The sequence below is a fragment of the Amycolatopsis sp. NPDC104819 genome (assembly GCF_055583145.1).
In genome coordinates, this window is record NZ_JBVJON010000008.1 from 513,153 (window position 1) to 554,224 (window position 41,072).

Annotated in this window: 42 protein-coding genes (2 of these 42 cut by a window edge); 18 read left to right on the forward strand and 24 right to left on the reverse strand. The window is 72.6% G+C overall.

The genetic code is table 11. The features are described from left to right. The 6 genes in view from ACZ63E_RS27595 to ACZ63E_RS27620 are tightly spaced (at most 17 nt apart) and all read right to left on the reverse strand, a layout consistent with a single transcriptional unit that may run on beyond the window. Positions 1-241 carry the beginning of a suppressor of fused domain protein gene (locus ACZ63E_RS27595; RefSeq protein ID WP_465339003.1) on the reverse strand. The gene continues 332 nt to the left of window position 1, outside the view, so 241 of the gene's 573 nt are visible here — the first part of the coding sequence; its start codon is at positions 239-241; its stop codon lies off the left edge, out of view. 17 nt (positions 242-258) lie between these two features. Further along, positions 259-453 (reverse strand): ferredoxin, encoded by a 195-nt coding sequence (locus tag ACZ63E_RS27600; protein ID WP_465339004.1) that lies wholly within the window; start codon positions 451-453, stop codon positions 259-261. Then, positions 450-1,580, reverse strand: a complete 1,131-nt coding sequence (locus ACZ63E_RS27605) for an NADH-ubiquinone oxidoreductase-F iron-sulfur binding region domain-containing protein (protein ID WP_465339005.1) — start codon at positions 1,578-1,580, stop codon at positions 450-452. Before ACZ63E_RS27605 ends, ACZ63E_RS27600 begins: the two co-directional genes overlap by 4 nt. Beyond that, positions 1,577-2,146: a ferric reductase-like transmembrane domain-containing protein gene (locus tag ACZ63E_RS27610; protein ID WP_465339006.1), complete on the reverse strand. Its 570-nt coding sequence runs from the start codon at positions 2,144-2,146 to the stop codon at positions 1,577-1,579. Before ACZ63E_RS27610 ends, ACZ63E_RS27605 begins: the two co-directional genes overlap by 4 nt. After that, positions 2,143-3,228, reverse strand: coding sequence for an FAD:protein FMN transferase (locus ACZ63E_RS27615; protein WP_465339007.1), 1,086 nt, complete (start codon positions 3,226-3,228; stop codon positions 2,143-2,145). The genes ACZ63E_RS27610 and ACZ63E_RS27615 overlap by 4 nt, the downstream gene beginning before the upstream one ends. Further along, on the reverse strand, positions 3,225-3,470 hold the full coding sequence (locus tag ACZ63E_RS27620; protein WP_465339008.1) for a hypothetical protein: 246 nt from the start codon (positions 3,468-3,470) through the stop codon (positions 3,225-3,227). The genes ACZ63E_RS27615 and ACZ63E_RS27620 overlap by 4 nt, the downstream gene beginning before the upstream one ends. 234 nt (positions 3,471-3,704) lie before the next feature. Between ACZ63E_RS27620 and ACZ63E_RS27625 the strand changes: the two genes are divergently transcribed. The 6 genes from ACZ63E_RS27625 to ACZ63E_RS27650 all read left to right on the forward strand — a co-directional run bounded on the left by ACZ63E_RS27625 (position 3,705) and on the right by ACZ63E_RS27650 (position 9,523). Further along, the gene (locus ACZ63E_RS27625) at positions 3,705-4,577 is read left to right on the forward strand and encodes an alkaline phosphatase family protein (RefSeq protein ID WP_465339009.1); all 873 of its coding nucleotides are present in this window, start codon (positions 3,705-3,707) and stop codon (positions 4,575-4,577) included. Between the two features lie 5 nt (positions 4,578-4,582). Further along, a complete protein-coding gene (locus ACZ63E_RS27630; protein ID WP_465339010.1) occupies positions 4,583-5,830 on the forward strand; it encodes an MFS transporter in 1,248 nt (415 codons plus the stop codon). Next, positions 5,827-6,807 (forward strand): TolB family protein, encoded by a 981-nt coding sequence (locus tag ACZ63E_RS27635; RefSeq protein ID WP_465339011.1) that lies wholly within the window; start codon positions 5,827-5,829, stop codon positions 6,805-6,807. The genes ACZ63E_RS27630 and ACZ63E_RS27635 overlap by 4 nt, the downstream gene beginning before the upstream one ends. Before the next feature lie 84 nt (positions 6,808-6,891). Further along, positions 6,892-7,764: an aminoglycoside phosphotransferase family protein gene (locus tag ACZ63E_RS27640; protein WP_465339012.1), complete on the forward strand. Its 873-nt coding sequence runs from the start codon at positions 6,892-6,894 to the stop codon at positions 7,762-7,764. A gap of 137 nt (positions 7,765-7,901) precedes the next feature. Next, on the forward strand, positions 7,902-8,210 hold the full coding sequence (locus ACZ63E_RS27645) for a hypothetical protein (RefSeq protein WP_465339013.1): 309 nt from the start codon (positions 7,902-7,904) through the stop codon (positions 8,208-8,210). Further along, positions 8,207-9,523 carry a DUF4474 domain-containing protein gene (locus ACZ63E_RS27650; RefSeq protein ID WP_465339014.1) on the forward strand — a complete coding sequence of 439 codons (1,317 nt, stop codon included), beginning with the start codon at positions 8,207-8,209 and terminating at the stop codon, positions 9,521-9,523. Before ACZ63E_RS27645 ends, ACZ63E_RS27650 begins: the two co-directional genes overlap by 4 nt. A 3-nt stretch (positions 9,524-9,526) precedes the next feature. Here the strand turns inward: ACZ63E_RS27650 and ACZ63E_RS27655 are convergent, their stop codons facing one another. The 3 genes from ACZ63E_RS27655 to ACZ63E_RS27665 form a co-directional block, all read right to left on the reverse strand. Beyond that, positions 9,527-9,796: a hypothetical protein gene (locus tag ACZ63E_RS27655; protein ID WP_465339015.1), complete on the reverse strand. Its 270-nt coding sequence runs from the start codon at positions 9,794-9,796 to the stop codon at positions 9,527-9,529. A 30-nt stretch (positions 9,797-9,826) separates the two neighbouring features. Further along, the gene (locus ACZ63E_RS27660) at positions 9,827-10,231 is read right to left on the reverse strand and encodes a hypothetical protein (RefSeq protein WP_465339016.1); all 405 of its coding nucleotides are present in this window, start codon (positions 10,229-10,231) and stop codon (positions 9,827-9,829) included. 403 nt (positions 10,232-10,634) lie between these two features. Next, the gene (locus tag ACZ63E_RS27665) at positions 10,635-11,963 is read right to left on the reverse strand and encodes a 3-hydroxybutyrate oligomer hydrolase family protein (protein ID WP_465339103.1); all 1,329 of its coding nucleotides are present in this window, start codon (positions 11,961-11,963) and stop codon (positions 10,635-10,637) included. Positions 11,964-12,154: 191 nt separating this feature from the next. Between ACZ63E_RS27665 and ACZ63E_RS27670 the strand changes: the two genes are divergently transcribed. After that, positions 12,155-13,219, forward strand: a complete 1,065-nt coding sequence (locus tag ACZ63E_RS27670; RefSeq protein ID WP_465339017.1) for an extracellular catalytic domain type 1 short-chain-length polyhydroxyalkanoate depolymerase — start codon at positions 12,155-12,157, stop codon at positions 13,217-13,219. After that, positions 13,216-13,386, forward strand: coding sequence for a hypothetical protein (locus ACZ63E_RS27675; RefSeq protein WP_465339018.1), 171 nt, complete (start codon positions 13,216-13,218; stop codon positions 13,384-13,386). Before ACZ63E_RS27670 ends, ACZ63E_RS27675 begins: the two co-directional genes overlap by 4 nt. On the opposite strand, the gene ACZ63E_RS27680 is transcribed toward ACZ63E_RS27675, so the two are convergent. Further along, entirely contained in the window at positions 13,348-14,418 is a 1,071-nt protein-coding gene (locus tag ACZ63E_RS27680) for a LacI family DNA-binding transcriptional regulator (RefSeq protein ID WP_465339019.1), read from the reverse strand. The genes ACZ63E_RS27675 and ACZ63E_RS27680 overlap by 39 nt on opposite strands. 30 nt (positions 14,419-14,448) lie before the next feature. On the opposite strand from ACZ63E_RS27680, the gene ACZ63E_RS27685 reads away from it, so the two are divergent. Beyond that, positions 14,449-15,597, forward strand: a complete 1,149-nt coding sequence (locus tag ACZ63E_RS27685) for an MFS transporter (RefSeq protein WP_465339020.1) — start codon at positions 14,449-14,451, stop codon at positions 15,595-15,597. On the opposite strand, the gene ACZ63E_RS27690 is transcribed toward ACZ63E_RS27685, so the two are convergent. From ACZ63E_RS27690 to ACZ63E_RS27715, 6 genes are all read right to left on the reverse strand, one after another. Next, positions 15,594-17,474, reverse strand: a complete 1,881-nt coding sequence (locus ACZ63E_RS27690) for a helix-turn-helix domain-containing protein (RefSeq protein ID WP_465339021.1) — start codon at positions 17,472-17,474, stop codon at positions 15,594-15,596. The genes ACZ63E_RS27685 and ACZ63E_RS27690 overlap by 4 nt on opposite strands. A gap of 1 nt (position 17,475) precedes the next feature. Further along, the gene (locus ACZ63E_RS27695; RefSeq protein WP_465339022.1) at positions 17,476-18,804 is read right to left on the reverse strand and encodes an MFS transporter; all 1,329 of its coding nucleotides are present in this window, start codon (positions 18,802-18,804) and stop codon (positions 17,476-17,478) included. Positions 18,805-18,836: 32 nt separating this feature from the next. Next, positions 18,837-19,586: a 3-hydroxybutyrate dehydrogenase gene (locus tag ACZ63E_RS27700; RefSeq protein ID WP_465339023.1), complete on the reverse strand. Its 750-nt coding sequence runs from the start codon at positions 19,584-19,586 to the stop codon at positions 18,837-18,839. A gap of 49 nt (positions 19,587-19,635) precedes the next feature. Then, entirely contained in the window at positions 19,636-19,824 is a 189-nt protein-coding gene (locus tag ACZ63E_RS27705; RefSeq protein ID WP_465339024.1) for a DUF397 domain-containing protein, read from the reverse strand. Continuing rightward, positions 19,817-20,653 (reverse strand): helix-turn-helix domain-containing protein, encoded by an 837-nt coding sequence (locus ACZ63E_RS27710; protein ID WP_465339025.1) that lies wholly within the window; start codon positions 20,651-20,653, stop codon positions 19,817-19,819. The genes ACZ63E_RS27705 and ACZ63E_RS27710 overlap by 8 nt, the downstream gene beginning before the upstream one ends. A 72-nt stretch (positions 20,654-20,725) precedes the next feature. Further along, complete coding sequence (locus ACZ63E_RS27715) at positions 20,726-21,112, reverse strand: VOC family protein (RefSeq protein WP_465339026.1); 387 nt, start codon at positions 21,110-21,112, stop codon at positions 20,726-20,728. Between the two features lie 84 nt (positions 21,113-21,196). On the opposite strand from ACZ63E_RS27715, the gene ACZ63E_RS27720 reads away from it, so the two are divergent. From ACZ63E_RS27720 to ACZ63E_RS27730, 3 genes are all read left to right on the forward strand, one after another. Beyond that, the gene (locus ACZ63E_RS27720; RefSeq protein ID WP_465339027.1) at positions 21,197-22,144 is read left to right on the forward strand and encodes a helix-turn-helix transcriptional regulator; all 948 of its coding nucleotides are present in this window, start codon (positions 21,197-21,199) and stop codon (positions 22,142-22,144) included. Between the two features lie 540 nt (positions 22,145-22,684). Beyond that, the gene (locus ACZ63E_RS27725; protein ID WP_465339028.1) at positions 22,685-24,751 is read left to right on the forward strand and encodes an AMP-binding protein; all 2,067 of its coding nucleotides are present in this window, start codon (positions 22,685-22,687) and stop codon (positions 24,749-24,751) included. Beyond that, positions 24,751-25,014 carry a hypothetical protein gene (locus ACZ63E_RS27730; protein ID WP_465313516.1) on the forward strand — a complete coding sequence of 88 codons (264 nt, stop codon included), beginning with the start codon at positions 24,751-24,753 and terminating at the stop codon, positions 25,012-25,014. Before ACZ63E_RS27725 ends, ACZ63E_RS27730 begins: the two co-directional genes overlap by 1 nt. On the opposite strand, the gene ACZ63E_RS27735 is transcribed toward ACZ63E_RS27730, so the two are convergent. Together ACZ63E_RS27735 and ACZ63E_RS27740 are read right to left on the reverse strand one after the other, a co-directional pair. Next, the gene (locus tag ACZ63E_RS27735) at positions 24,999-25,598 is read right to left on the reverse strand and encodes a GyrI-like domain-containing protein (RefSeq protein ID WP_465339029.1); all 600 of its coding nucleotides are present in this window, start codon (positions 25,596-25,598) and stop codon (positions 24,999-25,001) included. The genes ACZ63E_RS27730 and ACZ63E_RS27735 overlap by 16 nt on opposite strands. Then, positions 25,598-26,101: a PadR family transcriptional regulator gene (locus ACZ63E_RS27740; RefSeq protein WP_465339030.1), complete on the reverse strand. Its 504-nt coding sequence runs from the start codon at positions 26,099-26,101 to the stop codon at positions 25,598-25,600. Before ACZ63E_RS27740 ends, ACZ63E_RS27735 begins: the two co-directional genes overlap by 1 nt. A gap of 90 nt (positions 26,102-26,191) precedes the next feature. Between ACZ63E_RS27740 and ACZ63E_RS27745 the strand changes: the two genes are divergently transcribed. The 5 genes from ACZ63E_RS27745 to ACZ63E_RS27765 are packed head-to-tail and all read left to right on the forward strand — an operon-like array spanning position 26,192 to position 33,359. Beyond that, positions 26,192-27,511 carry an SWIM zinc finger family protein gene (locus ACZ63E_RS27745; protein ID WP_465339031.1) on the forward strand — a complete coding sequence of 440 codons (1,320 nt, stop codon included), beginning with the start codon at positions 26,192-26,194 and terminating at the stop codon, positions 27,509-27,511. Positions 27,512-27,548: 37 nt separating this feature from the next. Next, positions 27,549-28,934: a DUF5691 domain-containing protein gene (locus tag ACZ63E_RS27750; protein WP_465339032.1), complete on the forward strand. Its 1,386-nt coding sequence runs from the start codon at positions 27,549-27,551 to the stop codon at positions 28,932-28,934. Then, on the forward strand, positions 28,931-30,016 hold the full coding sequence (locus ACZ63E_RS27755) for an ATP-binding protein (RefSeq protein WP_465339033.1): 1,086 nt from the start codon (positions 28,931-28,933) through the stop codon (positions 30,014-30,016). Before ACZ63E_RS27750 ends, ACZ63E_RS27755 begins: the two co-directional genes overlap by 4 nt. Further along, positions 30,013-32,193 carry a DUF5682 family protein gene (locus ACZ63E_RS27760; RefSeq protein WP_465339034.1) on the forward strand — a complete coding sequence of 727 codons (2,181 nt, stop codon included), beginning with the start codon at positions 30,013-30,015 and terminating at the stop codon, positions 32,191-32,193. The genes ACZ63E_RS27755 and ACZ63E_RS27760 overlap by 4 nt, the downstream gene beginning before the upstream one ends. After that, positions 32,190-33,359: a VWA domain-containing protein gene (locus tag ACZ63E_RS27765; protein ID WP_465339035.1), complete on the forward strand. Its 1,170-nt coding sequence runs from the start codon at positions 32,190-32,192 to the stop codon at positions 33,357-33,359. Before ACZ63E_RS27760 ends, ACZ63E_RS27765 begins: the two co-directional genes overlap by 4 nt. Positions 33,360-33,385: 26 nt before the next feature. Here the strand turns inward: ACZ63E_RS27765 and ACZ63E_RS27770 are convergent, their stop codons facing one another. Continuing rightward, positions 33,386-33,736: a helix-turn-helix transcriptional regulator gene (locus tag ACZ63E_RS27770; RefSeq protein WP_465339036.1), complete on the reverse strand. Its 351-nt coding sequence runs from the start codon at positions 33,734-33,736 to the stop codon at positions 33,386-33,388. A gap of 168 nt (positions 33,737-33,904) precedes the next feature. Here ACZ63E_RS27770 and ACZ63E_RS27775 point away from each other — a divergent pair, with 168 nt between their 5' ends. Then, positions 33,905-34,027, forward strand: coding sequence for a ribosomal protein bL36 (locus tag ACZ63E_RS27775; RefSeq protein WP_247053887.1), 123 nt, complete (start codon positions 33,905-33,907; stop codon positions 34,025-34,027). Between the two features lie 63 nt (positions 34,028-34,090). Here the strand turns inward: ACZ63E_RS27775 and ACZ63E_RS27780 are convergent, their stop codons facing one another. The 5 genes from ACZ63E_RS27780 to ACZ63E_RS27800 all read right to left on the reverse strand — a co-directional run. Continuing rightward, a complete protein-coding gene (locus tag ACZ63E_RS27780; RefSeq protein WP_465339037.1) occupies positions 34,091-35,548 on the reverse strand; it encodes a flavin-containing monooxygenase in 1,458 nt (485 codons plus the stop codon). Positions 35,549-35,675: 127 nt separating this feature from the next. Continuing rightward, positions 35,676-38,042, reverse strand: coding sequence for a polysaccharide lyase 8 family protein (locus tag ACZ63E_RS27785; protein WP_465339104.1), 2,367 nt, complete (start codon positions 38,040-38,042; stop codon positions 35,676-35,678). A gap of 180 nt (positions 38,043-38,222) precedes the next feature. Beyond that, positions 38,223-39,677, reverse strand: a complete 1,455-nt coding sequence (locus tag ACZ63E_RS27790; protein WP_465339038.1) for an aldehyde dehydrogenase (NADP(+)) — start codon at positions 39,675-39,677, stop codon at positions 38,223-38,225. A gap of 15 nt (positions 39,678-39,692) precedes the next feature. After that, a complete protein-coding gene (locus ACZ63E_RS27795; RefSeq protein WP_465339039.1) occupies positions 39,693-40,829 on the reverse strand; it encodes a hypothetical protein in 1,137 nt (378 codons plus the stop codon). 4 nt (positions 40,830-40,833) lie between these two features. Beyond that, a protein-coding gene (locus ACZ63E_RS27800; RefSeq protein WP_465339040.1) for an enolase C-terminal domain-like protein crosses the window boundary here: on the reverse strand, positions 40,834-41,072 show its 3' portion. Its footprint extends 1,165 nt past the window's final position; the window shows 239 of its 1,404 coding nt (coding positions 1,166-1,404); its start codon lies off the right edge, out of view — the gene reads right to left on this strand; its stop codon occupies positions 40,834-40,836.

A 41,072-nucleotide genomic window follows, 5' to 3' on the forward strand; every position in this document is an offset into this window, starting at 1 on the left:
CCCTGATCGTCAGCTCGATCCCCCAGCCGCTGATGCCGGGGTCGTCGCTCTCCTTGATGAACAGCTCGGTCAGCCCGAAGGTGACCAGCAGCCAGTGCCCGGCACCGCGGTAGGCGCTGATCCCATACACGCCGTCCTGGCCGGGCAGGGTGTCCGTGCCCCAGTGCAGGGGTTCCTGTGCCGGGAGGTGCGCCGCGACCGCGGCTTCGATCGCGTCCCAGCCGGGAGCCGACTCTGTCACGCGGCCGACCCTACCGCTCAGTTCTTCCGCAGCCGCAACGCCAACGCGGGACACGCGGCCGCCGCGCGACGGGCGTCCGCCACCAGCTCCGGCGGCAGCTCGCCGGGCGCCAGCACCGGGTAACCCCACTCGTCCAGCCGCACCGACTCCGGCAGCAGGTCGGCGCACAACCCGTGCGCGCGGCAGCCGATCGGGTCCACCGAAAGCTTCACGCCACTCCCTCCAGCACCCGGCACCGGCCGCCGGCCAGGTGCGCGGTCACGTCGGACGCGAACGTCCGCAGGGCCGACGCCGCGAGGCGGGCCGCGCCGTCCGGGTGGCCGCACGCGCCGCGGCCGGTGAGGAGCGGGATGCGGTGGGCCAGGCGGGCCGTCGACGGGCCGCCGCGGACCAGCTCCGCGAAGTCCGCCGCGATCGCCGGCAGGCCGAACATGCACGGTCCGCACTGGCGCGCCGACTCGGCGGCGAGGAACTTCAGCACGCCGGCCGTGTAGGCCAGCCCGCACGCGCCGGCCGGCAGGGCGTACACCGCCGGGATTCCGGTCAGGCCGTCGCCCAGGTCGGACGTCCACGTGCCGCCGTAACCGCCGACGAGCACCGCCCGCACCGGCTCGGCCTCACCGCCGGCCGCGGCCAGCGTCTCGGCGACGGACGCGCCCGGCGCCACCTCGACCACACCGGGCCGCCGGACCGCGCCGGTCACCGTGACCAGGTCGGTGCGGGCCGCGCGGTAGTGGTGCGGGCCGAGCAGGACGGCCAGCGCGACCTGCGCCAGCGTGTCGACGTTGTCCACCAGCGTCGGCCGGCCCCGCACCCCGCGTTCGGCGGGCCGCGGCAGCTTGCCGAGCGGCCGCGCGTCGCCGGAAGTCAGGAAGTGGACCAGCGCGGTTTCCTCGCTGGCGACGTACCGGCGTGGGATCTCCGCGATCCGCACGGGCACCAGGTCGTCGCGCTCGGCCAGCGCCGCGGTGACGCTCGGCAGCACCGGGCTGCCCGCGTGGACGCAGAGCACGGCCTCGCCGGCGCCGATGGCGTGGGCGGCGAGCTGCAGGCCGTCGAGCACGAGGTGCGGGGACAGCGTGAGCAGCGCGGCGTCCTTCCGGCTGAGCGGGTCGCCCTCACAGCCGTTCGCGACGACGATCGAGCGTCGCGCCCGGGCCGCGCGCAGCTTCACCGCGGTCGGGAAGCCCGCGCCGCCGCGGCCGCGCACGCCGGCCGCGTCGACGGCGTCGATCAGGCGGTCTCGGCCGTCTTCGCCGTGGTAGGCGACCCACGGCACGACGCCGTTGCGGCGCCGGTGCCCGGCCAGGTCGAGCCGGTGCGGGGGCAGGGTGCTCATCGGGTGCCTCCCAGCGGCGAGAGCTTGCGGGTTTCGGTGTCGGCGTGCTTCACGCCGGCGCGGTAGCCGACGGCGCCGAGCGCGGCCAGCACGCAGAGCACGTCGAGGGCGACGATCCAGCCGTACGCGGCGTCGTTTTCGGCCATGCCGAAGCCGTGCACGAGGGCGACCGGCCAGCAGAGGTAGGCCAGCCAGTGCACCGCGCGCCACGCGCGCGGCGGGATGCGGGTGCGCAGCAGGCTGGTGACCACGATCGCGAGCAGCAGGTCGATCGCGACCGCGCCGAAGCCGACCCACAGCGGCCGGTAGTCCGAGCCGAACGGGACGACGACGTCGAGCCAGCTCAGCGGGACGTAGCCGTCGAGGACCGCCGACACGATGTGCGCGGCGAGGAAGCCTAGGCTGGTCAGCGCGAGGTTCCGGTGCACGGCGGCGACGGTGAACCGCGGCCACTCCCGCGTCGCGAACCGGCCGGCGCCGAGCGCGCCGAGGACGACGACGCCGGTGAAGAGCACCAGCGACACCAGGCCGGTCGCGCGGCTGAAGTACCAGACGGCGGTGCTCATGACGCCCGCTCTTCGGGCCAGCCGGGAGTCAGGACGACGTCGCCGTCGACGCCGACGAGCCGCGCGGAGAGGTGGCGTTCGGTGAGCCAGCCGGGCGCGTCGGCCCCGAGGACGATGGCCGCGGTGCTCGCGGTGTTGGCGTCCACAGTGGACTTCGCGGCGACGGTGACCGTGCGCCAGCGCGGTTCCGCGACATCCCCGGTGCGCGGGTCGACGATGTGGTGCACGGTCCGGCCGCCGCGGCGCCAGCGCCGCCGGGTGGTCCCGGAGGTGGCAAGGCCTCCGGCATGGAGTGCAACGGTGGTGTCCGGCCGCGCGACGGCTTCGGTGTGGTCGTCGCCGATGGCGATCTGCCAGCCGCCCTCGGGAGCGCGACCGGCGGTCCGCAGGTCACCGCCGAGGTTGACGAGGGTCCCGCACCCGACGACGGCCTGGATCCGCCGAGCGGCCCGATCGGCGGCGAGGGCTTTCGCGGTGGCGCCGAGGTCGAGGTGGATGTCGCGCGGGAGGACGACGAGCCGCTGGATGGGGTCGAAGAGGACTCGGTGCCAGCCTGGGGCGCTTTGGGTGAGAACGGCGACGCTTGCGGTTGAGGCAGGTGCGCCGCCGGTCGGTGCGGGGAGGTGCTGATCCGCATCAAGGCCGCGCGGGGCCGGTTCGCCGCCGGTCGGCGCAGCGAAATCGCGGTTGCTGCCAGCCGCAGCGAAGCGCTGATCCACACCAAGCCCGCCCGAGACCGAGTCGCCGCCCGCCGCGTCCAAGGTGCCCGCGATCACCTCCGCGAAGTCGCGGTCGTACCCCAGCGCCCGCACAGCCGTCCCCACCGTCGGATCCACCAGCCCGTCACTGAGCCGAGCCGCCCGCAGCGCAGCGCCGAGCGCCTCCGCCAGCAGCTCCCCCACCCGAACCTGCCGACCCGCGACCTCGTGCAGCCGCGAAATCTCCGAGTCGGCCCGGAACCGGCTGCACGCCGCGTCGATCGCGGCCAGCTCCTCGTGCAGCAGCAGCACCGCCACCTCGAGCCGTGCCGGGTCCGTCACCAGGACCTCTGCCGTGGTTCCCAGTGCGCGAAACGCCGTCATGACGCACCCGAGCCCGTGTGCGCGCTGCCCGAGCCGGAGTCCACGCCGCTGTCGGAGGACTGCAGCTGGTCGCCGGTCGTGCCCGTGGTGGTCGTCGTCTGGGAGGCCGAGGCGGATGACAGGCCGAAGCCGATCGCGCCGACCGCAGCCGCTCCGAGCACCGCCGCGGCCGCCGTGGCCAGGGCGGCCTTGCGGCGGCCGTGCTCGCGGCGGGCCGCTCCGCCGGTCGTGTAGGGGTCCATGGGAACGAGTGTCGGCGTCGTTCCTTTGAGCGAGCTGGGAGCGACCTGTCAAACCCCTGGCTGTCCACAATGGACACTACGAAAGGAGGTTGACACCGGACAGCGATTCACCCACCCTTTCCGTTGTCCGCCGGAGGTTTCCTGGTGTTCACGAGCCGGACCACGACACGGCACGAACCGGCCCCCTGCCGTGGGCATCATGAGGCGCCCCACCACGTCAGCGTTGGAGGACCCATGATCCGCAAGCGGATCCTCGCCGTGCTCGCCGCCACGACCCTGGTCACGGCCGGTGCCGTCACGGCGGCCGCCGTCACCGGAACGGACGAGCCGGCGGTGCAGCCCACCGCCGCCACCGTGCCGGCGTTCGACCACATCGTCCTGGTGATGTTCGAGAACAAGAAGTACTCCTCGATCAACGGCAGTTCCAGCGCGCCCTACTTCAACACCCTCGCCTCGCAGAGCGCGAAGTTCACGAACTCCTTCGCGATCACCCACCCCAGCCAGCCCAACTACGTCGCCCTCTTCTCGGGCGCGACGCAGGGCGTGACCAGCGACAGCTGCCCGGCCAACCTCGGCGCGAAGGCCAACCTGGGCCAGCAGCTGATCGACGCGGGCAAGACGTTCAAGGGCTACTCCGAGTCGATGCCCTCCGACGGCTACACCGGCTGCTCCAGCGGCACCTACATGCGCAAGCACAACAGCTGGGTGGACTTCTCGAACGTCCCCGCCGCGAGCAACCTCCGCTACACGAGCTTCCCCACCGACTTCACCCAGCTGCCGACGGTCTCCTTCGTCACGCCGAACATGTGCTCCGACATGCACGACTGCTCGGTCGGCACCGGCGACACCTGGCTGAAGAACCACCTCGACGCGTACGCCCAGTGGGCGAAGACGCACAACAGCCTGCTGATCACCACCTTCGACGAGGACAGCGGCACCTCGGTGAACCAGATCTTCACCAGCTTCACCGGCGCGCACGTCCAGGTCGGCAGCTACAGCGAATCGATCAACCACTACACCGTGCTGCGCACGATCGAGGCGTCCTACGGCCTGCCGGGTCTCGGCGGCGCGGCGAGCAAGTCGCCGATCCTCGACGTCTGGCAGTAGGCCGCGTGTACCTCTCCACCATCGGTCGCCGGGAGCACGCCGGGGCAGCGTCCCCGCGCAAGCTCTCGGCGATCGGCGCGAACGTCTTCGCGCTCGGCGCCGTCAGCATGGTCACCGACGTCTCCTCGGAGATGGTCACGGCGATCCTGCCGGTCTACCTCGTGCTCGGGCTGCACCTCAGCCCTGCGGCATACGGCCTGGTCGACGGTCTCTATACCGGCGCGACGGCGTTGCTGCGGGTCGCCGGCGGGTACGTCGCGGACCGGGTCCGGCGGCGCAAGGTCGTGGCCGGCACCGGCTATGCGCTGTCCGCGGTGGCGAAGCTCGGGCTGCTCGCGGCCGGGGCGTCGGCGGGCGCGATCGGCGCGGTGATCACGCTCGACCGCGCCGGCAAGGGCCTGCGGACCGCGCCCCGCGACGCCCTGATCACGCTGTCGACCCCCGAACCCCTGCTCGGGCGCGCGTTCGGCGTGCACCGCGCGATGGACAGCGCCGGCGCGTTCGCCGGTCCGCTCGTCGCGCTGGCCGTGCTCGCCGCGGTCGGCGCCACCAACCCCGAGGCGTTCGACGCGGTGTTCGTCGTCAGCTTCTGCGTCGCCGCGATCGGCGTGCTGCTGCTGGTGCTGTTCGTGCGTGACCGCCGGACCCCGCGGGCCGCCACCCCGGTCTCGCCCCGGGCCGCGGCGGCCCTGCTGCGCGGGAGCGGGGTGCGGCGGCTGCTGGTCGCGGCGGCCGTGCTCGGGCTGGCCACCGTCGGCGACGGGTTCGTCTACCTGCTGCTGCAGCACAAGGAAGACATCGCCACCGGCTGGTTCCCGCTGCTCGCGGTCGGGACCAACCTCGCCTACCTGCTGCTCGCCGCGCCGCTGGGCGCGCTGGCCGACCGGGTCGGGCGGCTGCCGGTGGTGCTCGGCGGCTACGGCGCGCTGGCGCTCGTCTACCTGCTGCTGGCCGGCCCGGTGTCCGGCTGGCCGTTGTTCGCGCTCTCGCTGGCGTTGTACGGCGCGTTCTACGCCGCGACCGACGGCGTCCTGATGGCGCTGGCCGGGCCGCTGCTGCCGGAGTCGTTGCGCACCACGGGTCTTTCGCTGGTGCAGACGGCGCAGGCGCTGGCCTACTTCGTCTCGTCCGTCCTTTTCGGACTGGCGTGGCAGTTCTGGGGCGCGGAGCCCGCGATCGCCGTCGCGGCCGGCGCGGCGGTGGTCGCGATCGGCGTGACGTTCGTGGTGCTCTCCCCGAGGAAGGCTGCGTGAAGACCCGGATCCTGATCGCCGTTGCCGGCGTGCTCGTGCTGGCCGGGGCCGCGGTCGCGTACGTCGGGTTCGCGAGCGCGCGCGGCCACGACGTGACAGCGACCGGCGTGGTGAGCCTCTTCCCCGGCCCGCGGCTGCTGTTCCGCAGCACCGCCGACGCCGACCGCGGGCACGTCGCCACGGTGGCCGCGGCCGACCCCGGCGGCGCGCGGACGGTGTCGCCGCTGTCGTGCAGCCGGGTGTACGCCGCGGGCGGCACCGGGCTCTGCCTGCGCCCGGACGGCGACCTCACCACCTACCAGCTGGTGGTGCTCGACGCGGGGCTCGCCTCGAAGCGCGAGATCCCGCTGGTCGGGCTGCCGAACCGGGCGCGGGTGTCGGCGAGCGGCCGGATGCTCGCGTGGACGGTGTTCGTCACCGGCGACTCCTACAACGGCGGGATGTTCTCCACCCGCGCCGGCATCCTCGACACGGCGACCGGCGACCTCGCGGGCACGCTGGAGGACTACGCGGTCACGCTCGACGGGCACCCGTACCAGGCGGCCGACCTCAACTTCTGGGGTGTCACGTTCACCCGCGACGACCGCCACTTCTACGCGACGATGTCGACGGCCGGGCGCCGTTACCTCGTCGCGGGCGACTTCACCGCGCACACGGTCCGCACGCTGCGCGAGAACGTCGAGTGCCCGTCGCTGTCCCCGGACGGGACGCGGGTGGCGTTCAAGTCCGCAGTGGACGGTGACCCGGCGAAGGGCTGGCGGCTGTCGGTGCTGGACCTGGCGACGTCGAAGGTGACCCCGCTGGCCGAGACCCGCAGCGTCGACGACCAGCCGGCCTGGCTCGACGATCACACGATCGGGTACGGCGTCCCCCGGGCGCCCGGCCACGCGGACGTGTGGGTGGTTCCGTCCGACGGCTCGGGCGCGGCCCGGCTGCTGATCCCCGAGGCGGAGTCCCCCGCGGCCCTCGGCTCCTGAGCGGCAAATCCTTTGACACCCCGGAGACGACGGTGGTCTCCTCGCGGGGGCGGTGTTCACCGCCTCGATGACGAGGAGCGGTTCTTGGCCACCGAGACTACCCCGGAGATCGACACCGAGCTCGCCACCCGCCTGATCGGCGCCCAGTTCCCGCAGTGGGCGAGCCTGCCTCTCCGCCGGCTGGTTCCCGCCGGTTCGGATCACGTGATCTTCCGGCTGGGCGCGGACCTCTCCGTGCGCCTGCCTCGCCACGCCGGAGCCATCGCGCAGGCCGAAAAGGAGGCCGAATGGCTGTCCCGGCTCGCCCCCGGCCTCCCGCTGGCCGTCCCCGGCCCCGTGGCGGTCGGGGATCCGGGCTTCGGCTACCCGTGGCCGTGGGCGGTGACGCGCTGGCTGGCCGGGGAGGTGGCGACCGCTGACGCGCTGTCCGGCTCGCACGACGCCGCAGTCGCCCTGGCCGGCTTCTTGACGGCGTTGCAGCGCCTGCCCACCAAGGGCGCGCCCGTTCACTTCGCCGGTCAGCCGCTCATCTCCCGGGACGCGGCCACCCGGGCCGCCATCAAGCGGACCGGCGACGTGTTCGGCGCCGAGGCGATGACGGAGCTGTGGGAGGAGGCCCTCGGCGCTCCCGGGTGGGATCGCCCACCGATGTGGTTCCACGGGGACTTCCACACCGGCAACCTGCTGACCGTGAACGGCCGCCTCAGCGCGGTCATCGACTTCGGCGGGCTCGGCGTCGGTGACCCTGCTTGCGACCTGATCATCGCCTTCACACTCCTGTCGGCCGGCACCCGCGTCACCTTCCGCGACGCGCTCGGCGTCGACGACGCCACCTGGGCCCGCGGCCGCGGCTGGGCCCTGAGCACCGGGTTGAACGCCTACGCGACCTACGCGGCCGTCAACCCGGGCGTCGCGAAGCAGACCACTCGCCAGATCCGGCAGGCTCTCGGCTCCTGAGCGCCCTGGCCTCCCCCGGACGTGTCCGGTTTTGGCCACCGACCGGGGAACCGAAAACGGAACCCGGGCGTCCCACCTGCGGCAAACTGTTACATTGCCGACGGGGCCTGTCACTCGGCCGGCGGGGAGGAGTTCCGGTGGGTTTCGAGGTCGACGTCGCGGACATCAAGGCCGCGGCGGCCAAGCTCGCTGCGGGGACGCCGCCGGCGCTCTCCATCGGCGGGTCGCCGAACGTCGGGAACACCGCCCGCGCCGGCGGTTTCGCCGGGGACTACGACGTCTGGCTGGCGACGCGCAAGGACGATCTGGACGCCGCGCAGCAGCAGGTCGGCTACCTGGTCGAAAGCATCGAGGCGGCCGCGAAGGCCTACCACGGCACCGATTCCGGGGCCCGGGACGCGTTCCTGAAGGCGCTGGACAGCAGCTTCGAGAGGATCGACCGGTGACGGCGGTGTTCGACAAGATCTACGCGCTCGCCGACCAGGTGGAGAAGGGCAGCACCACCGAGCTGGACGACCGCGCCCGGGCCTGCCGGGCCACCAAGGAAACCCTCGCCGACACCAAGGCCCTGCTGGAGAGCGTGCGCGTCCAGCTGAGCGAGGCCTGGCAGGGCGGGGCCGGCGAAGCGGCGCTCAAGTCCCTGGACGCGTTCAAGCAGAACCGCGACGACCAGGCCCACGACCTCGAGGAGTCGGCCAAGTCGTTCGAAAGGATCCGCGACGCGCTGGCGAAGGCCCAGCAGGACGCCCGGAACAAGCGCGCGGACGCCCAGGGCCTCCAGAAGAAGCTCGACCACGGCTGGCACGGCTTCGGGATCCGCCAGGTCGACCTCGCGGTCGCCTGGGCGCAGGACAAGGCCGTCAAGGCCCAGGCCCTGGTCCTGCTGGCCGACCTGGAGCGGGTGACGACCACCTACGACGCGATCCTGCTCATCGAGGGCCAGAAGCTGCGGTTCAGGACGGGCCAGGTGTGGGAGCTCGCGGGCTCCGAAAAGCGGAACCTGGCCGAGATCTTCGCGATCATGGGCCGCGAGATACCCGGCCTCCTCGCGCTGCTGAAGAAGCACCCGGAACTGTGGGACGCCCTCCGGCGCAAGGACTGGAACACGATCATGCAGAACCCCGAGGTCGCGCAGAAGATCTACGACTACCTCGGCTTCCGGTACAACAAGGACGGCGACTTCTACACCACCGGCGAGCATTCGATGCAGAGCTACCTGGGCTGGGAGGACTTCTACGACAAGCTCGGGAAGATCGCCGGGATGGAGCTCCAAGAAACCGGTGACGACGGCGACAACATGGAGTTCACCGACCCCGAGACCGGGAAGACGTACCGGCTGGAGCTGTGGAAGGGCAAGTACGGGAGCCACGCGTTCGGCGGGGAAGTCGGCTTCTACACCAGCGACTCGCCGAACAACAACGGGCACTTCAACACCGCCCAGGGTGACGACCAGATCAAGGTGACCCAGACGATCTACAACAAGGACACCGGCCAGGAGTACTTCACCAACGACGGCCAGGGCGCCGACGGCACCGACAAGAAGCACTTCTGGAACCTGGCGATCCGCAACGACCCGGGAGTGGAGGCCGACAAGCTCCCGCTGGCCCAGCGGGCCACGATCGAGGTGCGGGACGTCGCGATGCGCGACCGGATGTACAACGAGATGGTCCGGTACGCCGCCGCGCACCCCAAGGACCACCTCACCGTCACGATGGGGTCCGACCACCCGCCCACGCTGAGCTACGACTGGCGGAAGTGACCGCTACAGACCGGTCATCGGCCTGAACTCGTACGGCCCGTCGTCGTCCTCCTCGACGCGGCGGGCCGGCTTCCGGGGATCGTCCAGGCCCGCGAACACCGCGTCGACGTCGACCAGGGCGGCGACCTCGTCGGCGACGTGCTGGCCATGCCGGTCTTCGATGTCTTCCAGGCCCGTGCGCAACGCCGTGGTGGCGGCGCTCCGGGCCTGGTCCCGCAACGTGCTTGCCAGCTCCTCCGGCGTTTCGCCGGAACCCCGCCTCGAGTCGGTCATGCCCCCAGCCTAGGCGGAGCGGGCCGGGTTTCAGTCCATTTTGCGAAGACCGTCGAGGATGCGGTGCATCAGCTCGGTGTCCGGGGCCGCGAACGCCAGCCGCGGCACCAGCACCCGGCCGGTGGACGGCCGCGGCGGCGGGACGGTCCGGGGCAGCCGCCACGGCAGCTGGTCCGGGGACGCGTCGCGGCCCGGCTGCTCCGGGATCGGCAGGGTCGGCAGCGCGATCGTGCCCGCCTCGGCCAGCTGCCGGGACGCCTGCTCGTACCGCAGGCGCGCCTGGATGCCGGCCACCGTCCAGTCCGGCTCCGGGTCCGGCACGGCCGACGCGCGGCGAGGCCGGCGGCGTTCGAGCGTCACCGCCCAGGCCGCGGCGGCGAGCGCGGGGAGCAGCAGACCGGCGACGATGGCGAGACCGGGCAGGTCCACGGACATCACGTGGCCCCGGCGACGGGTAGCAGCATGGCGTTCACTTCCGGACTTGCGGTTCTTCCGAAGCATGGCCGACACCTGGGTATTCGACGTGAACGAATGTTTCGCGGACCCCGGAGCCATCATGAACGACGGTCAACGCTCCCGCAAGCGGCCGAACGAGGTGCCCCGTCCGGGGGTGAAGCCGCTGGTCAGAGCCCGTTTTGGGGTAGCCTGAACGAGCCCCTCACCAAGTAGTACGGCCACCGGCGGCGTCCGGTTCACTTTTCTTTGTACGACGCGGGTAGACAACCCTCGGCAAACTCCGGGAATGCGCATTTCGCCTGGCTCGTGGCCGCCGCGCCGGCGCTCACCGGCCGCGACTCCACGGGCGGCGCGACATCCCGGCTGGGCGGCGACCCGAGACTCAGCCCAGCGAACAGCTGCGAGCCAGCTCGGCCGGAGTCGCTCCGGCAGGCCGGGCGATCGTCCCGGACGCCGGCGGCCGCACGCCGCGCAGCCAGCCCGCCAAGGCGTCGAACGCCGTGCGGAAGCACGGGCCCAGCGGCCGCAGCCGGTCCGGGTACTGGTCCACCAGGCCGTCCACGTGGTTCCCGTCGACCACCCGGTAGTACCGGTGCAGAGAACCACGTCCCGACGCGCTGATCATCCGGTCGTAGACGTCGGAGTCCCGCGTGATCGGCAGGAGCGTGTCGAGCGTGCCGTGCAGGGTCAGCAGCGGCTTGCCGATCCGTCCGGTCAGCGAGATCCGCTCCACCGCCCGCGCCACTGACGACGGCCGGGACGCATAGTCGTAGTCCGCGTCACAGGCCGGAGTTCCGCTGGCGCAGAAGGGATTTCCCGCCGCCAGTGAGCCGTCGAACGACGGATCGACCTCCTCGCGGTAGATCCGCTGGGTCAGGTCCCAGTAGACGCGGTAGTGGTAGTCCCACAGGAACTCCGACCCGGGCGCGAACCCGGCATCCAAAATGGACTTGTGCGCCGCCTCGGACCCCGCCGCGTAGGCCGGGTAAGCCCGCAGCGCCGGCGGCAGGAACGTGAACAGGTTCGGGCCGTCGGCCCGCCACAGCGTCCCCTCCCAGTCGACGCCGCCGTCGTAGAGCCACGGCCGGTTCTCCAGCTGCCACCGCACGAGGTACCCGCCGTTGGACAGCCCCGCCGCCAGCGTCCGCGCCGGCGGCCGACCGTAGTGCCGGGCCACCGCGCCGCGGGCGGCCAGCGTCAGCTGCGTGACGCGCGTGTTCCACTCCGCCAGCGCGTCGCCGGGCCGGACGCCGTCGGTGAAGAACGTCGCGCCGGTGTTGCCCTTGTCGGTCGCCGCGAACGCGTAACCCTCGGCCAGCGCCTGGTCGCCGATCGCGCGGTCGTTCGCGTACTGCCGCCGCACGCCGGGCGAGCCGGCGACCACCAGGCCGCCGTTCCACCGGTCCGGCAGGCGCAGCACGAACTGGGCGTCGTGGTTCCAGCCGTTGTTCGTGTTCGACGTCGACGTGTCCGGGAAGTACCCGTCGACCTGGACGCCGGAAACCCGCCCCGGCACCGGCAGGCCCGCCGAGGTGAGCCCCGCCCAGTCGGCCTCGACGGTGTGCCCGGACACGAGCGTGCCGGTGGTCGTCAGGTCGTCCAGGCAGACGGCGACGGACTTCTCCGCGCCGGGCACGGCGACCCGGCAGTGCCCGGGTGCCGCCGACGCCGATGCGGGCACCGCCGTCGCGAGCGCTCCCGCCAGAACCACAGCCAGCCAACTCCGCACGGTCCACCTCCGGGGTCTGATGGGACAGAACCCAAGCGCGTGCCCGGCCCGGGAACCATCCCGGCCGCCACCATGAATTCCCGCCGCGATGTGGTGGCCGGCCACATGGTCCGGACCACACGGGACGACCTAACGTCGCTGGAAACCCTCTCAACGACGAGAAGGACGTCCTCATGCGCAAGCTCGTCTTCGCCGGACTCGCCGCGATCACCGCCGCCGTGCTCACCACCGTCGGGGTGGCCAGCGCCGATCCGCCGCCGTCGTCCCTGGTCCAGGTCGCGAACTTCGGCGCCAACCCGGGTGCGCTCGCGATGTACACCTACACCCCCGCCGGCCTCGAGACCGGCCGCCCGGTGGTCGTCGCCCTGCACGGCTGCACGCAGAGTGCGGCCGACTACTACGCCCACTCCGGCTGGCCCGAGCTGGCCGACCGCTGGCGGTTCGAGGTCGTGTTCCCCCAGCAGTCGACCGCGAACAACTCGCTGAAGTGCTTCAACTGGTTCGGCACCGCTGACGACACCCGCGGCAACGGCGAGGCGGCGTCGGTCAAGTCCATGGTGGACAAGGCGGTGGCCGACCACGGCGCGGACACCTCGCGTGTGTTCGTCACCGGGCTCTCGGCCGGCGGCGCGATGACCGCGGACCTGCTCGCGGCGTACCCGGACGTCTTCGCCGGCGGCGGGGTCATGGCGGGCATCCCCGCGCAGTGCGCCACGAGCATCACGCAGGCGACGAGCTGCCAGCAGAACAACCAGAACCTGACCCCGGCGCAGTGGTCGTCGAAGGCCAAGGCGCAGTACCCCGGCTACGGCGGGCCGTACCCGCGGGTCGCGATCTGGCAGGGCACCGGCGACTACACCGTCTACCCGGTCAACGGCACCGAGCTGCGGGACCAGTGGACCGCGGTGCACGGCCTCTCCCAGACCCCGACGAGCACGCAGAACCTGCCCGGCAGCACCACGTTGACGACCTACGGCGACAAGGTGCAGCTCTACTCGATCGCCGGCATGGGCCACGGCACCGCGGTCGACCCCGGCAGCGGCGCGACGCAGTGCGGCAGCACCGGCGCGTACTTCCTGGCCGGGATCTGCTCCAGCTACTACACCGGCTGGCCGGGATCTGCTCCAGCTACTACACCGGTGTGTTCTTCGGGCTGGACAAGGGATCGGGGTCGACGACCACCCCACCCCCGACCACCACGACGACCACCACCCCGCCGCCGTCGGGCGCCTGCGTGAACGCCAGCAACTACGCCCACACCCAGGCCGGGCGCGCGCACCAGAGCGGCGGGCAGGTCTACGCCAACGGCTCCAACCAGGCCATGGGGCTGTGGAACACCTTCACGACACACGCGCTGCGGGAGACGTCAACGGGCTACTGGGTCATCGCCGACGGGCAGTGCTGACGCGGTGCTCTCGCGGACCGTCACCGTCCACTCGGCCGGCCGGGCCGGGACTCGCTCGCCGAGCGCGATCAGCGCGCAGTCCCGGCCCTGGTCGAACAACGACTGAGTGACCGTGGTGAGCCCGGCCCGGGCCGCGTCCGGGTCGTCGTCCCACCCGGCGACCGCGACGTCTTCGGGCACCCGCAGGTCACGCCGGCGCGCGGCGTCGAGGACGGCGAAGGCGAGCTGGTCGCTCATGGCGACGACGGCGTCCGCTTCGCACGTGTCGAAGAGCGCGTCGGCCATCGCGGTGGCTTCTTCGCGGTCGTTGCGGGCGACCACCGCGACCGGCAGCCGGCCGGGATCGCGCCCGGCGTCCCGGCAGTGGTCGTAGACGCCGAGAAGACGTTCGCGCGTAACGGGAAACTCGACTTCGTCGGGGTCCGGTCCGGTTTCCAGCCGCGGCCGGCGGTCGCGGTCGAAGGGGAAGGCGAGCACGGCGGGCCGCCGCGCGCCGGGGAAGGTGCGGGCGGCCAGCTCGCAGGCGGACGCGCGGTTGCCGATGGTGACCACCCGGGCCCCGGCCACGGCGGGGCCGCCCTGGATCGCGACGGGCTTGCCCAGCCCGGTCACCACGGCGAGCACCGGGTCGGTGTCGACGGTCGTCCAGACGATGTACCCGTCGACCGACGCCGACCGCACCCGCTCGACGTCGTCGGCCGCGCCGGTGGTCGGGATGAGGTTCAGCCCGCTGCCCCGCTCGCGGCAGACCTCGGCGACACCGGCCAGGAACCGGCGGGCCTGCGGGTCCTCGAACGCGTACGCGAGGTGTTCGCCGAGCACGACGCCGATCGCGCCGTTGTGGCGGCGGCGCAACGACCGCGCGGTCGGGTCCGGCCCGCGGTACCCGAGCTCGGCGGCAGCCTCGCGGACGCGGCGCAGCGTTTCCGGGGCGACCCGGTCCGGCTGGTTGTAGCAGTACGACACGGTCATCGCCGAGACGCCGCAGCGGCGCGCGACGTCGGCCATCGTGACGCGCGCGGGGCTGGACATGACCCCACCTTAGCTGTGTATCGTTAAACAATGCTGGTCGTGCCCCGCACCGGAGTCGCGCTCGGGGCGTTGAGCCTCGCCTGCTTCGCGTCCGTGACCTCGGAAAACCTGCCCGTGGCGCTACTGCCGCAGCTCGCCGCCGGCCTGGCCGTCCCGGATTCCGCCGTCGGCCTGCTGATGACCGGGTACGCCGTGGTCGTCGCGGTCTCGGTGGTGCCGCTGGTCGCGTGGACGGCCCATCGCGACCGCCGGACGACCGCGCTCGTCACGATCCTGCTGGTCGTGGGCTCGAACCTGCTGCTCGCGGTCGCGCCGAACTACGGCGTCGCGGTGGCCGCGCGGCTCGTCGCGGCGCTGGGCCACGGCGTGTTCTGGTCGGTGGTCGCGGCGATGGCCGCGCGGCTGCTCGGGCCCGGGCAGGGCGGCCGGGCGACGGCGGTGGTCTTCGCCGGGAACTCCCTGGCCTTCCTCTTCGGGCTCCCGCTCAGCTCCTGGCTCGGCACGACGCTCGGCTGGCGGCTCGCGGTCCTCGTCGTCGCGGGGGTCGCGGCGCTGGCGGCCCTGGGCATCCGCCTCACGGTCGGCCCGACCCCGCCGGAGTCGCCGGAGCGCGGATCGATCCGGCGCGTGGTCGCCGACCGGGCGCTGTGGCCGGTGAACCTCGCGACCGTGGTCGTGGTGACCGGCCACTTCGCGGCGTTCACCTACATCACGGCAATCATCGCCGACTACGTCCACCTGACCGGCGCGGCGACGTCGGCGCTGCTGTTCGGCCACGGGCTGGTGGGGCTGGCCGGCCTGGTCCTGATCGGCCGGCACGTCGACCGGCGGCCGCGGGCCACCGCGCTGGTGACCACCGGCGGCCTGGCCGTCTGCCTGCTCACGCTGCTGATCGCCGGTCCGGGCGTGCTCGCCGGGGGCGCGGTGGTGCTCTGGGCCGCGCCGGCCGCGGGGATCGGCGTCGTGCTGCAGGCCGCGGTGCTGCGGGTGGCGAAGAGCCGGCCGGACCTCGCGTCGGCCGTCTACATCGTGGCGTTCCAGATCGGCATCGCGCTCGGCGCCGCGCTCGGCGGGTTCGGCCTCGACCACGGCGCGTTGCCGGCCGCGGTGGGCATCGCGGTGCTGTGCGGCCTGGGCGCGTCCGTCGTGGTGCGCCGGTCGAAAGCCTTCCGGGCCTAGGCGTCGCGCAGGCGGTGCAGCCGCAGCGCCAGCTGGATCTCCAGGGCCCGGTCCGGCGCCTGCCAGTCCTCCCCCAGCAGCGACGCCACCCGTTCCAGCCGCTGCACCACCGTGTTCACGTGGACGTGCAGGACGTCCTTCGTGCGCGCCAGCTGCGCACCGCTCGCGAAGTACGCGCGCAGCGTCGCCACCAGCTCGGTGCCGCGCCGCTCGTCGTAGTCCAGGACCGGGCCGAGCGTCTGCCGGACGAACGCGCCGAGGTCCGCGTGCGCGCCCAGCAGCTGGCCGAGGAACCCCAGCCCGGCCATCGCCGCGCCCTCGCCGGTGCGGCCCAGCGCGAGCAGCGCCCGGACGCAGCGGGCCGCTTCGGCGTGGGCGTCCGCGATCGCCGACGGCCCGCTCGCCGGACCGGCCGCGCCCACCGTGACCGGACGGCCGGTCACCGAGCCGAGCTCGGCCGCGACGCGGCGGGCCAGCTCGTCCGGGTCGCCCGCGCCGAGCAGCACGACCTCCTCCGCGTGCACGCCGACCAGCGTCGCGTGCCGGGCGGCCGCGCTCGCCACGCGTCGCCGCGAACCGCCGTCGGCGTGCGCGACGAGCACCGCGTGCGGCGCCGAGAGGTCGATGCCCAGCCGGCGGCCGCGGGCCAGCAGCGCGCGGGGGTTGCGCTCCGGCGCGGTGAGCAGATCGGTCAGCAGCTCACCGCGGACCTCGTCCTCGGCGCGCACCACCGACCGCCGGAGCATCAGCAGCAACGCCGTCACGACGCCGGCGCGTTCGAACAGCCGCCGGTCGGGATCGCTGAGCCCGCCGCGGCCGGCCAGCACCAGGCTGCCGAGCAGTTCGGGACCGGCCTGCACCGCACACACCCAGGTGTCCTTCGTGGACACCGCGCGGCCGCTGGCGCGGGCCGCGGCGAGCGCGTCCGGGTCGAGCCGGGCGGTGGCGCCGGAGCTCGCCAACAGCGTTCCGTCCGGGTCGTACACCGTGAGGTCGCCGTGCAGCACTCCCGCGACCGCCGCCGCGACGTCCGGCAGGTCCCCGCCGCGCAGCACGAGGTCGGTGAGCCGGTCGTGGGCGTCCTCGGCGCGTTCCATCGCCTCGTTCTGCGCGCGGATCGTCGCGTTGGCCTCGTTGAGCTCGGCGACGGCCCGGCGCGTCTGGTCCAGGAGGTTGGCGCTGTCCAAGGCGATCGCGGCGTGGTCGGCCAGCGACGACAGCAGCGCCACCTCGTCCGCGCTGAACTCCCGCGCCGAGCGGTCGGACGCGAAGAGCACCCCGAGCACCTTCGGCCCGATCGCCAGCGGCACCCCGAGGATCGCGGTCAGGCCTTCGTCCTTGACACCGGAGTCGATGTGCCGGGTGTGCTTGAAGCGGTCGTCGGTGAAGTAGTCCGACGTCGAGTACGGCCGCGCGGTCTGCGCGACCAGCCCGCCGAGGCCTTCCCCCATGCCGAGCACGATCTGCTGGAACTCCGCCGACACCGATCCGTCGCTGACCCGGACGTAGGTCTTGTTCTCGGCCTCGTTGTTCAGCGATAGGTAGGAGACGTCGACGCCCAGCAGCGCCCGCGCCCGCCGCACGATCGAGCGCAGCACGGTGTCCGGATCGGACAGTGCGGCGAGCTCGCTCGCGGTGTCGAACAGCGCGGCCAGCTGGGCCTCGCGCCGCCGGTGCTCGGCGAGCGTCTCGCGGATCCGCAGGGCCAGCTCACCGGCGCTGGCCAGCGCCGCCAGGTCGGCCGGGCCGAGCGCGCCCCCGGCCCGGGCGGCCACGACGACGTGCGCCAGCTGCTCGGTGCTCGCCCCGGAGGCAAGCAGGTCGAGCAGCCGGCGCAACGCTGTGACGTTCTCGGCGGGTGCGCTCACGGCGGTCATGCTAGGGCGAAACGGTCGCCGTTTCCGCCTGAACGTCGTCATCGTGCAGGGACTGACCTCGGGTTTCGCGGGCCGCGAGCAGCGCGACGACCGTGATCAGGCACATCGCCGCGACGTACAGCGACACCGGCACAGTGCTGCCCCACGCGGAGAACAGCGCCACGGCGATCAGCGGCGCGACGGCCCCGGCGGCGATCGAGGACAGCTGGCCGCCGACCGAGAGGCCGGTGTAGCGCACCCGGGTCGGGAACTGCTCGGCGAAGAACGCGGCCTGCGGGCCGTACATCGCGCCGTGCAGCACCAGCCCGACGATCGTGGCCAGCACGATCACCGCCGACGACTTCGTGTCCAGCAGCGCGAAGAACGCGAAGCCCCACAAGCCCATCCCGATCGCGCCGAACAGGTACACCGGACGCCGGCCGACGCGGTCGGACAGCGCGCCCCACAGCGGGATCGTCACGAAGTGCACGGCCGAGCCGATGAGCACCGCGCTCAGCCCGACACCCTTCGGCAGGTGCAGCCCGGTCGTGACGTACACGAGGATGAACGCCGTCAGCACGTAGTAGGAGACGTTCTCCGCCATCCGCGCGCCGATCGTCACCAGGACCTGCCGCCAGCTGTCGCGGAAGACCTCGACGACCGGGACGTGCTTTTCGGCGCGCTCGTCGGCCTGCTGCTGGGCGGCCAGGAACACCGGCGACTCGGCGACGGCCAGCCGGATCCACAGCCCGATCAGCAGCAGCACACCCGAGAGCAGGAACGGCACCCGCCAGCCCCAGGACAGGAAGGTGGCGTCCGACTGCGTCGCGGAGAGGATCGCCAGCACGGCGGTGGCCAGGAGGTTGCCGCCGGGCGCGCCGCACTGCGGCCAGGACGCCCAGAACCCGCGGCGGCGGTCGTCACCGTGCTCGGAGACGATCAGGACCGCGCCACCCCACTCCCCGCCGAGCGCGAAGCCTTGGACGAGCCGAAGCAGCGTGAGGAGCAAAGGAGCCGCGACGCCCGCGCTCGCGTACGTCGGCAGCACGCCCATCAGGCAGGTCGAGCCGCCCATCAGCACCAGGCTGACGATCAGGAGCTTCTTGCGGCCGAGCCGGTCGCCGTAGTGGCCGAAGACGAGGCCGCCGACCGGCCGGGCGAGGAACCCGACGGCGTAGGTCAGGAACGCCAGCAGCGTGCCGGTGAGCGGGTTCGCCGTCGGGAAGAACAGCTTGTTGAACACCAGCGCGGCGGCCGAGGTGTAGAGGAAGAAGTCGTACCACTCGATGGTCGTGCCGATCAGGCTCGCGCCGACGATCTTGGCGATCGCCGGCCGCTGGGGTTGGCTCACTGCGGGCTCCACTTCCTTGTGGGGACGGGGTTTCAGGCGGCGGTCCAGCCACCGTCGAGCGGCAGGGACGCCCCGGTGAGGTGGCCGGCGTGCGGCGAGCACAGCCACCGCACCAGGGCGGCGACGTCGGCCGGCTCGATGAGCTTCTTGATGGCGGCGCGCTTGAGGAGCACCTCGGCGACGACGTCCTCACGCGGGATGCCGTGCTCGGCCGCCTGGGCGTCGATCTGGTTGTCGACCAGCGGCGTCCGGACGTAGCCGGGGTTCACGCAGTTGCTGGTGACGCCGTGTTCCGCGCCTTCGAGGGCGGCGACCTTGGAGAGCCCTTCGAGGCCGTGCTTCGCGGCGACGTACGCGGCTTTGTAAGGGGACGCGCGCAGCCCGTGGACGCTCGACATGTTGACGATCCGCCCCCACCCGCGCGTGTACATCGACGGCAGCGTGTGCCGGATGAGCAGGAAGGGGGCGGTGACCATCAGCGCCTGGATGCGCGTGAAGACGTCGGGCGGGAAGTCCTGCAGCGGCGCGACGTGCTGGATCCCGGCGTTGTTGACCAGGACGTCGACCTCGGCGGGCAGCGTGGTGATGGCGGCGGGGTCGGTGAGGTCGGCGACGTGCGCCCAGCCCCCGACCTCGGCCGCGGCGGCTTCGGCCCCATCGCCGTCGACGTCGACGACGTGCACCTTGGCCCCGGCCGCCGCGAGCGCGCGGACGCAGGCCAGGCCGATACCGCCGGCCCCGCCGGTGACGAGGGCGGTGCGCCCGTCCAGATCGCTGGTCATGGACGGGAACGGTAAGCGTGACCCGCGTCGCGGGCCATGGGTGCGGGAGCTACAAGTTCGGAAGATCCAGTGGGGTGGGGGCACATAGGTCGGCGAGGAGGGCGCGCCACGATCGGGTGGAGATTTCGAGGGTGCCGCCCGGGCGGTCCTTGGTGTCCCGGATTCGCGACGGGTGGCCGAGCGCCACTTCCACACAGTTCACATCGTTTGAATAGCGGGAAATCCGCCACTCACCCATCCATGCCTCCGTGTTCGGCGATCACCTCCCTGATCAGCGCGCAGCTGTCGGGTTCGCTCAGGGCAAGCGCCGCCAAGGTCTTCGCGGCCGAGCGGTAGTCGGCCACCTGGTCCTCAGCGTAGAGGTAGGCGCCCGCGCGGAACTGCTCCACGAACACGATCGGCGGCAGCTGGGCGAAGTCGAGGATCACGAAGGGCCCGGAGTGTCCCGGGTGGTAGCTCGGGCTGCCCCGCAGCACCTGCAGCCGGATGTTCTCCCGCCGCGCGAGCTTGAGCAGCAAGCGGAGCTGGTCGACCATCACCACCGGCTCGATGAACTCGGGGCGCAGCACCGCCTCGCCGATGACCGCCCGGAACGGGATCGGTTGCGGCCTGGTCAGCAAACCGCGCCGCGCCTGCCGGACCGCCGCGAGCCGCTCGAGCGCAGGACCGGCCACCCCGAGCCCCGCCAGCACACTCCGGGTGTAGGCGGTGGTCTGGAGAATCCCGGGCACCAGCACCGGCTCCCAGCCGAACAGCTCGCTCGCCTCGCGCTCGCACTGGACAAAAACATCGGCTTGCGATGTGTCGAGCCAGCTGGGCTCCGCCGCGGTGCGCGCCAGCTCCAGCAATCTGGCGCGCTCCGCCGGCGCCACGACCAGCGCCCCCATCACCAGGGCCACCTGCTCGACCCGCGGCACCCTCTTCCCGTACTCCCAGTTGGAAACCTCCTGCGCGTGCACCCCGATCACCCGCGCCAGCTGCCGCACGCCGACGTCCTTTTCCTCCCGGCACTTGCGCAGCCCGAAGCCGAGCGCTCTCGCCCGGGGTGTCGCGAAGGGTGTCGCCATGACCGCATTCTGTCACCGGGGTCCGACAGTTCCGTCCGCCGCACTTCCGCCCCTGTCGCGAATCCGCGACACTCACCGTTCCTTCAGCACCGCCAGGTAGTGGACGTTCGTCATGACGCCCAGGACATTGCCGAACGGGTCGACGACCGACGCCGTCACGAACCCGGGCCCGCGCTCGGTGATCGGCTCGTGTTCCTTCGCGCCCAGCTCGATGAGCCGCGCGAGCGTCGCCTCGAGGTCGTCGACGTGCCAGTAGACGATCTCGCCGCTCGCGCCGCCCATGTCCGGCACGTACTTGCGGTCGATGAGGCCGAGCTCGTGCTGGTAGTCGCCGATGCGGAACTCCGCGTACCCGGGGCGGTGGAAGTACGGCTCGACCCCCAGGAACTCGCTGTACCAGCTCTTCGCGGCCTCGTGGTCGTCGGCGAAGTACGAGACGGTGGCCATTCCTCGCAGCATGTCTGCTCCTTCTCTCTTGTCTTCGGTCATCATGCGAGGTGAAAGTGCGCACCATCTGAGCACTTTGTTTGCGACACTTCCTCCATGCGCGCCGACCGCCTCGTGGCCACCCTCCTGCTGATGCAGACCCGCGGGCGCGTCACCGCGGGCGAGCTGGCCGCGGAGCTGGAAATCTCCGTCGCGACGGCCCGCCGTGACCTCGAAGCGCTCTCGGCCGCCGGGGTGCCCGTCTACCCGCAGGCGGGCCGCGGTGGAGGCTGGCAGCTCGTCGGGGGCGCGCGCACGGACCTGTCCGGCCTGAGCGCGCGGGAAGCGCAGGCGCTGTTCCTCCTGGCCGGCCCGGCCGCGGCCGGGGCGCCGGAGGTGAAGTCCGCACTGCGCAAGCTGATGGGCGCGCTGCCGGGCACGTTCCGCGCGGACGCCGAGGCCGCGGCGGAGGCGGTTTTCGTCGACCAGGCGGGCTGGGGCGAGCGCCCGAAGGACCGGCCGCCGATGGTCGAGGCGCTGCGGGACGCCGTCATCGCGCGCCGCCGCGTCCTCCTCACCTACGCGGGCCGCGAGCGGTCGGAGCGGGTCGTCGACCCGTGGGGCCTGGTCGACAAGGACGACGTCTGGTACCTCGTCGCGGGCACGCCCCAAGGGCGGCGGACGTTCCGCGTCGACCGGATCATCGAGGCCGTCCCGACCGGCGAGCCCGCGGACCGGCCGTCGGACCTGGAGCTGGCCGAGGTCTGGGAGCAGGTGGTCGAGGAGGTGGAGAAGCGCCGTTCCCTCCTCACGGCGGACGTCGTCCTGGCCCGCCGCCACTTCCGCGTCCTGCGCGACCGGTTCGGCCGCCACTGCGAGCTGGTCACCGAGCTGCCCGGCGACCGCGTCCGCGCCCGGGTGGCCGCCCCGGCGCCGCTGATGATCGCCCAGGAACTGGCCGGCTGGGGCGCGCTGGTCGAGGTCGAGGGCCCGGAATCCGTCCAGGCCGAACTGGCGCGGCTGGGCGCCGAACTGGTGGCCCGCTATGCCCGGAGGCCCGGCTAGCCGAGGCTCGACCGCTTCCCCGCCACGCCCGAGCAACCCCGATCGGCCCGGCCAGCCGACACCCGGCCGCCTCCCCACCACGCCCGAGCAACCCCGATCGGTCCGGCTAGCCGACGCCCGGCCGACTCGGCACCCCCTCGGCAAGATCGCCGGACTCCGTCCGACCAGCTCACGTCCCGAAGGAGCAAGCCGTGGTAATCCCGATCAGCCGATCGCCAGAATCAACTGCCCGTTTTGCCCGATAAATCCCTCGATACCGAGATGCCGAAAAGAACCAAAATCCCCCACCACCCCCGGCTCCCCACCCACCGGAACACCCGCTCCGCCCACTTCGGACGGACTTGTTGACGAGCCGCCAGCCCGTCATACTCGGTGAACGGCGTTAATCCATCCTTAGTGGACAGTAGGAAGACCTACTACGAGTGTCCGTTACTCCCCGGTATCTCGCCGTTCGGAGTATCCCTGATCACCCGTTTGCTGCTAATGTGACGCCTCCGTGACCTGAACGTGTGTTCGGTGACACTTCGGTGAGGGCAGACGATGCGTGACGATGTGGTCGAGGCGAGTGCCGTGGTCGGGCACACGCCGGACGTGGTGTGGCAGATCGTCGGGTCGCCGGAGTGGTACTCGCGGTTCGTCCCGGAGATCAGCTGGTGCGAGGTCCAGGAGCCACCGGCGCGCGGGCGGGGGCCGAAGGGCCTGATCCGGATCGTCCCCGAGCGCGGGCCGATGCTGGAGTCGCAGGTGCAGGCCGTCGTGTACCGGCCGGGCGAGCACGTCGTGTGGTGCGGCGTCCCCGACGACGGCACCTGGGTCTCCCTCGAGCTGAGACCCCTGGCCGGCGGCAAGACCGAGCTGTTCGTCCGGATGATGCTGCCGCCGTCGTACCTCGACCTGGTTTCGTCGGTGAAGAAGGACCTCCGCGCGCTGGCCCGGCGCCTCGACCTCCACCTGGCCGGCGAGTCCGGCCCCGGCGCCGACAACGACAGTTACAAGGCCACCAAGCTGCGCACGACGAGCGTCCTGCTGCGCGCCGGTGTGCTGAGCCCCGCGCGGCCGGACAAGCTGGCGCGCCAGCTCAACTCGCTCGCGCAGTGGGGCGCCACCGTCGCGGGCGGCTACCAGGCCGCCGCGGGCCGCGTCCCCGACGAGCCCGCCCTGCACGACGAACGCAACCTCCGCACCTTCCGCCAGGTGCAGGAGCGCAGCGACCGGCTCGCCAACGCGCTGACCGACCTCGGGGTCGGCGAGCGCGACCGGATCGCGCTCATGTGCCGCAACCACGCCGCGATGGTCGAGTCGTTCGTCGCCGCGAGCAAGCTCGGCGCGGACGTCATCCTGCTGAACACCGGGCTCTCCGGGTCCTCGGTCAAGGACGTGCTGGCCGAGCACGAACCGGCCGCCGTGCTGGCCGACGACGAGTTCGCGCAGACCATCGCGAACGTGCCGGGCGACTTCGCGCGGGTCAGCACCTGGCCGGACGCCGAGACCGGCTACCCGACCGTCGACGAGCTGATCCACGCCGCGCCCGCCGACCCGCCGAAGCCGGTCGAGCGGCCGGGCCGGCTGGTCGTGCTCACCTCCGGCACCACCGGCACGCCCAAGGGCGCGCGCCGGCCCACCCCGAAGGGCCTGGGCGCCGCCGCGGCGATCCTCGACCGCATCCCGCTGCGCGCCGCCGACCGGATCCTCGTCGCGGCGCCGCTGTTCCACAGCTGGGGCCTCGCCGCGATGCAGATCGGCATGGCGCTGCGGGCGTCGCTCGCGCTGACCCGCAAGTTCGACGCCGAAGAGACGTTGCGGATGGTCGCCGAGCAGAAGTGCGACGCGCTGTTCGCCGTGCCGATCATGCTGCAGCGGATCATGGACCTGCCCGAGCGGATCCGCGCGCGGTACGACCTCTCGTCGCTGCGGATCGTGGCGAGCAGCGGCTCGGCGATGTCCGGGGCGTTCGTCACGCAGTTCATGGACACCTTCGGCGACGTCCTCTACAACTTCTACGGCTCCACCGAGGTTTCGTGGGCGAGCATCGCCGCACCGGCCGACCTGCGCGCCGCGCCGACGACGGCCGGCCGCTGCCTGCTCGGCACGCGCATCGCGATCCTCGACGAGGACCGCATGCCGGTCCCGCCCGGCGGCGAAGGCCAGATCTTCGTCGGCAACGACATGCTGTTCGACGGCTACACGAACGGCACCGACCCGGCTCGCGCGGCGGACCTGATGGCCACCGGTGACGTCGGGTACCTCGACGCGGCGGGCCGCCTGTTCGTCACCGGCCGCGCCGACGAGATGATCGTTTCCGGCGGCGAGAACGTCTTCCCGCGCCCGGTCGAGGAGGCGCTGGTGGCCCTGCCCGGCGTCCACGACGCGGCGGTGGTGGGCGTGGCGGACGCGGAGTGGGGCCAGCGCCTGGCGGCGTACGTCGTCCCGCGGCGCGGCGCTTCGCTGCACGCGGAGGACATCCGCCAGTACATCCACCAGCGCCTGGCCCGTTTCGCGGTGCCGCGGGACGTGTATTTCGTGCCGGATCTGCCGCGCAACGCGACGGGAAAGATCCTCAAGAGGCTCCTGCACGACGACACCTGGCCGGCGACGTCCGAGTACTGATGCCGGAGCACACCCCGGACGGCCGGTACATCGTCGTCGACGGCCGTCGCTGGCGCGCGACGGACCCGGAGATCCCGGACGACGTCCGCGACCGGCTGCAGAAGCACCTGATGGCCGCGCGGCGCGTGCAGGACCGCGCGCGGACGCAGACGGCGAAGGTGGCTTTGGGCGAACGCGGGGAACCGTGGTGGGAGCAGACTTCCGCGCAACGGCGTGAGCGGTGGGAAAGCGGCCTCGCCGAGCTGGATCAGCCGACCGGCTGACGCAGCACCGTCCTCAGCTTCGCCGCCTTCACCCGCCGCGGGTCGCCCAGGTACACCTCGTGGTGCAACCCGGTCGGCCGCACCCCTTGCGCCGCAAGGAACTCGTCGTGCAGGCGGGCCAGCAGCGGACCCTCGTCGTCGTACGAACCCACGTGCAGCACCTGCGCGCACCGCCCCTCGTGCAGCTTCTCGAGCCGCACCGGGACCTCGATCTTCTTCTTGCGCCGCACCGTTTCCCGAGCCTCTTCGACCGCGTCTTCACCGATCCACGACGGCTGGCTGATCAGCATCGTCCACTGCCAGGAATCCTTGGCCCGCACGGTGAACGCCGCATAGTCGTCAGCCCACCAAAGGCCCTCCAACGGACCCACGACGAAGTCCTCGCCACCCCGCTTGGCCGTCATCTTGATCGTGTACGCAACGCCATAAAGCGCTTCGACAGCCCGTGCGTAGCTCTCCGCGGTGTTCGGGTTGCCACGGCCGTCGACCGCCAGGAACTGCTGCTCAGGCACCTCCACCAGCGCCCAGTCCCGGTTCTTCGGCGCGTACAGCTGCTTCAGGTCCTTCTTGACGTCGTAAGGCATCAGGTCATCCCTTCCAGCCACTCGGCTTCCGCTTCGAGCTGGCCGATCGAGTAGTCGAAGATCGCGCGCACGAACGGCGGGACGTCGGCCGCGGCCGCGCGGCGGACTTCGGCCAGCCGCTCCCGGACCGCCTCGGCCCGGCGAGCGAGCGCCGCCGCGAGCCGTTCGGGCGGGACGGCGGGCGCGTTGGCCAGCCCGATCAGCACCGGCGGGTGGACCGGACGCAGCTCGGCGACGGCCGCCTCGGCCGCCCGCGCGCACGCTTCCCGGCCCGCGTCGGTGGCGGTGAACGTCTTCTTGGCCTTGGCGTGCGCGCGCTCGCCCGCGACTTCGGTGACCAGGCCGCGGTCGCGGAGCTTGCCGAGCACGTAGTAGATCGAGCTGAACCCCAGCGCGGTCCACTCGCGCAAGCCGCGCTCCGAGACGACTTCGTCCAGCTCGTACCCGTGCCTCGGCCGCTCGACCACGAGGCCGAGCACCGTCAGTTCCGCGTCCGTCAGCACGGCCGTACTCTAGCACTAGAATACTTCGGCTCCGGAAATTGTCGGTGGGTGATGGCATGCTTCAGCGAGTAACGGAACCGAGGGGGAACAGTGGGGGGACAGGTGGTGACGGCGGTGCCGTGGACCGCGGAGCGCGTGGCCGGGCTGGCGCCGGATCCCGCGTCGGAGAAGGCGGGCCGGGCGCTCGCCGCGCCGGCGAAGTGGTCGGGCGCGGGTGCGTCCGAAGACGCCGTGTGGGGTTTCTGCCGGGGCAGCGGCAAGAAGCCGTACCAGACGTGCGTCGAGCTCGCCGAGCCCGCGTTCCGGTGTTCCTGTCCCAGCCGCAAGTTCCCGTGCAAACACGCGCTGGGGTTGCTGATGCTCTGGGCGGCCGGCCGGCTCGACACCGGGGAGCCGCCGGAATGGGTGCACACGTGGCTCGCCGAGCGGGCCGATCGGGCCCGCCGCGCGGAGAAACGCGCGGAAGCGGCCGGGCCCAAGGACGAAGAAGCCGCCGCGCGCCGCGCTTCGGATCGGGCGGCACGGGTCGAAGGCGGTGTCGCGGAGCTGAAGGTCTGGCTCACCGACCGGATCGGCGCCGGGTTCGCCGGGTTCGACCGCAGCGGCGGGGAAGAGCTGCGCACGGTCGCCGCCCGGATGGTCGACGCGCAGGCGTCCGGCCTGGCGGGCGGGCTGCGGCGGGCGGCCGGGATCGTCGGCCGCCACGACTGGCCGGAGGCCTTACTGGGCGAGCTGTCCTTGCTGTACCTGCTGGCGGACGCGGCGAGCCGGCTGGACTCGCTGCCGCCTCCGCTGGCCGAGACGGTCCGCACGCGGCTCGGGTTTTCGGTGGAGACGGCGCGGGTGCTCGAGCAGGGCGAGCGGGTGGCCGACGACTGGCTGATCACTGGCGCGGCCGACGAGGAGAACGACCGGCTGCTCACCCGCCGCACCTGGCTGCGCGGCGGCCGCACGGGCCGGGACGCGCTGGTGCTGTCGTTCGCGCCGCCGGGCCGTCCGCTGGATTCTTCGTTGCCCCCGGGCCACTTCCTGACGGCCGAGCTGGCGTTCTACCCGGGCGCGGCGCCGCTGCGCGCGCTGGTGGTGGAGCGCGGCATCCCGTTGCCGGCGGCCGCCGCCGACGGCGGTTCGATCGCAGACGCCCTGTCGGCGTACGCGCGGGCGATGGCGGCCGACCCGTGGCTGGAGCGCTGGCCGGTCCTGCTCACCGGTGTCACCCCGGCCGAACACGCCGGCGGCTGGTGTCTGTCCGAAGAGGACGGAACCGCGCTGCCGCTGGTGCCGTACGCGTTCCCGTGGTCGCTGCTGGCGATGTCCGCCGGCTGCCCGGTGACGGTCGCGGGCGAGTGGAGCCTCGCGGGCCTGCGTCCCCTGACGTGCTGGACCGGCGACCGGGCGGTGCGACTGTGATGCCCCTGTACCTCAAGCCCCGGAAGGCGGTGAACCCGTGAAAGCCTGGGAAGACCTCGTCGGCACCGCTCTCCTCGGCACCCGCCGCCGGCCCCTCGACCCCGCGACGCAGCCGCCCGCCGTCCAGGCGCTCGCCGGTGACCGGGCCGAGCCCGCGGACCAGCTGCTCACCGCGGCGGCCGTGCTCACCACCTACCGGCGCGCCGGGAAACGGCCGCTGTCGAACGTCAAACCGCTGCCGGCCGCCGGGCCCGACGAGCGGGCCTTCGTGCCGCCGCTGGCGCGGGAGCGGCTCGCGCGGCTGCTGGCCGCCAGCCATCCCGACCTGCTGCTGGAATGGCTCGGCATCGTGGCGGGCACGGCGTACCGCGTCCCGCCGGAAACCCTGCCCCTGCTGGCCGAAGCGGCCCGGAGCAAGGCCGCCCTGCGCGGGCCACTCGTCGCGGTCGCCGGGCCGCTCGGGGCGTGGCTCGGGCAGCGGAACCCGGACTGGACCTTCCTGTCCGCGCCCGCCGAAGACACCGCGGACGTCTGGCAGTACGGCAGCCTCGCCCAGCGTCGCCGCTGGCTGGCCGCCCGGCTGGCCGAAGACCCGGACGCCGCGCGGGAAGCACTCGGCACGTCGTGGAAGACCGAACCCGCCGACGTCCGCTCCGACTTCCTCGGGGTGCTCGCCGGGCACGTCCGCCCCGGCGACGAAGCCTTCCTCGAAGCGGCGCTCACCGACCGCGCGGCCGCCGTCCGCGAGCGAGCCGCCGAGCTGCTCGGCCGGCTGCCCGGCACGCGTTACGGGCAGCAGATGGCCGAACGGCTGCGGCCGCTGGTGCGCCGCCGGGGCCGGGTGCTGGAAGTCTCGCTGCCCCAAGGCGAACGCGGTGAGGGCACCGTCCGGCTGCGCACGCTCGTCGCGGCCGCTCCCCTGGGGTTCTGGACCGAGTTCGGCCCACCCGCCGAGGTGGTGCGGATGACCGTCGAAGGCTGCCCGCCCGGCGTGCTGCGCGACTCGTGGGCCACCGCGGCCCTACGCCAACGTGACGAAACCTGGGCGCAGGCGCTGATCGGCGCCGATCCCGGCGGGCGCACCACCCCGCCGCTGCTCGGCACGCTGAGCCCGGCGAGCCAGGCCGCGACCGTCGGGCACCTGGTGAGCCGGCTGCCCGTCGAGTCGTTCGCGCGGCTGGTGCACGAGCTGCCCCGGCCGTGGACGAAGGAGCTCGGCACCGCGCTGCTCGACTGGATCGCCCGCCAGGACGACCACCGCCTGGTTTCGCACGCCGCCGTCGTGATCGCCCGCGCGGTCCCGCGGACGTGCCTCGGCCACCCGCTGGCCACCACCCGCCTGACCATGGACGCCGGGCCGTGGCGCCGGGCGCTCACCGAAACGCTGAACTTCCGCCGCGAAATGTACGAGGAGCTCGCATGACCGCCGCCACCGTCCTCCGGCCGCACGCCGAACAGGACCACGCCGCCGAGCTGGCCGCGCTGGCCGCCGCCGACGACCGGACCCGGCCGCCCAGCTGGCACCTCTCCCCCTGGGCCGTCGTCCAGTACCTGCTCGGCGGCACCCTGCCGGACGGCACCGTGATCACCCCGAAGTACGTCGGCCCGCGGCGGCTGATCGAGGTCGCCGTCGCGACCCTGGCCACCGACCGCGCGCTGCTGCTGCTCGGGGTGCCCGGCACGGCGAAGACGTGGGTGTCGGAACACCTGTCCGCCGCGATCAGCGGGGATTCGACGCTGCTGGTGCAGGGCACCGCGGGCACGTCCGAGGAGTCGATCCGCTACGGCTGGAACTACGCCCGGCTGATCGCCGAGGGCCCGAGCGCCGCCGCACTGGTCGAAAGCCCGGTGCTGCGCGCGATGCGGGACGGCAAGCTGGCCCGGCTCGAGGAGCTGACGCGCATCCCGGCCGACGTCCAGGACTCGCTGATCACCATTCTCTCGGAGAAGACACTGCCGGTCCCGGAGCTGGGCACCGAGGTGCAGGCGCGGCCGGGCTTCAACCTGATCGCGACGGCGAACAACCGCGACAAGGGCGTCAACGAGCTGTCGAGCGCGCTGCGGCGGCGGTTCAACACCGTGGTGCTGCCGCTGCCGGACAGCGCCGACGCCGAGGTCGAGATCGTCAGCCGGCGGGTCGCCCAGCTGGGCGCGTCGCTGCAGCTGCCCGCGGAAGCCGCCGAGCTGGCCGAGATCCGCCGGGTGGTCACCGTGTTCCGCGAGCTGCGCTCCGGGCGCACCGAAGACGGCCGCACGGCGGTGAAGTCGCCGTCCGGCACGCTCTCCACCGCCGAAGCGATCAGTGTGCTCACCGGTGGCCTCGCGCTGGCGGCGCACTTCGGTGACGGTGTGCTGCGCCCGCACGACGTCGCGGCCGGCATCCACGGCGCGGTGGTCAAGGACCCGGTCGCCGACCGCGCGATCTGGATCGAATACCTCGAGACGGTCGTGCGCGAACGCGACGGCTGGGCCGACTTCTACCGGGCGGGCCAGGAGATTTCGTGACCACACACCTGCTCGGCATCCGCCACCACGGCCCGGGTTCGGCCCGCGCCGTGGCGACGCGGCTGGCGGAGCTCGAACCGGACGTCGTGCTGATCGAGGGACCACCCGAGGCCGACGCCCTGGTCGAGCTGACCGAAGACCCGGCGATGGCTCCGCCGGTCGCGCTGCTGGCGTACGCGACCGACGACGTCTCGCGGGCCGCGTTCTGGCCGTTCGCCGTCTTCAGCCCCGAATGGCAGGCGCTCGCCTACGCGCGGGAAGCCGGGATCCCGGTGCGGTTCTGCGACCTCCCGGCCGCGAACACCTTCGCCGCGGGGCCGGACGAGCACGCCGGGCCGCCGGTCGACCCGCTGGCGCTGCTGGCCTCGGCCGGCGGTTACGACGACCCGGAACGCTGGTGGGACGACGTCGTCGAGTCCCGGCGGGACAGCGAAAACCCGTTCGACGTGATCGCGGACGCGATGACCGCGGTCCGCGAGGACGAAAAACCGCCGCAGGGCAACGAAGCGCGTCGCGAGGCATACATGCGCTCGGTGCTGCGCCGCACGCGCAAGGAGGGCTTCGAGAACATCGCCGTCGTCTGCGGCGCGTGGCACGTGCCGGCGCTGGCCGACCCGCTGCCGCCGGCGTCGCACGACCAGGCCGTCCTCAAAGGACTGCCGAAGCGGAAGGTCGCGTGCACCTGGGTGCCGTGGACCCACGGCCGGCTCGCCACGACCAGCGGTTACGGCGCGGGGGTGCGGTCGCCGGGCTGGTACCACCACCTCTTCACCACGGCCGAGGACGTCACCACGCGCTGGCTCACCGGCGTCGCCGCGGTGCTGCGCGAAGAGGACCTGCCGGTGTCGACCGCGCACGTGATCGAGGCGGTCCGGCTGGCCGAGACGCTCGGCACGCTGCGCGGGCGGTCGTCGGCCGGGCTCGCCGAGGTCACCGAAGCCACCCGCGCCGTGCTGTGCGGCGGGGACGAGGTGCAGGTCGAGCTGGTCACCCGGCGGCTCGTGGTCGGGGAACGGCTCGGCGAGGTGCCCGAGAGGGTGCCGCAGCCGCCGCTGGCCGCGGACCTGACCGCGACGGCGAAACGCTTGCGGCTCAAGAAGGATCCCGTCGTCAAGGAGCTCGACCTCGACCTGCGCACACCCGGCGGGCTCGACCGCTCGAAGCTGCTGCACCGGCTGCGGATCCTCGGCATCGAGTGGGGCAGCCGGGAGGCCTCGGCCCGGCGGAACCGGGGCACGTTCCGGGAGACCTGGGCGCTGAGCTGGGAGCCGTCGTTCGAGGTCGACCTGGTCGCGGCCGCCGTCCACGGCACGACCGTGCCCTCGGCCGCCACCGCCGCGGTCCGCGGCACCGTCGAAGGCACCCCGCCGCTGGACGAGGTCACCACGGCCGTCGAGAACTGCCTGCTCGCCGACCTGCCGGAGGCGCTGCCCGACGCGCTGGCGGCGCTCGACGCGCGGGCCGCCGCGGACGCGGACGTCGCACGGCTGATGTCGGCGCTGCCCGCGCTCTCCCGGGCGACCCGCTACGGCGACGTGCGCGGCACCGACACCGGCTCGCTGCGCGCGGTCGCCCACCGCATGCTCGACCGGATCTGCGCCGGGCTGCCACCGGCGGCCCACGGGATCGACGACGACGCCGCGGCCCGGCTGGCCAAGCTGGTCGACGGGGTGCACGACGCGACATCGCTGCTGGGCGAAGAGGCGAAAAGCCGCTGGCTCGACGCGCTGGTGCGGCTGGCGGAACGGCCGTCACTGCCCCCGCTGCTGGCCGGCCGGCTCACCCGGATCCTGCACGACGCCGGGCTGCTCGACGCGCTCGACATCGAACTGCGGCTGGGCCGGGCGCTCACCCCGGGCATCGCGCCGTCGGCGGGCGCGGCCTACGTCGAGGGGTTCTTCGACGGCGGCGCGCTGCTGCTGGTGCACGACGAAGGCCTGCTGCAGGTGATCGACGCCTGGCTCGCGGCGATCCCCGACGACGTCTTCACCGAGGTGCTTCCGTTGCTGCGCCGCACGTTCGGCGCGTTCAGCGGACCCGAGAAGCGGGCCATCGGCCAGCGCGCGGCCGGGCTGAAGGGCACCGCGCGGGTCGTGCCGGTGGCCGACGAACTGGACGAGGAGCGGGCGGAGCGCGTGCTGCCCGTGCTCGCGACACTGCTGGGGGTGGGGGTTTGAGCACGGACACCGATCGGGTGCGGCGCTGGCGGCTCGTGCTGGGCGGGGAAGGCGCGGGCCCGGGCTCGGGGCTGGCCGAGGCCCAGCTGTCCGAAGAGGACAGTGGGGTCGACGCGGTGCTGGCCGCCCTCTACGACAAGCCGGACGAGGAGGCCGCGGGCGGGCCGCGGAGTGCGAACCTGGGCGCGTCGGCGCCGCGGGTCGCGCGCTGGCTCGGCGACATCCGGCGGTACTTCCCCAGCACCGTCGTGCAGGTGATGCAGCGGGACGCGGTCGACCGGCTGGGGCTCACGCGGATGCTGCTGGAGAAGGAGCTGCTCTCGGCCGTGGAGCCCGACGTGCACCTGGTCGGCACCCTGCTCTCGCTGAACGGCGTGCTGCCCGAAGAGACAAAGGAGACCGCGCGCGAGGTCGTCCGCAAGGTCGTCCAGGAGCTGGAGGAACGGCTGGCCGAGCGCACCCGTTCGGCGATCACGGGCGCGCTGGACAAGGCGTCGCGCACGCACCGGCCGCGCCCGGGCGACGTCGACTGGGCGCGCACGATCCACGCGAACCTCAAGCACTACTCCCCCGAGCTGCGCACGATCGTGCCCGAGCGGCTGATCGGGTTCGGCCGGCGCCGGCAGGCGGTCCAGCGCGACGTCATCCTCGCCGTCGACCAGTCGGGCTCGATGGCGGAGTCGGTGGTGTACTCCGGGCTGTTCGGCGCGGTGCTGGCCTCGATGCGGTCGTTGAAGACGAGCTTCGTGGCGTTCGACACCGAGGTCGCGGACCTCACCGAGCACCTCGCCGACCCGGTCGACGTCCTGTTCGGCACCCAGCTGGGCGGCGGCACGGACATCAACCGGGCGATCGCGTACTGCCAGGGCCTGGTGGCGAAGCCCGAGCGCACGCTGCTGGTGCTGATCAGCGACCTCTACGAAGGCGGCGACGAGGACGAGCTCTTGCACCGGATCGGCGAGCTGACCAGCGCGGGCGTCCAGGTGGTGACGCTCCTGGCCCTGTCCGACTCGGGCGCGCCGTCCTACGACCACGAGACGGCGGCGTCCCTGGCCGAGCTGGGCGTCCCGGCGTTCGCGTGCACCCCGGACCAGTTCCCGGAGCTGATGGCCGCCGCCGTCCGCGGAGACGACCTCCAGGGCTGGGTCGCCCGCGAGACCAGCTGACGTGCCCAGGTCGAATCAAGAACAGGTCAGGTGAGCACCTCGGCCGCCAAAACCCTGCGATAAATCGTCAACAAAGCTTGGCGGGTTTCGGCGGAGAGGAGGGTCTGCAACCTCAGCGCCTTTTCGACGTCATCCTCGTCGCGCGCGGCCGACTCGAGCACTGCCCTTACCTTCTCCATCGGCAGTCCCAACACATCAGCAACGCGCTCGGTGTCACGAGGCAGGGAGACACCCCGCTCCCACTCCGACACCGTGGACTGATCCACTCCGACCCGTCGTCCGAGCTCGGTCTGGTTCCAGCCGTGTTCCAAGCGCGCTTCCTTGAGCAGCTTGCCCACTGCCAGCTTTACCGCGTGTACCAGGTCTCTCTCACCCATAGTCCAAGTATGGGCCGATATGGGGATATAGGCAAATATTTCCATAGACCCCAGGCAACCACTCGCGAGACCAGCTGAGTTGTGGATTAAAACCGACCCTCGGATGGTTCACACAGATGCGGGACGCACTCGGGGCCCGCACCGCCGACCAGGAAGGGACGGCTCGCCATGAAGGTCCGCAGTTCGCTTCGTTCGCTCGCCCGTCAGCCGGGCGCCCAGGTGATCCGCCGCGGCACGCGTGTGTTCGTGATCAACAAGGACAACCCGCGCGCCAAGGGCCGCCAGGGCTGACCCCTCGACGACGGCCGGGGCCTCGGAACTACGTGGTTCCGAGGCCCCGGTCGTTTTGGCGTTTCACCGAACCGCGTCGACCGGCGCGCGGCCGAAGCGCATGACACCGTCGTCGAGGCGGTTGAGGCGCATGTCCGCGAGGTCGAGCAGGTAGTTCTGCCGCATCATCCACGGCCGCCGGCCGCCCTGCTTCGGGAGGCCCGCCTCCGCGCGCTTGATGTAGCCCGACTGCAGGTCCACGATCGGGCGGGGCCGGCCCGCCGAGCCCGCCGAGACCGGGTCCGGGACGCAGTAGGCGAACCCGCGCCGGTCCAGGTGCTCCAGCAGGCGGCAGACGTACTGCGACGTCAGGTCCGCGCGCAGCGTCCACGAGTTGTTCGTGTACCCGACGCACCAGGCGAGGTTCGGGATGCCGCCGAACATCATGCCCTTGTACGCCCGCTGCTCCCCCGGCTCGATCTCGCGGCCGTCGACGCTCAGCGCCATCCCGCCGAACGCCACCAGCTTCAGCCCGGTCGCCGTCACGATGACGTCCGCGGGCAGCGTCCGCCCCGACTCCAGCTCGATCCCCGACGCCGTGAAGCGCGCGACCCGGTCGGTCACGATGTCGGCCTTGCCCGAGCGCAGCGCCCGGAACAGGTCCGCGTCGGGCACCAGGCACAGCCGCTGGTCCCACGGGTCGTAGTCGGGCACGAAGTGCGGGTCGACCGGGATGGACGCCGGCAGCTGGGCCGCCACGCGCTTGCGCAGCACCTGCGCCGCCCGGTCCGGCAGCCGCCGCAGCAGCTGGAAGAAGAACGTGCCCAGCACGACGTTCTTGCCGCGCACCACCCGATGCGCGAGCTTCTCCGGCAGCAGCGCGCGGATCCGGTCGGCGAGCGCGTCACTCCCCGGCCGCGCCACGATGTAGGACGGCGACCGCTGCAGCATCGTCACCCGCGCCGCCTGCTCGGCCATCGCCGGGACCAGGGTCACCGCCGTCGCGCCGCTGCCGATCACCACGACCTGCTTGCCCGCGTAGTCCAGCGAAGCGGGCCAGTGCTGCGGGTGCACGATCTCGCCGGCGAACTCCGCCCGGCCCGGGAAGTCGACGACGTGCCCGCTCTCGTACGAGTAGTAACCACTGCACAGGTACAGGAACCGGCACGTGAACGTCGCGCCGTGCGCCGTCGAGACCGTCCAGAGCGCGTCCGGCGACGACCACGAAGCTCGCACGACCCGGTGGCCGAACCGGATGTGCTCCTCGACGCCGTACGCGGCGGCCGTCTCCCGGACATAGGCGAGGATCGACGGGCCGTCGGCGATCGCCTTCGCGTCCTTCCACGGCCGGAACGGGTAGCCGAGGGTGAACATGTCCGAATCGGACCGGATGCCCGGATAGCGGAACAGGTCCCAGGTGCCGCCGATCGTGTCGCGCGCCTCGAGGATGGTGTAGGTCCGGCCCCGCAACCGGCAGGACGCGCCGATGCCGGACAGGCCGGCGCCCACGATGAGGACGTCCACGTGCTCGGCGCTGGTCATGCCCGCCAGCGTAACCGAGGTGGGGACCCCGCCGGACCGGGTCGGGGCACCGGTCCGGCGAGGAGGTATCACTACTGCCCAGGGGGTCCGGGTGGCGGAGCCCCCGGCCGGGGCGAAGCCCCGCAAATCACAGTGGGACTACCTTCGTCGCGCCGAAGCTGCCCTTCAGCGGCACCACGACGGACTTGCCGCGGACCGTCACCGTCACGCTGTCCTGCGTCTGCGTCGGGTCCGACACGGCGAGCTGCCGCCCCCAGCCGCACCGCCCGATCGCGACCGACGCGGGCCCGGAGACCCGCACGTCGCCGAGCGAACCGGCCGCGAAGAAGTTCGCCAGCAGGGTGTCGCCGGTCTGGACGGCCTGGACCGTCGCGGTGTTGGCGCGCACCTGCCACGCCCACGACGCGCCGACCGTGCCGAGGACCGACGCCCCCGGCAGCACCGCGTACGCGTACTTCGCGTTCGCCGGCTTCACGCCGTGCTGCAGCACCAGTTTCTGGTACCGGCGGGTGTTCGGTGTGGTGGTGCCCTTGGTGTTGGCGCCGGTGTCGATGTCGCGCCACGCGCCGGTGCGGTCCTCGCGCAGGGCCGTCACCTCACCGTCGTCGAGGAGCACGTAGCCGCCGACGTTCTCCAGGTGCACCCACCGCGGCCGGCGCAGGGTGCTCGGCTTGCCGAGGTCGGTGGCCACCCGGCGGAAGTCCGCCGTCAGCGCGCCCTTGCCGCCTTCGCCGAGGTTGCGGTTCTCGATCGTGGTGCGCACCGCGTGGTCCGAGGTGGACGTGATCCCGGCGCCGAGGCAGACGATCCCGTCCGGGGTGAAGAACCACGACTTCTTCGCGACGAGCGAGCCGTCCCAGGACTTGAAGTCGAACGCGTACGCGCCGTGCTTGTCGTCCCAGCGAGCGCCACCCGTGTGGGTGTTCGGGCCGACCGGGACGTTGCCGAACGCCGGGTCCGTCGGGCCGTCGTTCTCGGTGGTGCCCGGCAGCAGCAGCGGGTCGACCGTCGGCCAGTACGCGTCGGTGTAGTGGCCCTTCGCGCCCGGCACGAACGTGTAGAGCACGCCGTCGCCGACGTGGTAGCCCTTGAGGTTCTGGCCGTTGATGGCCTCGTAGCGCGAAATCCGCGTCGAGCTGACCCCGAGCGACGCCGTCCAGTCCTCGGTGGTGTGGACGAGCCGGTCCTGCTGGCCGAAGATCCGGTGCGTCGCCGTGGTGCGGGCCGGGCGCGTGTGCGAGGCCAGCATGTCCTGCGCGAACTCGATGCCCGGCGTGGCGACCAGGTCCGGACCGGGCGCGAACCGCTCGGGGTCCGGGATCTTGAGGAACGGCGCGTAGGTGCCCTCGGTGATCCACTTCGCCGCGAGCGCGTTGAGGTCGGTCTTCGTCTTGCCCGAAGCCGTGCGGGCCAGCACCAGCGTCGCGACCGTGAGCTGGTGGCCGATGTCGTGCGCGGTCTCGCCCTGGCGGGACAGCATCCGCCCGCGCACCGGCTCCAGCAGCGCGCCCGCGTACACGAACGGCGCGAAGCTGTCCGCCACCAGCGCGTAGATCTTGTCCTTCAACGGCTGCGGCAGCGCGAACCCGGTGCCCTGCGTGACGTGGATGGCTCCGGCGAGCGCGGTGAGCAGCACGATGCCGTAGTGCCCGGGGTACGGGATGGTGTCGTGCTGGATGAAGGAGCCGTCGACGTGGAAGCCGTCGCCGGCCGCGCGGTCGAGCTTCGCGACGACGCTGGCCGCGCCGCCGCCCGCGACGTCGGTCAGCGCGTCGATGCCGGTCCTGATCCACGCCGTGTCGCCGATCAGCGCGCCGGCGACGATCGAGATCAGGCCCTTGTCGGCGCGGTTGGCGCCGGTCTCGACGAGTGACGTGTTGTTCGCGCGGACGTTCGGGTTGCCGACGAACCGCTTGATCGGGCTGACGTAGCGGGCCAGCTCGTCGGCGGTCAGCTGGTCGGCAACGACCGAAAGCGTGTGCAGCACGTAGTACGGCACGCCGATTTCGTAGGTGTACCAGTTGCCGATCTCGCCGACGTTCGGGTTGTACTGGCTTTGGTAAATCAGCTCCAGCGCGGCCTTGATCCGGTCGAGCACGGCCGGGTCACCGGACAGCGCGCCGCCCGGGGTGCCCCAGTCGACGGCGATGGCGCGCAGCCGCGCGTACATCGACGTCGTGTAGTCGCTGCCGGGGCCGAGCGGCAGGTCCGTCCACAGTGGAGCGCCACCACCGGCGACGGACAGGCTCGTGTTGTACGCCTTCGCAACGCGGCCGAGGTTGGCCAGCGCCGCGGTGCGTTCCGGCGACGGCCGGTTGATGCCGGCCTGCAGCTGCCGGTACGCGGCGACGATCGGCGCGGTCGCGGCGGGCACCCCGCTCGCGGTGGGCGCCGCGAAGGGGGCCGCCGAAGCGAACGCGGGACGGGTGAGGAACACGGTGGAAGCGGCCGCCAGGGCGCCGCCGCGCAGAGCGTTTCTCCGGTTCACGGGCATGGTCATGCCTCCCAGGATTCAAGACATCCTTGGCTTGGGGAACGGGGATTCAGTTGTGCGGCGGCGTTGTGGGGCGACACCCCCGAGCTTTCACGGGAAAGCTCGGGGGCCGGAAACTGTCGGTGCGGAACGATAAAGTGGAAACGGGGGGCGCCCCCGCGGGATCAGCGGTTCAGCGGATCAGCGGGAGCCGTCGGTGCGGCGGGGCAGCTGCCAGGGGTTGGCCTCCTGCAGGGGTTCGGGCAGCAGCGTGTCGGGGAAGCCCTGCCAGGCGACCGGCCGCAGGAACCGCTCGATCGCGGCGGTGCCGACGGACGTCGTGGTCGGGGCCGTCGTGGCCGGGTACGGGCCGCCGTGTTCCTGGGCCCAGCTCACCGTCACACCCGTGGGCCAGTCGTTCCACAGCAGCCGGCCGGCGACGCGGGTGAGCGCCGGCAGCACCGGCCGGATCCAGTCCGCGTCGGACTCCTCGCCGTGGATCGTGGCGGTGAGCCCGGGCTCGACGACGTCGAGCAGCCGCAGCAGCTCGGCCTGGTCGGCGTAGGTGACGATCAGCGACGCCGGACCGAAGCACTCCTCGTGCACGGCCTCGCCGCCTTCGAGGAACTGCTTGCCGGAGGTGGCCAGCAGCGTCGGGGTGAACGCCGGGGCCTCCGACGGCGACGCGGACACCACCTCGACACCGGGCACCTTCCGCAGCTTCTCCAGCTGCGCGGAGTACCCGCCGGCGATGCGGTCGTTGAGCATCGGCTGGGCCGCGGCGCCGTCCAGCGCCTCCTTCAGCGTGTCGGTCAGGCCGTGGTCCTCGGGCAGGAACAGCAGGCCCGGCTTGGTGCAGAACTGGCCGGCGCCCAGCGTGAACGACCCGGCGTACCCCTTCGCGACGGCTTCCCCGCGCGCGGCGATCGCGGCCTCGGTGACCACGACCGGGTTGACACTGCCGAGCTCGCCGTAGAACGGGATCGGCCGCGGCCGCGCGTTCGCGATGTCGAACAGCGCGCGCCCGCCGGGGATCGAGCCGGTGAACGACGCCGCCGCGATCCGCGGGTCCTTCAGCGCGGTGACGCCTTCCTCCTGGCCGAAGATGACATTGAACAATGCGGCGGGGGCGCCCGCCTTGATCAGCGCCTCCCGCACGATCGAGCCGGTCTGCGCGGAGAGCTCCGGGTGGCCGGGGTGGGCCTTGAGGACGACCGGGCAGCCCGCGGCGAGTGCGGACGCCGTGTCCCCGCCGGCGACGCTGAACGCGAACGGGAAGTTGCTGGCCGCGAACACCAGCACCGGGCCGATCGCGGTCTTCACCCGGCGGATGTCCGGGCGCGGGCCCATCGGCCACTGCGCGTCGGCGTGGTCGACGGTGGCGCCGAGGTACTCGCCGTCGGTGAGCACCTCGGCGAACAGCCGCAGCTGGAACGTCGTGCGCTTCAGCTCGCCGGACAGCCGCGGGGACGCCGGCAGGTGGGTCTCGGCGTGGGCCAGCGGGACGAGCTCGTCCGCGGCGGCGTCGAGAGCGTCGGCGACGGCCGTCAGCCAGCCCGCGCGCTCGGCCGGGGTGGCTTCGGCGGCGGGACGGGCCGCTTCGGCGGCTCCCGCCAGGATCTTCTCGAGCGTGGCGGCGTCGGTGGCCTGGCTCATGGGGGGAACAGCTCCTCAGTTTTCGTGGGCGGCGGCGGTGGCCGTGCCCAGGTCGCCCCAGCGACCCGGACCGGTCAGGCCGAGGTGGTACAGGTGCAGCTCCGCGGCGCCCGCCTTGGCCAGCTCGCCCACGTACCCGGCGATGTCCGGCACCGGCGCGGCGGCGACCGCGGTGATGTAGCTGCCGATCGCGACCCGCTCGGGCAGGGCCTCCCGGGCCGCCGCGACGGCTTCGGCGCCCGTCGCGGGCGCCCAGCCGAACACTACGACCGCGTCGGCGTCGTCCGCGGCGGACGGCGTCAGCCCGGGCAGCGCGCCGGTGACCCACGGGTCGACCGCGCCGTGCAGCACGACCCGGGTGCCCGCCGGCAGCGTCGCCAGCACGGCGGCCCGCAGCTGGTCGGTGTGCATCTGTCTGGTAAACAGAAGGTGCTGAGTCAACGACGGCGGCAGGTCGTCGGCCGTGACGCCCAGGTCACCGGTCGCCACCAGCCGCCGGACCTCTTCGACCAGCTGGGCCCGCACGGTGTCCGCGTCGAGGTCCCAGGAAGACGCGCAGGCGTCGCAGCAGCAGATCGACAGCAGCCGGGCCACCGCGGGCGCCCAGACGCCGTCGGTCTTCTCGTGCTGGTGCTGGTGCACCGCGCCGAGCGGCCCGCACGCCTCGAGGATCACCGACGACAGCTCCAGCCCGGCGACGGCTTCCGCGGTCAGCGTCGCCGCGTACTCGCGCACCGCGGGCTGCGACGGGCACAGCGCCCAGGGGTAGCTCTCGCCGAAGCAGTTCCGCACCGTGACGTCCGGGTGCTCGTAGCCGAGCTGCGAGCTGTGCGTCAGGACGATCCACGCGGCCGCCGGGATCCCGGCTTCGTTGAGCAGCCGGACGGCGTCGGAACCGCTGTCCTGGGCAGCTACCCAGTCCGGTGTGGACGGCCGCAAACGTTTGCCTTCCCAGGCTTCCGCGCGCACCGGCCGGTAGAACGCCGCGTGCCTCGCGACGACGGCCGTCTGCGAAGCCGACCACGGCGTCGCGGCGCGGGCGCTGTGGTAGGACAGCGCGACAGCCACTTCGTCGACATCGAGGTCGCGGGCCCGAGCGGCGAACCCGGCCTCCAGGACGTCCCAGGGGTAGGCGTATCCCGTCACCTTCACCGGGTCACCACCTCGCCGTGTTCGGCTCGAAGCCGGGTACGTACTTGCGCATGTAGGTCACGTCGTCCCGTTTGGTCAGTCCACATCGGACGTAGTTCTCATGGAGGCGGGCCAGCGCGTCCTCGTCGACCGTGACCCCGAGGCCCGGGGCCGCGGGCACCGGGGGGGGGGGGGGGGGGGGGGGGGGGGGGCGGGGTGGGGGGGGGGTGGGGTGGCGGCTCGCTGAGCGTGTGTGTGCGGCGT

Excerpts from the sequence above, each read along its gene's own strand:
- ACZ63E_RS27605 (WP_465339005.1), bottom strand. The coding sequence starts at position 1,580 with ATGAGCACCCTGCCCCCGCACCGGCTCGACCTGGCCGGGCACCGGCGC.
- ACZ63E_RS27610 (WP_465339006.1), bottom strand. The coding sequence starts at position 2,146 with ATGAGCACCGCCGTCTGGTACTTCAGCCGCGCGACCGGCCTGGTGTCG.
- ACZ63E_RS27615 (WP_465339007.1), bottom strand. The coding sequence starts at position 3,228 with ATGACGGCGTTTCGCGCACTGGGAACCACGGCAGAGGTCCTGGTGACG.
- ACZ63E_RS27620 (WP_465339008.1), bottom strand. The coding sequence starts at position 3,470 with ATGGACCCCTACACGACCGGCGGAGCGGCCCGCCGCGAGCACGGCCGC.
- ACZ63E_RS27625 (WP_465339009.1), top strand. The coding sequence starts at position 3,705 with ATGATCCGCAAGCGGATCCTCGCCGTGCTCGCCGCCACGACCCTGGTC.
- ACZ63E_RS27655 (WP_465339015.1), bottom strand. The coding sequence starts at position 9,796 with ATGACCGACTCGAGGCGGGGTTCCGGCGAAACGCCGGAGGAGCTGGCA.
- ACZ63E_RS27660 (WP_465339016.1), bottom strand. The coding sequence starts at position 10,231 with ATGTCCGTGGACCTGCCCGGTCTCGCCATCGTCGCCGGTCTGCTGCTC.
- ACZ63E_RS27670 (WP_465339017.1), top strand. The coding sequence starts at position 12,155 with ATGCGCAAGCTCGTCTTCGCCGGACTCGCCGCGATCACCGCCGCCGTG.
- ACZ63E_RS27680 (WP_465339019.1), bottom strand. The coding sequence starts at position 14,418 with ATGTCCAGCCCCGCGCGCGTCACGATGGCCGACGTCGCGCGCCGCTGC.
- ACZ63E_RS27685 (WP_465339020.1), top strand. The coding sequence starts at position 14,449 with ATGCTGGTCGTGCCCCGCACCGGAGTCGCGCTCGGGGCGTTGAGCCTC.
- ACZ63E_RS27690 (WP_465339021.1), bottom strand. The coding sequence starts at position 17,474 with ATGACCGCCGTGAGCGCACCCGCCGAGAACGTCACAGCGTTGCGCCGG.
- ACZ63E_RS27700 (WP_465339023.1), bottom strand. The coding sequence starts at position 19,586 with ATGACCAGCGATCTGGACGGGCGCACCGCCCTCGTCACCGGCGGGGCC.
- ACZ63E_RS27705 (WP_465339024.1), bottom strand. The coding sequence starts at position 19,824 with ATGGGTGAGTGGCGGATTTCCCGCTATTCAAACGATGTGAACTGTGTG.
- ACZ63E_RS27710 (WP_465339025.1), bottom strand. The coding sequence starts at position 20,653 with ATGGCGACACCCTTCGCGACACCCCGGGCGAGAGCGCTCGGCTTCGGG.
- ACZ63E_RS27715 (WP_465339026.1), bottom strand. The coding sequence starts at position 21,112 with ATGCTGCGAGGAATGGCCACCGTCTCGTACTTCGCCGACGACCACGAG.
- ACZ63E_RS27720 (WP_465339027.1), top strand. The coding sequence starts at position 21,197 with ATGCGCGCCGACCGCCTCGTGGCCACCCTCCTGCTGATGCAGACCCGC.
- ACZ63E_RS27725 (WP_465339028.1), top strand. The coding sequence starts at position 22,685 with ATGCGTGACGATGTGGTCGAGGCGAGTGCCGTGGTCGGGCACACGCCG.
- ACZ63E_RS27730 (WP_465313516.1), top strand. The coding sequence starts at position 24,751 with ATGCCGGAGCACACCCCGGACGGCCGGTACATCGTCGTCGACGGCCGT.
- ACZ63E_RS27735 (WP_465339029.1), bottom strand. The coding sequence starts at position 25,598 with ATGCCTTACGACGTCAAGAAGGACCTGAAGCAGCTGTACGCGCCGAAG.
- ACZ63E_RS27755 (WP_465339033.1), top strand. The coding sequence starts at position 28,931 with ATGACCGCCGCCACCGTCCTCCGGCCGCACGCCGAACAGGACCACGCC.
- ACZ63E_RS27770 (WP_465339036.1), bottom strand. The coding sequence starts at position 33,736 with ATGGGTGAGAGAGACCTGGTACACGCGGTAAAGCTGGCAGTGGGCAAG.
- ACZ63E_RS27775 (WP_247053887.1), top strand. The coding sequence starts at position 33,905 with ATGAAGGTCCGCAGTTCGCTTCGTTCGCTCGCCCGTCAGCCGGGCGCC.
- ACZ63E_RS27780 (WP_465339037.1), bottom strand. The coding sequence starts at position 35,548 with ATGACCAGCGCCGAGCACGTGGACGTCCTCATCGTGGGCGCCGGCCTG.
- ACZ63E_RS27785 (WP_465339104.1), bottom strand. The coding sequence starts at position 38,042 with ATGCCCGTGAACCGGAGAAACGCTCTGCGCGGCGGCGCCCTGGCGGCC.
- ACZ63E_RS27790 (WP_465339038.1), bottom strand. The coding sequence starts at position 39,677 with ATGAGCCAGGCCACCGACGCCGCCACGCTCGAGAAGATCCTGGCGGGA.